This window comes from uncultured Campylobacter sp. (genome assembly GCF_938045465.1).
Lineage (GTDB): Bacteria > Campylobacterota > Campylobacteria > Campylobacterales > Campylobacteraceae > Campylobacter_B.
The window spans coordinates 1-40,617 of the sequence record NZ_CALIBF010000197.1 but is presented as its reverse complement, the minus strand read 5'-3'; the positions used below and the strand labels follow the sequence as shown (position 1 = coordinate 40,617).

General features: G+C 46.6%; 41 protein-coding genes, 1 tRNA gene and 1 pseudogene. 16 read left to right on the top strand and 27 right to left on the bottom strand.

Annotated elements, in window-relative coordinates; genetic code table 11:
• The first annotated feature begins 973 nt into the window (after window positions 1-973).
• From Q0413_RS09915 to Q0413_RS09885, 6 genes and pseudogenes are all read left to right on the top strand, one after another.
• Window positions 974-1,225, top strand: a complete 252-nt coding sequence (locus Q0413_RS09915; protein ID WP_297896317.1) for a hypothetical protein — start codon at window positions 974-976, stop codon at window positions 1,223-1,225.
• 198 nt (window positions 1,226-1,423) lie between these two features.
• Window positions 1,424-1,882, top strand: a complete 459-nt coding sequence (locus Q0413_RS09910) for a CidA/LrgA family protein (RefSeq protein WP_297961891.1) — start codon at window positions 1,424-1,426, stop codon at window positions 1,880-1,882.
• Window positions 1,879-2,571, top strand: a complete 693-nt coding sequence (locus tag Q0413_RS09905) for an LrgB family protein (protein WP_005873245.1) — start codon at window positions 1,879-1,881, stop codon at window positions 2,569-2,571. Before Q0413_RS09910 ends, Q0413_RS09905 begins: the two co-directional genes overlap by 4 nt.
• A gap of 9 nt (window positions 2,572-2,580) precedes the next feature.
• Window positions 2,581-3,147, top strand: coding sequence for an AAA family ATPase (locus Q0413_RS09900; protein ID WP_298989902.1), 567 nt, complete (start codon window positions 2,581-2,583; stop codon window positions 3,145-3,147).
• Between the two features lie 261 nt (window positions 3,148-3,408).
• A pseudogene (locus Q0413_RS09895) lies at window positions 3,409-4,800 on the top strand (cytochrome C).
• An 84-nt stretch (window positions 4,801-4,884) separates the two neighbouring features.
• Window positions 4,885-5,943 (top strand): hypothetical protein, encoded by a 1,059-nt coding sequence (locus Q0413_RS09885; RefSeq protein WP_298989894.1) that lies wholly within the window; start codon window positions 4,885-4,887, stop codon window positions 5,941-5,943.
• 667 nt (window positions 5,944-6,610) lie between these two features.
• Here the strand turns inward: Q0413_RS09885 and folP are convergent.
• From folP to Q0413_RS09860, 5 genes are read right to left on the bottom strand one after another with little or no spacing between them, the layout of a single operon-like run.
• Window positions 6,611-7,747: a dihydropteroate synthase gene (gene folP, locus Q0413_RS09880; RefSeq protein WP_298989891.1), complete on the bottom strand. Its 1,137-nt coding sequence runs from the start codon at window positions 7,745-7,747 to the stop codon at window positions 6,611-6,613.
• Window positions 7,744-8,364 (bottom strand): DNA polymerase III subunit delta', encoded by a 621-nt coding sequence (locus tag Q0413_RS09875; protein ID WP_298989886.1) that lies wholly within the window; start codon window positions 8,362-8,364, stop codon window positions 7,744-7,746. The genes folP and Q0413_RS09875 overlap by 4 nt, the downstream gene beginning before the upstream one ends.
• A complete protein-coding gene (locus tag Q0413_RS09870) occupies window positions 8,361-8,894 on the bottom strand; it encodes a HobA family DNA replication regulator (protein WP_005873254.1) in 534 nt (177 codons plus the stop codon). Before Q0413_RS09870 ends, Q0413_RS09875 begins: the two co-directional genes overlap by 4 nt.
• Window positions 8,894-10,099, bottom strand: coding sequence for an aspartate kinase (locus Q0413_RS09865; RefSeq protein ID WP_295151394.1), 1,206 nt, complete (start codon window positions 10,097-10,099; stop codon window positions 8,894-8,896). The genes Q0413_RS09870 and Q0413_RS09865 overlap by 1 nt, the downstream gene beginning before the upstream one ends.
• Window positions 10,099-10,569 carry an RNA pyrophosphohydrolase gene (locus Q0413_RS09860; RefSeq protein WP_005873256.1) on the bottom strand — a complete coding sequence of 157 codons (471 nt, stop codon included), beginning with the start codon at window positions 10,567-10,569 and terminating at the stop codon, window positions 10,099-10,101. The genes Q0413_RS09865 and Q0413_RS09860 overlap by 1 nt, the downstream gene beginning before the upstream one ends.
• 136 nt (window positions 10,570-10,705) lie before the next feature.
• On the opposite strand from Q0413_RS09860, the gene hemW reads away from it, so the two are divergent.
• Genes hemW through Q0413_RS09830 form a run of 6 tightly spaced genes read left to right on the top strand, consistent with a single transcriptional unit; the run spans window position 10,706 to window position 15,850 of the window.
• On the top strand, window positions 10,706-11,779 hold the full coding sequence (gene hemW, locus Q0413_RS09855; RefSeq protein ID WP_298989883.1) for a radical SAM family heme chaperone HemW: 1,074 nt from the start codon (window positions 10,706-10,708) through the stop codon (window positions 11,777-11,779).
• A gap of 57 nt (window positions 11,780-11,836) precedes the next feature.
• Window positions 11,837-12,532 carry a Sec-independent protein translocase protein TatB gene (gene tatB, locus Q0413_RS09850; RefSeq protein ID WP_298989880.1) on the top strand — a complete coding sequence of 232 codons (696 nt, stop codon included), beginning with the start codon at window positions 11,837-11,839 and terminating at the stop codon, window positions 12,530-12,532.
• Between the two features lie 15 nt (window positions 12,533-12,547).
• Window positions 12,548-13,303 carry a twin-arginine translocase subunit TatC gene (gene tatC, locus Q0413_RS09845; protein ID WP_298989877.1) on the top strand — a complete coding sequence of 252 codons (756 nt, stop codon included), beginning with the start codon at window positions 12,548-12,550 and terminating at the stop codon, window positions 13,301-13,303.
• A gap of 1 nt (window position 13,304) precedes the next feature.
• A complete protein-coding gene (gene queA, locus Q0413_RS09840; protein ID WP_298989873.1) occupies window positions 13,305-14,324 on the top strand; it encodes a tRNA preQ1(34) S-adenosylmethionine ribosyltransferase-isomerase QueA in 1,020 nt (339 codons plus the stop codon).
• Entirely contained in the window at window positions 14,321-15,358 is a 1,038-nt protein-coding gene (locus Q0413_RS09835; RefSeq protein WP_298989870.1) for a hypothetical protein, read from the top strand. Before queA ends, Q0413_RS09835 begins: the two co-directional genes overlap by 4 nt.
• Window positions 15,359-15,397: 39 nt before the next feature.
• Window positions 15,398-15,850 carry a hypothetical protein gene (locus Q0413_RS09830; RefSeq protein ID WP_298989868.1) on the top strand — a complete coding sequence of 151 codons (453 nt, stop codon included), beginning with the start codon at window positions 15,398-15,400 and terminating at the stop codon, window positions 15,848-15,850.
• Window positions 15,851-16,452: 602 nt separating this feature from the next.
• On the opposite strand, the gene Q0413_RS09825 is transcribed toward Q0413_RS09830, so the two are convergent.
• From Q0413_RS09825 to Q0413_RS09790, 8 genes are all read right to left on the bottom strand, one after another.
• Window positions 16,453-16,596, bottom strand: a complete 144-nt coding sequence (locus Q0413_RS09825; RefSeq protein WP_298989866.1) for a hypothetical protein — start codon at window positions 16,594-16,596, stop codon at window positions 16,453-16,455.
• Between the two features lie 401 nt (window positions 16,597-16,997).
• Window positions 16,998-17,294 (bottom strand): hypothetical protein, encoded by a 297-nt coding sequence (locus Q0413_RS09820; RefSeq protein WP_298989864.1) that lies wholly within the window; start codon window positions 17,292-17,294, stop codon window positions 16,998-17,000.
• Between the two features lie 126 nt (window positions 17,295-17,420).
• The gene (gene rpsR / locus Q0413_RS09815; RefSeq protein ID WP_291937950.1) at window positions 17,421-17,681 is read right to left on the bottom strand and encodes a 30S ribosomal protein S18; all 261 of its coding nucleotides are present in this window, start codon (window positions 17,679-17,681) and stop codon (window positions 17,421-17,423) included.
• Between the two features lie 13 nt (window positions 17,682-17,694).
• Window positions 17,695-18,288, bottom strand: a complete 594-nt coding sequence (locus Q0413_RS09810) for a single-stranded DNA-binding protein (protein ID WP_298705837.1) — start codon at window positions 18,286-18,288, stop codon at window positions 17,695-17,697.
• A gap of 10 nt (window positions 18,289-18,298) precedes the next feature.
• Window positions 18,299-18,712, bottom strand: coding sequence for a 30S ribosomal protein S6 (rpsF, locus tag Q0413_RS09805; protein ID WP_005873267.1), 414 nt, complete (start codon window positions 18,710-18,712; stop codon window positions 18,299-18,301).
• Between the two features lie 84 nt (window positions 18,713-18,796).
• Window positions 18,797-19,801: a DNA polymerase III subunit delta gene (locus tag Q0413_RS09800; protein ID WP_298989858.1), complete on the bottom strand. Its 1,005-nt coding sequence runs from the start codon at window positions 19,799-19,801 to the stop codon at window positions 18,797-18,799.
• Entirely contained in the window at window positions 19,801-21,723 is a 1,923-nt protein-coding gene (locus tag Q0413_RS09795; protein ID WP_298989855.1) for a ribonuclease R family protein, read from the bottom strand. The genes Q0413_RS09800 and Q0413_RS09795 overlap by 1 nt, the downstream gene beginning before the upstream one ends.
• On the bottom strand, window positions 21,720-22,997 hold the full coding sequence (locus Q0413_RS09790) for a hypothetical protein (RefSeq protein ID WP_298989853.1): 1,278 nt from the start codon (window positions 22,995-22,997) through the stop codon (window positions 21,720-21,722). The genes Q0413_RS09795 and Q0413_RS09790 overlap by 4 nt, the downstream gene beginning before the upstream one ends.
• A 466-nt stretch (window positions 22,998-23,463) precedes the next feature.
• Between Q0413_RS09790 and Q0413_RS09785 the strand changes: the two genes are divergently transcribed.
• The 4 genes from Q0413_RS09785 (at window position 23,464) to Q0413_RS09770 (ending at window position 26,441) form a co-directional block, all read left to right on the top strand.
• The gene (locus Q0413_RS09785; protein ID WP_298097752.1) at window positions 23,464-24,588 is read left to right on the top strand and encodes a hypothetical protein; all 1,125 of its coding nucleotides are present in this window, start codon (window positions 23,464-23,466) and stop codon (window positions 24,586-24,588) included.
• Between the two features lie 273 nt (window positions 24,589-24,861).
• Entirely contained in the window at window positions 24,862-25,401 is a 540-nt protein-coding gene (locus Q0413_RS09780; protein WP_298989849.1) for a hypothetical protein, read from the top strand.
• A 1-nt stretch (window position 25,402) separates the two neighbouring features.
• Window positions 25,403-26,068, top strand: coding sequence for a hypothetical protein (locus tag Q0413_RS09775; RefSeq protein WP_298989846.1), 666 nt, complete (start codon window positions 25,403-25,405; stop codon window positions 26,066-26,068).
• A gap of 85 nt (window positions 26,069-26,153) precedes the next feature.
• Complete coding sequence (locus Q0413_RS09770) at window positions 26,154-26,441, top strand: hypothetical protein (protein WP_298989844.1); 288 nt, start codon at window positions 26,154-26,156, stop codon at window positions 26,439-26,441.
• A 2-nt stretch (window positions 26,442-26,443) separates the two neighbouring features.
• Here the strand turns inward: Q0413_RS09770 and Q0413_RS09765 are convergent, their stop codons facing one another.
• The 14 genes from Q0413_RS09765 to Q0413_RS09700 form a co-directional block, all read right to left on the bottom strand.
• Entirely contained in the window at window positions 26,444-26,776 is a 333-nt protein-coding gene (locus Q0413_RS09765) for a hypothetical protein (RefSeq protein WP_298989842.1), read from the bottom strand.
• 908 nt (window positions 26,777-27,684) lie between these two features.
• Window positions 27,685-27,769 (bottom strand) — tRNA-Leu (locus tag Q0413_RS09760).
• 69 nt (window positions 27,770-27,838) lie between these two features.
• Complete coding sequence (gene atpE, locus Q0413_RS09755) at window positions 27,839-28,177, bottom strand: ATP synthase F0 subunit C (RefSeq protein ID WP_177386747.1); 339 nt, start codon at window positions 28,175-28,177, stop codon at window positions 27,839-27,841.
• 149 nt (window positions 28,178-28,326) lie between these two features.
• The gene (locus tag Q0413_RS09750; protein ID WP_298989840.1) at window positions 28,327-29,841 is read right to left on the bottom strand and encodes a 2-isopropylmalate synthase; all 1,515 of its coding nucleotides are present in this window, start codon (window positions 29,839-29,841) and stop codon (window positions 28,327-28,329) included.
• A gap of 86 nt (window positions 29,842-29,927) precedes the next feature.
• Window positions 29,928-30,677 (bottom strand): CDP-diacylglycerol--serine O-phosphatidyltransferase, encoded by a 750-nt coding sequence (pssA, locus tag Q0413_RS09745; RefSeq protein WP_298989835.1) that lies wholly within the window; start codon window positions 30,675-30,677, stop codon window positions 29,928-29,930.
• A 126-nt stretch (window positions 30,678-30,803) separates the two neighbouring features.
• Complete coding sequence (ftsH, locus tag Q0413_RS09740; RefSeq protein WP_298989833.1) at window positions 30,804-32,753, bottom strand: ATP-dependent zinc metalloprotease FtsH; 1,950 nt, start codon at window positions 32,751-32,753, stop codon at window positions 30,804-30,806.
• Entirely contained in the window at window positions 32,750-33,613 is an 864-nt protein-coding gene (locus tag Q0413_RS09735) for a 50S ribosomal protein L11 methyltransferase (protein ID WP_298989831.1), read from the bottom strand. Before Q0413_RS09735 ends, ftsH begins: the two co-directional genes overlap by 4 nt.
• A gap of 78 nt (window positions 33,614-33,691) precedes the next feature.
• Entirely contained in the window at window positions 33,692-34,399 is a 708-nt protein-coding gene (gene hisA, locus Q0413_RS09730; protein ID WP_298989829.1) for a 1-(5-phosphoribosyl)-5-[(5-phosphoribosylamino)methylideneamino]imidazole-4-carboxamide isomerase, read from the bottom strand.
• Window positions 34,399-35,124: an imidazole glycerol phosphate synthase subunit HisH gene (gene hisH / locus Q0413_RS09725; RefSeq protein WP_298989827.1), complete on the bottom strand. Its 726-nt coding sequence runs from the start codon at window positions 35,122-35,124 to the stop codon at window positions 34,399-34,401. Before hisH ends, hisA begins: the two co-directional genes overlap by 1 nt.
• Window positions 35,121-36,926 carry a nucleoside-diphosphate sugar epimerase/dehydratase gene (locus Q0413_RS09720; RefSeq protein WP_298989825.1) on the bottom strand — a complete coding sequence of 602 codons (1,806 nt, stop codon included), beginning with the start codon at window positions 36,924-36,926 and terminating at the stop codon, window positions 35,121-35,123. Before Q0413_RS09720 ends, hisH begins: the two co-directional genes overlap by 4 nt.
• Window positions 36,926-38,023 (bottom strand): UDP-N-acetylbacillosamine transaminase, encoded by a 1,098-nt coding sequence (pglE, locus tag Q0413_RS09715; RefSeq protein WP_298989823.1) that lies wholly within the window; start codon window positions 38,021-38,023, stop codon window positions 36,926-36,928. The genes Q0413_RS09720 and pglE overlap by 1 nt, the downstream gene beginning before the upstream one ends.
• Window positions 38,024-38,138: 115 nt before the next feature.
• The gene (gene pglD, locus Q0413_RS09710) at window positions 38,139-38,738 is read right to left on the bottom strand and encodes a UDP-N-acetylbacillosamine N-acetyltransferase (protein ID WP_298989821.1); all 600 of its coding nucleotides are present in this window, start codon (window positions 38,736-38,738) and stop codon (window positions 38,139-38,141) included.
• Entirely contained in the window at window positions 38,725-39,330 is a 606-nt protein-coding gene (pglC, locus tag Q0413_RS09705) for an undecaprenyl phosphate N,N'-diacetylbacillosamine 1-phosphate transferase (RefSeq protein WP_298989818.1), read from the bottom strand. Before pglC ends, pglD begins: the two co-directional genes overlap by 14 nt.
• Window positions 39,323-40,450 carry a glycosyltransferase family 4 protein gene (locus tag Q0413_RS09700; RefSeq protein ID WP_298989907.1) on the bottom strand — a complete coding sequence of 376 codons (1,128 nt, stop codon included), beginning with the start codon at window positions 40,448-40,450 and terminating at the stop codon, window positions 39,323-39,325. Before Q0413_RS09700 ends, pglC begins: the two co-directional genes overlap by 8 nt.
• Window positions 40,451-40,617 lie beyond the last annotated feature (167 nt).

Below are 40,617 nucleotides of genomic sequence, written 5' to 3'. Positions count from 1 at the left end.
GCAACGTACGCAGTGCACCAATCTCGCTAGCAATGAAATTATTTAACCTACATTGATGCACGACATAATGCACCGCAAAACTTCGCCTTTCGCATGAAATTTCAAATGCTCTGCTGCGCGGCTGATGGTCTAGATTTTTAAAGAGCGTACGGCGTGAAATTTAAAATCAACAACGGCGCAGTGCGATCTAAAACTCGCGGCAGTAATATAGCGCTGTATACGGCAGCGTAAAATTTACGACGCAGTGTGACGCGTAAAATTTTAATCTTGCGGCGATCAATCGGCGCAGGGCTAATACACGAAGTGCAATTAAAATTTTAAGGGCACACGACGATGCGTAGTCTTGCAAAATTCTTTCACGGCGCGCGCCGCGACAGCTCGTAAAATTTAATCCCGCGACGCGCAATTAATCGCGATGCTGTAAATTTAACTTGCGCCTGCATAAACTACGCATGCGGGCGTGAAATTTCACGGCGAGTGAGCGTATGAAATTTTAAATTTCATGGCAAGGCGCGCGAACGGCTCGACTTAAATCTCTCGGGTGATTTTTGCATGAAATTTAGCGAGTGAGATTTTAAGCGTGAGATTTCAAAAGGCCAAACTCGTACAAGTTTTACGCCAAATTTTTGCGTAAAGCTTTGCATAGAATTTAACGAAATTTTGTGTAATTTCTATATTGATTTTGCACTAAATTTAATGAAATTTCACATAAAATTTAATAAAATTACGCGGACTGAGCTCGGCGCGCGAAAGCCCGATCAGCCAAAACCTAGCGCACCAAAACTCGGACGCGATAAATTCATTAAAGCTTACGAGCAAGATTTAGCGTCATCGAAGCTCGAAGATAAGATTTATTGCTATTGAAGCTTGAGAAAAATTTGCCACCGCCGAAGCTCGCAGGCAAGTTTTACTGCCATGGTGCAAAATCCAGGCTTTGGTTTTAAACGCTGAAATAAAATTTAAAGGAGCGAAAATGCAAAGTTTCAAATGGCAAATTTCAAAGCGGCTCAAACAGGCGATGCGCGAGCGAGATATCGATAATCTCGCGCTCGTGCGCCGCACGGACGAGCTGTATTCGCGCTCGCACCCGGGCCATGACGAGGATATGCGCGCCGAAGTTTACACGGTCTTGGACGAATACGCGCCCAACGTCGATATTGAAATTTTTGATCTAGTCTGCAGGGTGCTCGGCGTCAAAATAGAGCTAGGCGAGACGCTTGATTAATAGTCATCGCCAGATTTTATCCGTGCCGCAAGGCTAAATTTAGCGCTATAATAAATCGCAAAATTCTACCTACAGCCTAGCTACAGAGCTTACTTAAGTAAATTTTGCCGCAAAATTTCGCCCAAACCTAGCAAGATTAATATCTATTTTAACTGCAAAGTGCTAAATTTAGCCCTAAATTTTAATCCGAGGTAAACTTTGAACTACTTAATCCAATTTAGTGTGATTTTAGGAATATCTTTTGTTGCGGAGATTTTGGCGGCGCTCGTGCCTGTGCCGATCCCCGCTAGCATCTACGGGCTAGTCATTATGCTTTTAGCCCTGATCTTCAAACTCATCAAAGTATCGCAGATCAGAGAAACCGTGTCGTTTTTTATGCAGATTATGCCGGTGATCTTCATCCCAGCGGGTGCTGCGATCATCATCGCAGGCGACGCGCTACGTCAGCATCTTTTCGCAATCATCGCGATTACGGCGGTCTCTACAGTAGTAGTCATCGGTGCAAGCGGCGCGGTAACGCAGATCTTTTATAAAATCGCCCTCGCCCGCGTTAAGCGCAGGCTTTACGCAGCCGCGCACGAACAAGACGGCGCGAATACAAAGGGCGTGGATGCGAAGCTGGAGCGCGAAATTTTATCCGGAGACGACAAAAAATGAGAGAAATTTTAATGAACTCCGCTTTTTTCGGCGTGTTTTTGTGCCTAGGTTCGTTTGAGCTGGGACTTTATCTAAAAAAGCGCTTTAAGCTAACTATTTTCAATCCGCTTCTAATCGGTATCGTGCTTACCGTCTGCGTGCTTTTACTCTTTAAAATTCCATACGAGAAATTTAACGCGAGCGCCTCGCACATTAGCTTTTTCTTAACGCCGATCACCGTCTGTCTAGCCGTGCCGCTATACGAGCAGCTGGCGCTTTTGCGAAGTAATTTTTTAGCTATTTTCGCAGGACTGATTTCGGGTATGATCGCAGGGCTAGGCAGCATCTATGCGATGTCGGTGATATTTGGGCTAAATCACACAATGTATGTCACGCTACTACCAAAATCCGTCACAGCGCCAATCGGTATGGGTATCAGCGAAAGCTTAGGCGGCATCGTGACACTAACGGTGGCCTGCATCATCGCTACGGGCATCATCGGTAGCGTATTTGGCGAAGCGCTACTTAAAATTTTTGGCATCAAAAAGGCGATGGCAAAAGGTATCGCCCTAGGCTGCGCGAGCCACGCGATGGGAACGGCACGCGCTCTTGAGATCGGTGACGTAGAGGGCGCGATGGCGTCTTTAGCAATGGCAGTTACGGGACTTCTTACCGTCATCGGTGCCGGTATATTTGCACATTTCATCTAAGGAGAAAATATGATAATCTCGATCGCTAGACAAACGGGCGCAGGCGGGCGCGAAACCGCGCGCAAACTAGCCGAGCGTTTAGGCTACACCTATCTAGCCAAGGCGGATCTGCTCCGCAAAGCAGACGAGCTTGGCTGCTTCGAGCAGATGTATGAGTTCTACAACGAAATGCCCGTAAATACGCTACTTCAGGCAATATCGCACAACGAGCTAGCCAATGAGCAAAAGCGCGATCGCATCGTAGCAATCTACGAAAAGATCGTCTCGGGCGGCAACGTTATAGTGCTTGGGCGCTGCGCGGGATTTTTCTTGCGCGGACATCCGGATCTGCTGACGGTATTTTTACGCGCGAGCGATGAGTTTAAGCTCGCTAGATTGGAAAAAGAGGGCCATACCGACGCGCGAGAGTATATGGAAAACAGCGACGCAGGCAGGATGAGCTTTCATCAATACTACACCAACCAAATCTGGGGCGCGTCCGCAAACTACAATATCTGCATCGACACGTCGTATTGCGGCATCGATAATGCGGTAAATATCATCGAGTATCTAGTCAAACATCACATTGAAAAGTGATTTGCGCCTAAGAGCATAAAAGTGGAATTTATCTTTTCGAAGATGAATTCCACTTGATCTCGCAAACCCGCCCTATTTCTATCGTAATTTAAAATTTACATCTCTTTCAGCTTGAATTCCATTTATAAATGACGCATTTAGCTGTATTATAAAGTCTCTCGTTCAATGCGACATTAAATTCTAAACCGCGCCTACTCACCGAAAATCAGCAAAATTTAGCTAAAATTTGACGAAATTTAAATCCAAATTTAAGGAGATAAGATGCAAAGCAAAGCCCATCTATGCCCAAAATGCGGCGAAAACACGATATATTTCGACGGCATTTGCCACTCGTGTCGCCAAAGGCAGAGGCGGGAGGAGATTTTAAACCTAAGCGCGGACGAAGTGGAGGCGATGATCCTAAAAATCGTAGACCGAATCGACGAGATCGAAAAATGGGATGAGATTTACAACGATTTTTGGGCGCTTTTTAGCCTGCGTGACATACACGATCCAAGGATCGCGCGAGCCGCTGCCGCGGCGGAGATTTACTGCCCGCCCGAACTCTACTTCGGCGCGCCGAAGGATGTGAGAGACGCGCTCGTCCGCAAGCTCGCCTCGCTACAAGACAACGCCAAAAACACTCTAAACGACCTACTGTGCGCGCTTGCGTGGCAGGGTGACGAGCAGACGACGCAGCTTTTTTACGAGCTGTATCAAAACCCGAAGCCGTGGCGCCAAAAGCTCTACGCAGGCACTGAAATTTACGCACAAATCGGCGGCTGGAGCTTTGATAAGAGGGGCGAGCACAAATCGCTCGTTTTTGATAAGTGCCTCGCGGTAGTGCGCGCGAGAGACGGCGCGGAGAAAAACGGCGGCTGCGCGAGCGGGCGCGGAGATGAAAGCGCGAGCGAAATTTTAAATTTCAAAGGCGGCGCGGGCGGCGCAAATTCCGAACAAAATGCGCAAAACGGCGCGGACGAAATTTCAAATTTGCACGCGAGCGCGCAGAGTGCTCGCACAGGCATGGACGAAGACGCGATCTTGCAGAACGAGCGCGTAAATTTCAAATCAGACGCGCAAAAAGACGCTGGCAGCGGTTTAAATTTAAGCGAAAATGCAAAAGCTGCTCGCGAAGGCGCAAACCAAAACGCGGATGAGCCCGTACGTATCGGCAGGCCTACAGGACAAAAGTGCGAGTTTTGCGGCTGTGAGATGCTCGATATGCTGCGTCTTAAGGCCGATGAGCCGCGGCTTGCGTTTCTGAATTTAAAGTACGACGCGATCTTTCGCTGCTGCCCGACCTGCGTCGGTTCAGTGAGATATTTTTGTAAACGCGGCGCGGACGGCGAGATGGAGCTAAGCTGCGAGGGCGAAGGGATGGAGAAGAGCTACTTTTCGCAGTAGGATCTTACGCGGCTGAGCGGTATGAAATTTAAGCTAGACGGCGAAGTATCGCCATTTTACGGCTGCTTTGACGAGCTTGACGTGACCGTGGGCGGCTATCCGCAGTGGGTGCAGGACGTCTCGTATCTGAGCTGCCCTAGCTGCGGCGGGACGATGAAGCATCTAGCGCAGATCCCATTCGGCGAGCTGGTACAGGGCGAGGGGGTCATATACGTGCAGATCTGTGAGAAATGCGAGGTTTTGGGCGGCTGCTTTCAGTGCACGTGAGGGCGGGGCTTTTAAAATTTGCGCCCCGAGCCCGCGCAAAAAATTAAGCTATAATTGCGTTTAAATTTAATTAAAGGAGAGATTATGGGGCTATTCGGTTTGGGCAAAAAAGTTGAAAAAGCGCAAATTCCAAGCACTTTTGCCGGCAGAGTGGATAAATTTTGGGCGGAATTTAGCGGCGTGATAGATGAGATCAAGGCCGATCTGGCGGCGGAAGAGTTTGAAAAGGCGATGCAAAAGACCGACGAGAAGCTTCGCATCTGCCTTGCCGAGCCCTATTTTATGACGGGGCTTGCGGGCGATAAGCTTGATCTAGTGCTAACTCCGGAGGGTATGAGGCACCGATTATTTTGGCTAAGCTTTATCAAAAACGCTATGCCTAAGCAGCTCGAGTCCAAGATGCGCTGCACGCTTGGAAAGCCGCGTGCGCCGCGAGGTATCGGCGGACTTGAGATGTACGATACGCGCGTAAGCGCCGAGGAGTCGATGATCTACGCGCAGTTTAACGAAAGCGACGTGGATATTAAAATTTACAACGAAAACCTAGCGGCTCTGCTCGCGCAGGATGAGGGCAAGGCTTATAACCTTAGCTTTATCCTACTTGACAATATGATCGGCGAAACGGCGATCATAAATACGCTAGGCGAGCTTGAGGTGCTGGCCGGGCCCGAGGAAAAAGGCGTACCGCTAAGTGAATTTGCCGATCTGATCGATGAGAAATTCGGCGAGCGAGCTTCGCGAGAGCCGCTAAAGAATTTTTTCAGCTACGAGATGCAGCCGCGCGGTAGCGAGGTGCGCGAGGACGTGGTCGTGGGTACAACCTGCCTGCGAAATCTCATAGGCGAGTACCTAGGCGGCAAGCGCGACATCTATAACGAAGCCTTTGAGCTCGGCATTAAATTTTGCTTTCTTAGCATCGATAACGGCGGCGACATGCAGGCGGGCTTTGATCTGCGAAACAAGATCGAGGACGAAGAGCTGGATAGCTGCGGCTCGTTTCTGGAGATAATCGGCGGTGCAACCGGGCAGAAGCGCGCATACATCGATCTCATCTGCTATGACGAGGAAAGGCTGAAAGAAAAAGTAAGTGAGCTTTGCAAAAAATATGGCGCAAATATCGAAATCCACGACTTTAAGCGGTAGTGGTCTCGGTTTTTACCGCTACCAAAATTTATTACTTAAACGGTAGCGGCTTCCGTTTTTGCGGCAGATAAATTTAAAATTTTGCGCCATCGCGGAAAATAAATTTTAAAATTCTACGTCGCCACGTAAAATAAATTTAAAATTTACCGCGCCGCACGCTTTTCGTTCGGTTTTGTCGTTCCGCTGGTACGCGCTAAATTTGATCAAATTGCAAGCTTGCGGTGCAAATTATAGTGGCGCGATTTAGGATTTTGTTTATGCACGTGATTCGCTTGCAATGTAGATCAGCGTGGGCGTTTTTTATAAAATATACACACCGCTTGCAAATTTCACGCGCTGTGCCTGTTCGCATACATAGGCTCGCTACGTAGAATTTTTATCGGCCACAATAATCCTCAGCACGAGATTTGTTAAGATTTAAGCACCAACGCATAATTTGATAAAATTTTAGAAGCGGACACGCAATAAATTCCAAGAAAAAAACCAAGCACGAAAGAATTCTAATGAAATTTTGCAAAATGCTCTTTGGTAGAATTTATAAAAATTATAAAGATTTGACTCGGACAAATTTTAAAATTCTATAAAAAGCGGGTTTTATAAAAATCTTGCCAAGCCATGAAATTTCAAGAAAATTCCACAGAATTCCGATAAGTTTTTTGAAATTTTACTATAGCAGAATCCGATCCATCGCGCGCATTAGATTTAGCATTTGAATGTGCTCGAAAACGTCGTGCGTGCGGATGATCGCGGCGCCGTTTAAAGCGGCGATTTGGTGCAGATACAGCGAGCCTGCGAGCCTATCCGCGACCGCAGAGGGGCTGTAAAAATCGATAACGCTCTTTCTGCTCGCGCCCACGAGCAGCGGGCAGCCGAAGTGCAAAAAATGCTGTAAATTTTTAATCAGCACCAAATTTTGCTCGGCGGTCTTGCCAAAGCCGATGCCCACGTCAAGGATGATCTTTTTAAGCCCCGCGCTTTGCAGCTGCTGCAAATTCTGCGCAAAAAACTCATCGATCTCGCCCATCAGATCGTCATATTTTGGCGCAAGCTGCATATTTTGCGGCTTTCCTTGCATGTGCATCAGCACGTAAGTAGCGTCGTAGCGAAGCGCAAGCGGTGCGAGAGCGAGGTTTGCGCTGATGTCGTTAATGATATTAAAGCCCCGATCTAGCGCAAATTCCAAACAATACTCATCGAAGCTATCGAGGCTAAATTTAGCCTTTTCGTGTAGACGCAGACGGTGAATTTCGCTCAGCACGTCCTTTATGCGCGCAAACTCCTCATCCCTGCCGCAGTACTGGCTGCCCGGGCGCGAGCTCACGCCGCCGATGTCGATGATAGCGGCGCCCTGCTCGATCATCTTTTCGATCTTATTGGTCGCCTCTTTTAGGTTTGCCGCGCGGCTTGCGGGGTTGAAGCTATCGGAGTTGATATTGACGACGCCCATTATTTCGCAGCTTTGCGGCTTAGCAAATTTCTCGTTTAGAAATTTCGCGAGCTCTTTTAGCCCAAAATCCTGCAGAGCTTCCTTTTGCGCCAAAGCCTCGATCTGGCGATCGTTCGCGATCAAAACCGCGTCCGTACCATCGCGCCCTAGGATCACTCCTTCGTTGCACGCAAGCTCGGCGCCGATACTAAGGGCATCCTGCTTTAAAATATTTGCCGCGGGCGCTCGCAAATTTTTTAGATAGAAAAAGTTTAGCCGCGATTTTTTCTGCATTATCGCCCGTCCCGCATTTCGCACGCCGATGCGCTCGCAAATCAGCGCGAAATCGGCCTCGTTTGAAATTTTATAAATTTTCATCTTTTCTCCTCGATCATCAACAGTAACGGAGTAAGCACGGCATGGGCTTTGGCGTTATGCTCGGCAAGATAACTCAAGTGGTCAATCCGCTGCAGCTCATCGCCGCTTAGCCTAACGCCCGCTTCGAAGCACTCTAGCGCGATCTCGCCGATGAGCGCTTTTAGCGCCGTTTTGTCCAGCTCGCCCTTGCGCTCCAGCGCGATCTGCGCGTCGATAAACTCCACCGCTTCCTTTAGGCTTAGCCTGGTTAAGTTTAGCCCGGTGCGGTATCTGGGCTTTCGCACGCAGAGGTTTTGTACGATCAGACGCGAGCGGATGGTGGGCAGCAGGGCGTTGATGAAAGGGGTGATCAGGAAAAACACCGTGTTTTTAGGCGGCTCCTCTAAAATTTTAAGCAGAGCGTTTTGCGCCTCCTCGCCGAATTTCGTAGCGGCGATGACGATGATCTTATCCTCGCGCTCGGCGACGTAGGCTTCGTCTATGATCTTTCGCGCCTCGTCGATCTTAAGTTCAGTGCTTTCGAAAAACCTTAAATTTTTGCGCGGAATTTCGGCTAAAATTTTATCTTTAAAGCCCTCATAATCGCTCGTTAAAACGATCTGATTTATGATTTTCAAAGCACCACTTCGTCAAAAAGCACGGCGTCGATGCTTTTGTCTAAAATTTTAAAAAGTTGGATCAGTTTGAGATCCAGGCTCGGATCGCTCTCGCTCATGTAGAAGCTGTTTTGCAGCCTCTCGTCGATGAGCCACAGATAGCTGTCCTCGTGGCTTTTGGCGATTTTGGCTAGAGGATGGTTGCCGTTGCCTATGTAAAAATATATAAAGCCGTTAGCAAACGCGAGGCTTAACATATCGTTTAGCAGCAGCGCGTCCTCCAGGCTATTTACTCCGCCGCGATAAAGCGAGCGCAGCGAAAAAAACGGCAGCAGCGGGCGAGAGTTGGTAGAGGAGTTGATCTTTTTGATGATGTATTCGCTAAACCAGCTTCGCTCATCGTCGCAGATGACGATGAAAGCAAAGCCGTCGTGGAGGAATTTCAGCTTTGAAGCCAAAAGCGGCGTCCAGTCCTCCTTGCGATCCTCAAGCCACTCAAGTCCGGGCTCGGAGCGCATCGCTGTGACGCTCCAAGTGTGCAGATCCTGCATTATTTATCCAAATCGTAGGCTTTATGCAGCGCGCGCACGGCGAGCTCGCCGTATTTGGCCTCTACGATCATCGAAATTTTAATCTCGCTCGTGGAGATCATCTGGATATTTATCCCTTCATCCGCAAGCGTCTTAAACGCCTTGCTGGCTATGCCGCTGTGGCTTTTCATACCAACGCCGACTAAAGAAACCTTTACGATATCGGCGTCCGATTCGATGATGGAATTCGGATTTGGATTTACCTCTTTCATTACCGCATAAGCAGTCTGCAGCTCGTTTTGCGGCACGGTAAAGCCCAAATTCGTCTCGCCGTTTCGGCCGATATTTTGCACGATCATATCGACGTTGATCTCCTTGCTCGCAAGCGCGGAGAAAATTTCAGCCGCGACGCCGGGGCGATCCTCTACGTTTCTAATCGTAATTCTTGCTTGATTTTTATCCAGTGCAATGCCGCTAATTACCGCATCTTCCATCTTTTCTTCTCCTGTTATGAGTGTTCCTTCGTGATCGTTAAAACTGCTTCGCGTCACCAAATTTACATTTAACTTCTTCGCAAGCTCGACGCTTCGGTTTTGCAAAACCTTCGCCCCCAAGCTCGCAAGCTCAAGCATCTCGTCGTAGCTGATGCGATCAAGTTTTTTAGCTTTGGGCTCAATGCGCGGATCGGTCGTATATACGCCGTCTACGTCGGTGTAAATTTCGCACAGATCGGCATTCAGCGCTCCTGCGACGGCGACTGCGCTAAGATCGCTTCCGCCCCGCCCGAGCGTAGTTACCTCGCCTGCGGTGCTGATGCCTTGGAAGCCCGCGACGACGACGATTTTGCCCTGTTTTAGCGCCTCTTGCATGCTTTTTGGATCGATCGAGACGATGCGAGCTTTGGTGTGAAAATTATCCGTCACGATGCCCGCACCACGCCCGCTAAATGCGATCGCAGCATAGCCCTTGGCATTTAGCGCGATAGCTAAAAGTGCGCTCGTGACGCGCTCGCCCGAGCTTAGTAGCACATCCATCTCTCTGCCTACGGGAGTTTTAGTAAAAAATTCCGCCTGCTCGATGAGCTGATTGGTAACGCCGCTCATCGCAGAGACGATTACCGCGACATCGTGTCCTTCGTTTTTAGTCTTTATCACGCGCTGCGCGACCGCCTCGATCCGCTCTAGCGTACCGACGCTCGTACCGCCGTATTTTTGAACGATCAGCATTAAATGTAACCCTCCTCCTTAAAATATTTTAAAACCGTCGCGTAAATCGGCTTTTTGAAGTGATTTACGTGCCTTAAAACCTCATTTGCGCCTACGAATTTAAATGCGTCGAACTCCGGAAGTTTAGTATTGATGTTTATATCGGCTAAGCTTCGCAATCGTACTAAAAAATACCTTTGAATTTGCCCGTCGTATGGGCGCATCTTTTGAGCTACCCCATCGGGAAAGTCGTAGCTAAGCCACTTCGGGCACTCAGCGATGATATCGACTTTGCTTGTTCCGATCTCCTCGCCTAGCTCTCTGCGGATCGCCATCTTAGGCGTCTCACCATCGTCGATACCGCCTTGAGGAAACTGCCAAGCGCCTTTGATGTCGCTTCGTTGCGCGATTAAAATTTCGCAATTAAACGGATACGAGGGCGAAAGTACGATTGCAGCGACATTCGGTCTGTAATTTTTCTCTTTTTCCATCTCGTTTTCTCACAAAAAATTTCTCAAAATTCTACCTAAAAATATTAAAATTTGCGTTAAGAGGCTTAAAATTTATATAAATTTTCAAATTAATTCGCTAAATTTTGCGACGTAAATTTAGCCCATAGGACCGCCCTTGCACATCTACATCCACGTGCCGTTTTGCACCTCAAAATGCCCGTATTGCGCCTTTGGCTCTTTTAGCGATAAGTTTAGCCTTGCAAAAAGCTACTTTCGCGCGCTAGAGCTTGAAGTGCGCGATTTTTTGGCGAAAAATCCGCATGCGCAAATTTCAACGCTTTTTATCGGCGGAGGCACGCCAAGTGCCGTGGATGCGGGGCTTTATGATGAAATTTTTGCGCTGCTTGCGCCGCATTTCGCCGCCGGAGCCGAAATCAGCTCGGAATCCAACCCGAACTCCGCCAGCCCCGCTTGGCTTAGGGCGATGCAGAGGCTCGGCGTAAATCGCATCAGCTTCGGCGCGCAGAGCTTCAACGACGCCAAGCTAAAATTCCTCGGTCGCGCGCACAGTGTGGCGCAGATTTTTCTCGCGGTGCAAAATGCCAAAGCGGCAGGCTTTGATAATATAAATTTGGATCTAATCTATGCAAGCAAATTTGACGATAAAAGGAATTTAAAATTTGAAATGGCCGAGCTTGCGCGCTGCGAAGTGCCGCATCTAAGCGCCTATGCGCTAAGCCTTGAGGAAAACACGCCCTTTTTTGGGCGCGAAAGCTTCAAAAGGGAAAGCGCGGCTCTAGCTAAATTTCTCTTTGCCCTTGCGGCGGATAGCGGCTTTAGTCAGTATGAAATTTCAAATTTTGCCGCGCGCGGACTGCGCTGTAAGCACAATCTGGCTTACTGGCGCGGCGAGGATTACGCGGGATTTGGAGCATTTGCGGTCGGAACTAGCGGGCAAGTACGCCTTAGCTCGCCTAAAAATTTGCGAGATTACATTGCAGATCCGCTGCAAAAACAGCGCGAAGTTCTAAGCGTTCAGGATAAAAAGCTCGAGCGCATATTTCTCGGGCTGCGCTGCGTTTTGGGTGTGGAAGCGCAAATTTTAGACGCCGCGGAGCTAAGCAACGCGCAGCTGCTCGTGCGCGAAAAAAAGCTGAAATTTGCCGAGGGCAAATTTTATAATCCCAACTTTTTGCTTGCCGACGAGATCGCGCTTTTTATCACGCAAAGTAGCCAAAGTGGGCGCTAAATTTAAGATTAATGAAATTTTAGTTACAATACGCCACTTTTTACGTTAGGAAATTTTATGTTTGGTATCAGTATGCCTGAAATTACGGTCATTTTAATCATCGCGATAATCGTGCTGGGGCCCGAAAAACTCCCGAAAGTGCTGGTCGAGCTCGCGAAATACTTCAAAGTCATCAAAAAAACCATCAACGACGCAAAATCGAGCTTCGATCAGGAGCTTCGCATCGCCGAGCTCAAAGAGGACGCCAAAAAATATAAAGAGAGCATCACGCAAGCAAGCGAGGGCGTGCGCAAAAAGCTCACGTTTGAGGAGCTCGACGAGATAAAAGGCGGCATAGACTCGGTCAAAGAGACGCTAAATGCGGGGCTAAAAAATATAGAAGGCTCCGTAAAAGATACGCTAAATTCCGCGGAAGTCTCGGCGCAAAAACAAAGCGAGACGGCAAATTTAAAAGCAAATTCGAGCGGCGAAAATTCCGCGCAAAGCTCCGCTGGCGCCGCAAACTCTATGCAAGGCTCCGCCGACAGCGCAATGAATTCCGGCGCTGAAAGTAAAAGCGCGAATTCTGGCGCTGTAAACAAAGGCGAAAATTCCATGCCGAGCATGGGCGGCAGTGCAGAAAATAGCGCGCAAAATACGAAAGCAAGCGGTGAAGCGAAAAACGGCGCACAAGATGCAAACGCAAATTTAAACGGCGATGCGCAAAATTCTACGCAAAATTCCGCGCAAAATAGCGATACGCAAAAATCATAATGAGAGAGAAATTTAATGTTTGAAGAGCTAAAACCCCATCTAGCCGAGCTTCGCAAGCGCCTGGTGATCTGCGTGCTGTCCGTCATCGTCCTTTTTATCGCGTGCTTCGGCTTTTGGGAAGATATTTTAGGCTTTATGACCCGCCCGCTAGTGCGCGTACTTCCCAAAGGCAGCGAGATCATCTTTACCCAGCTTGGCGAAACGTTTTTTACCGCGATGAAGGTATCGTTTTTCACCTCGCTGCTTCTAGCGATGCCGATAATTTTCTGGCAGGCGTGGCTTTTCATAGCGCCCGGGCTTTACGACAACGAGAAAAAATATGTCATCCCCTTCGTTAGTGGCGCGAGCATTATGTTCTTTTTAGGCGCGGCGTTTTGCTATTTTTTCGTAATCCCCGTCGCGTTTAATTTCTTGGTAAATTTTGGCGCCAAGCAATTTACTGCGATGCCTACAATCGGCGAATATGTAGGCTTTTTCGCTAAGCTCGTCGTCGCATTTGGCATCAGCTTCGAGCTTCCGGTGGTAACCTTTTTTCTCGCCAAGATCGGGCTTGTGACGAACAAAAGTCTGAGCGATTTTTTCCGCTACGCAATCGTCATTATTTTCATCTTTGCAGCGGTCATGACGCCGCCGGACGTGCTTAGTCAGTTTATGCTCGCAACTCCGCTAATTGCACTTTATCTGCTCTCAATCTTCATCGCCAAAATGATAAATCCGTATAAGCAGGAAGATGACGAAAGCGAAAATTCCACGGACGTAGCGCAGGCGTGAGATGGCGGATCTAAATTTAGTTGGCAGCTACGATTACGAGCTTCCTAGCGAGCTCATCGCAAGCGCGCCCGTGATGCCCAAACAAAGCGCGCGTCTTCTGATCTATGATCGCGCCAAAGAGCAGATCACGCACGCACGTTTCGGTGATCTGGCGGACGCCCTGCCGCCCTGCGATATTATTTTCAACGACACGCGGGTAATTAAGGCGCGCCTTTTCGGTCATAAAAACAGCGGCGGTAAAATCGAGCTTCTGCTAAACTCGCCGCTTGAGGGCGATAAATTTAGCGCCTATATTCGCGGCAGCGTCAGAGCGGGCAGCGAATTAAAATTTCAAAGTGGTCTTAACGCGCGCGTTTGCGAGCTGATGGAAGGTGGGCTTCGCATCGTTCAGTTTGAGCAGAGCGGCAAAGCTTTAAACACCCACGATGTTTTTGAAATTTGCGAACGTATCGGTCACGTGCCGCTGCCACCGTATATCAAGCGCGCCGATACGAAGGAGGATGCGAGCTGGTATCAAAGCATCTTCGCGCGCGAGCAAGGCGCCGTCGCCGCACCCACCGCGAGCCTTCATTTTAACGATGCGATGCTAAACGATCTGCGTAAAAACCACGAAATTCATTTTATCACGCTGCACGTGGGCGCGGGCACCTTCAAGCCCGTGGAAGTAGCGGATCTGCGCGATCACAAGATGCACGGCGAGCTCTACTCTATCCCCCCGCAGACCGCGCAAATTCTAAAAAGCGAGCGAAAAATTTTAGGCGTGGGTACGACCGTTACGCGAACGATCGAAAATTTTGCGCGCAACGGGCAAAATAGCGGAATCTGCGAGCTGTTTTTGCACCCGGGCAACCCACCGATAAGACAGAATTTTTTGCTTACAAATTTTCACCTACCCAAATCCACGCTGATAATGCTCGTAGCGAGCTTCATCGGCCTTGAGCGCACGCTTGAGCTCTACCGCATCGCAGTGGAGCAAAGATACCGCTTCTACTCCTACGGCGACGGGATGCTACTGCTATGAAGGTCGTGATTTTAGGCGCGCTGGCGCTGCTGGCAGCGATCGCGTGGCTCACGGCGAAAAAGCTCTTTTCTAAAAAGCCTGCCGCAAACGGTAAAATTTTCTCCGCCGCACCCAAAGCCAAAAAAAATAGCCCCGTCGTACCTAGACGCGAGGATGTCGCACAGATCGATATTTTAAAAATTTTAAAATTTCAAAGCGAAATTTTATTTGAGGAGTGCACGAAATACGACAGCACGCTCTATCTTAGCTTCCCACCGCAGCTGCCGCGTATCTACGGCGACGAGGTGCTAAATCTCACTAGCGCGGTCTTTGATGCGTGCGAGTTTTTCCTACAAAATATTGCTGAACCAATCCGCGTAAGCGTGGAATTTAGTAGCAAGGAACTTAGAGCGAATATGAGCTCTATCAAGCTCGACGTGCGAGTAGGTATCGATCGCGAGCTAAAGGATCCGCGTACCTATGCGCTTAAAAGTGCACTAGAAAGCGCTGCTAGCACGGATGATGAGTATCTTACTTCGGCGCAGACCCATTTGCGTGCACTCGGTTCGCATCCGAGTATTGGAGCCGACGGGCGCGGAACCTTTATCAAAATGAATGCCGTGCTTAGCTGCTTCGCGCAGCAGAGCTTTGGCACAAAAAAATACGACTACAACGTCATCATCACGCATAAAAACCGCGCGATCTTTGAGGAGCTGCGAGATTTTTTGAGCGGGCTTGGTTGCGACGTGATGCCAAACTCCAACTGGGAGAGCGCAAAGAGGCACCTAAACGACTTCATCTACGTAGCCGACGTCGTCATCCTTGACGCCGAGATCCTGCGCGCCAATATAAGCGAAATAAACTACCTCAACGCGCTAGAAAAAGACGGGGTATTTTTCATATTTTTACTTAAAAACAAACACTCACTCAAGGTGTTAGAGGGGCTAAATTTTAAATTTTTCAAGCTCGAGATGCCATATTTCTACGACGAATTTTACGCCACGCTTGATCTCATCGAAAAGATCAAAAACGATGAGAATTTCTTGGGGCTGTAGCGAACAGGCAGCGATAAATTTAAAACCTAAGAGATTGAAGTGCTATATTTTGACTTAGATTGGATCAAGGGCAATATAAAAGATAGCGAATATGCCTTAAGGCAGCGGCGGTACGAGGCGTATTTAGCAGGGCTGCATAAAAATATGCATACGCTAGAAAGAATTTTTGCGGGCATAAACTTCAACGATGCGCTATTGCTACCCAAAAAGCAAATTAATGAAAAGTTGCATTTGAAATTTTACATCGGAGATTTGCAAAATGGATATTATGAACTAAAATGCGTTATGAGCTCAGATCAAAGATGCGGCGCGGCGCCCGGCGAAATAATAACGAGCGAGATATTTTACGAAAATGGCAATTACCGCTTCTCTTTCATTCTCGCTTGCTTGAAGGAATACGCCGTTAATTTCTCCAGTATAGATAGCCTTAAATTTAACGCGATTTCGCAAAGAAAATATAGCCGCGAGTTTAAGAAATTGAAACTTTCATAGTAAATCCAAACCTCGGTTTTTACGTATAGAATTTCATCCACTAAAGATTGCCGCCTCAGTATTTATCTCATTTACAATCCAAAATTTAAAACGCTAGCGAGCTAGGTTTTAAGAGGTATGGATTTTGATTTAGGCGCGAGCTTTTTGACAAACGATGCGAGCTTCGGAGGTATAAGAATTTTAGTTTTTCGTAACTTAAAATGTGTCGCGTACTTCAGGTCAAAGCGTAGCGATGTGAGATAAAATTTTGCTCGCTCGAGTGCTGAGGCATTATGCTTTTAGAAAAGGCACAAAGTAACGTAAATTTCGCTGTGTCTTGTAGCTGAAATCCATTAAATTTAAGCCAGAATCATTCGGCGACAGTGTCATTCGCCAAACCCTCTAAGGCAAAATCTCTAAATTTAAGTTCTGGACGTCATATGCAAGCAGATTTCCTTCTACCCTTAAAGCATTCAAATCATATTAAAATTTGAGCTTCCAAACGAACCTAAAGAAATTTTGACAATCACTACGTTGCATTTAAAAGCGCGCTAGATAAGAGATATAAAAAAACTAGCAAATTTTAAAATTTAGCCAGACGAACTTTGTTCGCGATTTAAATTTTATCTTTCGCTCTCTTTTTTAGCCTTGACCGCCTCATAAAGCTCATCGATCGAAGTCGCGGACGAGCCCGAATATTTCTGTGACGCTTGCATAGTTTTTTTGCCCCACTTACCGTCGATTGCCACGCCGTAGCCACCGAACATCAGACTGCGTTTGATATAATAGACTTTATCTTGCTACGTCATACTTTGTTGCTTCTGCACTTCGCGCTCAGCATCTTTTGCCTGCTCACTTTCATATACGGAAGCACCCGCTAAATACCCTAGAACTAAACCTCCCAAAATTGGTACGACAGACGCAATAAATCTATTATTTACGCTAGAAGTCAAGCCTTCTAAAAATGCCTTTGCAATGCAAAACACTATAAAGCCCGGAATAAAAACGATAACCGCGGCTGCAAGCCCATCAAAAACGCCACTATCAGCAAGAAAACCTAGAGAAAATTCATAATCTATCTTTTAAAATTTAAGTAGCGTAATGCTCCCAAATTTAAATTTAATCAGAGAATTACAAAAATTTATCCGTCAGCGAACCGCAATATAGACTAATTAACGTGCTTCATGATCCTATGAAATTGCGGACTATGATCTCGCGCCATAAAAATAGACCCAATGATACCTAACACGCCGATACTCAAGACGATATAAAATAGAGTACCGCTATCCTTGGTAAAAGCCCCTCCAAAGAACAGCCAAAGTATAGAAATAATAAGCGTCTTTAACCAGGGCCTGCTATAAGATATCTCCGCCTGGCACCCACCGCATACGATTGCTCCGTATTTGATGTCGTCTTTGCCACAAAATGGGCACATTAAATGATCCGGATGTTCATTCTCTGCCATAATTTCTCCTTTGAAAAAATATAGGTGGAATTATATATATATATATATATATATAAGAGCGGGCTTAAATTTTAAAATTTAGAGTTTAAAATAGGGGGAATTTTAGCGGCTCTACACCGCTAAAATTTAAAGATTTTCGAATGGGTTTGTGACTACGTCTTTGCGATCGACGATGTAAGGTATAAGGGCTGCTTGGCGCGCGCGCTTGATAGCCTTTTCTACCATCTCTTGGTATTTTTTGCTGGTGCCGGTTAAGCGGCGCGGCATAATCTTAAAGCGCTCGCTTAGGCAGTGCTTTAGCAGCGCCGTGTCCTTATAATCGATAAATTCGATCTTTGCCTCCGTAAATTTGCAATACTTTCTAGTATATTTTCTCTTATCTGCCATGATTTTTCCTTAATTAAAATGGGATCGTGTCGTTGCCGTCATCGTATTTATCGGCATCGACGTCGACTTCCGGAATCGTGCTTTCGTAACTCTGCTCTTTTTGTTTAGGCGCATTGTAATCGTTTTTTGCGCCTCTAGAATTTGAGTTTTGTCTGTTAGCATAGCTATTTCCGCCGCCGTAATTACTGTAGCTAGAATTTCCTCCGCCGTAGCCGCCGGAGCTTCCGCCATAATTGCCGCCCTCGTAATTGCCGCCTTGATTATAGCCGCCGCTTCCACCTTGATTGCTTCCTAGCATCTCCATCGTATCTACGCTAATGGAGTGCTTGCTTCGGTTCTGTCCGTTTTGATCCTGCCACTGATCTAGCTTTAAGCGGCCTTCGATCAAAATTTTACTGCCTTTTCGCAAGTATTGGTTTGCGATCTCGGCCGTACGACCGAAAAAATCTATGTCTATAAAGCACGTTTCTTCGCGTTTCTCGCCGTTTGAGCTATTATATCTGCGTGTGACGGCGATGCCGGTTTTGCCTACGGCGGTGCCCGTTTGCAGATATCTAAGCTCGATATCTCGGGTCAAATTACCTACCAAAACTACTTTATTAAACATATTTTATCCTTTATTCGCCCTCTTTGGCTGCTTCTTCAGGCTCTTTTGGCTCTACCGGCGCTTTTGGCTCGCGCTCTTTTTTCGCAGGGCTTAGTTTGATACCTTTGCTTAGCTTGTCCCAAGCGGAAATTTCGCGCTTAGTCTCATATTTGACGGTCAAAAATCTAATGATATCTTCGGTGATGCGCAGATTTCTAACAAGTTCGGAGATCAAGCTCGGCTCGGCCTTAAAATAGATTACGAAATAAACTCCGCGCTCATATTTGTCGATCTTATAGGCTAGCTTTCTAGCGCCCATTTCGATCACGGAAGCGATCTCTCCGCCGTTTTTGGTTATGATTTCTTTGACGAAATCGACTTTTGTTTTAACTTCATCGTCGGTAAGCGTGGGCTTAACGATGAATAAAACCTCGTAGTTTCTCATAAATTCTCCTTATGGATTTTAGCTCGCAAACAGCGTCTACGGGCAAGGATTTTGCAAAAAATGCGAGGGGATAATACTAAAATTTCACTTAATATTTGCTTTTTGTCCGAGCGAACTTAGCAGCATGCGCTGTAGCTTTAAAAACGACGCGAGCAAAAGCTCGTCCTTCGCCGCATTCTTTTCGCTTTTGAGTTCAAATTCCAAATCGTTTAAGTGAGCGAAAATTTTATAAAACGTCCGCGTAGAAAAGCTGGTGGCGTAGCGCTGCATCTGTGCGGCCACGGAAGGGGGCGGCTGGTAGCCTAAAACCGCCTTAAAATCAAATCTGCCGTTTATTTTCACGTAAGCATGCAGGCGAAAAATTCTATAAATCAAGCGGTAGAAATAATTTATCAGCTCCATCTCGTTGTATCCGCCACCCAGAGCCATTTTGTAAAAATCTACGCGAAAATCGCAAAGGCTGAAAATTTTATCAAAAAGCTCGTCGTAGCTCACCTCGCTAAGACCATAAACCATCAAATTTACGTTTTGCAGGCTAAGCTCGAGCCCCAGACTTGCAAATTTTTCTATCTCGCTCGCGCTTAGGCTCAGGCTTTCGTTGTGGATGGCGTAGATCCTGCTAAGCGCGGCGGTGTTTGCAAAAAGCCCGCACATCTCGCATTTTTGCGCAAGCAGCGCTATGGCTTCGTTTACGCCCGAGGGTTTGAAAAACCTCACTTCGTTTCGTTCAAATTCCTTGATAAAATCCGCGCTCACCGAAATTTCGCTATCGTTTAGCTCGTAGATTAGATGGTTGTTCGCGTCCGCCTTGCACAGCGCGATGAGCCTTCGCAGCTCATCTTTTTTGATGAGCGAGGCGGTTTTGATATGAAGCGTGTTGCTACCGCCGAAAAGCGAGGGCTCTAAAAAGCTTCGCGCCTGCTCAAAATCATACTCCAAAAAATACAAACTCAAAAAATTTTCCGCGGCGTAAATTTGCTTCAATCGCTGCGCGTAAAGCTCGTTTGAAAAATCGTCTCCGCCGCGCAAAAGCACGAAATTAGGCACCCTTCCGCTTGCGATAAGCCCGTCAAATTCTTTTCTATACATCAGATCTTCTTTACCACCCTGCCTAAAATCACTCCGCTAGCGATGTTTGCGTCCGTAAGCTCGACTAGTACGGGCGTTAAAATGTCGCCGGCGAAATTTGAAACTAAAATTTTAGCCCCCTTTAGCTTGTCATCTAGCTTTGCGGTGACGGAATTTCCGTTTTCGTCGATGTAGCAGCGAAATTTTTTGCCCAAATTCTCCGCGGCCCAGCGCGCAAATTTACGATCCATAAAATCAAACGCAACCTTGTCCGCCTCGCGTTCAAGCTCGTTTAGCCGCGCGCACGTCGCATCGATGTTTAAAAGCAGGTAATTATAAAATTTCTCATCCCCCCTCATCTGCGCCTTTAGCAAGCGGTGCAAAATGAGATCGGAATAGCGCCTAATCGGGCTTGTAAAGTGCGTGTAGTTATCAAATCCGAGCCCGAAATGCCCGCGCGATTCGGATGCGTACTCGGCGCGCTTTTGAGCCTTGATGATGAGCTTATCGACCTCCTCGCGGATCCCCATGGCATCGGCTTGCGCTTGGATTTCGCCGATCATTTTGGCAAGGTTGCTCTGATACGGCGCGTCGATGCCGAACAGCGCCAGATCGTCAAGCAGCGCGTAAATTTTTTTAAGCTCCGCCGAGCCGTGATTTCTAAAAACGCCCCGTTCGATGCGCGCCGCAGCGGCTTTGTTGGCTAGCAGCATACAATCCTCGATGAGTTTGTGCGACGGAGTGTCGGTCTCAAAGCGAGTGGAGCTTATTAGGCCGCGCTCATCAAGCGTGATGCGAAGCTCCTTGGTGCGGAAATCAAATCCGCGCTTCAGCCTCGCGCGGCGCAGTCGCTCGCAAATTTCATTAAGCGGCAAGAGCCAGCTTAAAATTTCAGGCTCGCACGCTTTGCGGGTGCGTAAAATTTCATCGACCTCGTCGTAATTGTAGCGGCGTTTTGATCTTATAATCGCTTCGAAAAGCTCCTGCTTTTGCGGGTTTAAATTTTCATCCAAAGAGATTTTAAAAACAAAGGCCAGCCTCGGCAGATCAGGCATCAGCGAGCAGATGTTTTCGCTAAGCTCGCGCGGTAGCATCGGTACGGATCTGTGCGGGAAGTAGATCGAAAAGCCGCGAAATTTCGCCTCCTTATCGATCGGCGAGTATTCGCTTACATATTCGCTCACGTCGGCGATCGCGACGTAAAGCGTGCGCTCTTTTACGTCAAAATAGATCGCGTCGTCGAAGTCCTTGGCGTCGACGGGATCGATGGTGCAAAATGCAAGATGCTGCAAATCCACGCGCTGCGGATACAGCGCCTCGTCCACTTCGCTGCCGAAGCTCGCGGCTTGCTGCTTGCACGCTTCGTTAAATTCGTCGTTTTTATCGTAGATCGCTAAAGAAATTTTCTCATCGACGAAGGGATCGGCTAAGTTTCCGATCACCTCGGTAATCTCGTTCGTTAGATTATCGATCTTTAAAAGGGTGTTTGCGGGCAGCTGCTTTAGCGATTTTTGCGTGGCTTTGAGCGGATTTGCGAGGCCGGTTTTGACGTTTACGCCCAAAATTTCGCGCCCGAAGCTTTTGGTATAAACTACGCTAGTTAAAAACGCGGGCTTGACGCACATCAGCACCTTTGCGTGCAGACGGGACTTTCTTGAGCTTAAAATTTTTGCTAGGATCAGATCGCCCAGATGCACGCCGCTTAGATATCTGTTTTCGATGATGAGATCTGCCTTGAAGCGATCATCGAAGCTTTGCAGATAGCCCGTGCCGTCGCGCGCGATGTCGAGCCTGCCGAAAACATAGCCGTCGTTTAGATAGAGCTTGCCCTTGTGCGCGCTGATGGCGCCGATATTTAGGAGGTTACGCACGAGCTCCTTTTGCTCGCCGCTAAGATCCTTTTCAAATACGCCCGAGTTAAAGGCGCGCAGGAGCTCTTTCATATCGAAATTTCGCCTTTAGCCTCTAAAAACGCCTCCTGCTCGAAGCCGAACTCGACTAGTAAATTTAAAGCGTTGTCGATACTAAGCTCGTCGAAGTGGTGGTAGATATTGACCGCGGTTTTGGCGATCTTTAGCATCGCGTAGCGGGATTTATTCTCAAAAGGCGCGTCGTCGGGGGCGTTTGAATACAGCGCGTCCTGCGCGATCTGCTCTAGCCCGAAATGCGCAAATAGCGCGTGCGAAACGCTCTCGCGGTTCGTGCCGCAAAATTTCATCTCCACGTCGGTAAAATCCTGCGGAAGGATCGAGCCTTTGATGGCGTGGTAAAATTCCTCCGCCTTGCCCGCCGCGCACACCTGCTCGTCGATAAAAACCCGCCCGAACTCCACTAAAATCACGCTTGAGAGGATACTTTGCTCAATCTGCGGGTAGGATTTGATCCACGAAAACATAAGCAGATTTCGCAGCAGCGAGACCTGCGTGAGCTTTTCGCGGTCGATGCGATACGCCTGCAGGCTCGGCTTTAGCATCGCGTCAAATACGGCGAATAGAAAAAACGCCCGCATCTGCTCGCGCCCGTAAAGCTCAAACGCTCGCTGCAAATTTCCAAACGCTCGCTGTAAATTTAGCGTTTTTAGTGCCGCGGCATCCTGCTCCTGTTTCTGCTCCCGATCTTGCTCCTGCGCCCTCTCCCATTTTTGCTCCTGTTTTTGCTTCTGCGCTTGCCCCTGCTCCTGCGCTCGTTCTTGCTGTTGCGTTTGTGCGGCTTGCGTAGAGATGCTCGAACCTAGCGCGCAATCGGCTTTCGCAGCGGCGTGCTGATTTTGCCGCTGCGTATCGCTCGCGGCCTGCGAGGGGTTAAATTTAAAATTCTCGTCGCTGCAGTTCGCGCCGTTTGCGTCATTTGAGTGATTAAATTTAAGACTATCGCCCCGCCCTACTAAATCTGCGCCCTTTTGCTCGCTCGAGGTGCACTCGTTTTGCCGCCACTCGTCTGCGGCGTCTTGCAAGCCGTGCTCTATGGACTTTGCGCCTTGTAGATCGCGCCGCTCATCCGCGGCATCGAAATTTTGCCTCGCGAGCCCTTCGGCGCTAAATTTAGACAAACCGCAAAAGGCTAAATCTAAAATTTTATCCGCAAGGGGGGCATTTTTTGAAATTTGCAAAGCAAGCCCGACGTCCGAAACGTCCGCGCCAAACGATGCTAAAATTTTTAAAATTTCATCGCTAAAGCCCGCAAGAGCGCCTATTTTTTGGGTTATAAATTTATTCATTTTAAAAAGCCGTTCAATATAAATTTCGCACAATCATATCAAATTTTAACTCAAATTGCAAAGCAAAACGCCGCCGTTACGCCTAAATTTCGCTCCGCCTCGCGGGCTTTTAAAGCGCTCTTTTTGCTCCCGAAAATCGCGGATCAAACCGCCCGTTTGTCGCGGCGATAAAAACAAAATTTCAAACGCCATTTTATAAAATCTTAATTCCCTTTCGTATAGAATGCATCGAAATTCCGTTTATAAAGAGCTTGATTAAAACAGAAGTTTGAAGAGCCGAAAAGACTTAAAAACCGAAAATAATTTTAAGATGCTCAAGCTAGTTTTTAAAATTTCACATAAATTCAAGCAGATGAATTTATATGAAATTTAATGACGAGCTAAGATATAGAGCAATAAAATATTGCTACTAAAAAAGCTCTTTGAGCTCTACAAATTTGCATATGTATTTTTATAAGGGTTAGATATGCGCAGTATAGTATTTCTTTTCATAATACCCGCTTTTTTTACCATAAGCTTTTTTGTCGCCTTAATCGCCCCTAAAGGCAAACGCAAACGTTTTTGGCTTTTTGTTTGGTTTGTCGTATTTTTCGGTGACGGATTTATAGTTTCTGCCATATTTCACTGCTACGGATATCTATACGGCAAAATAAACGTCTATGAAAAGCCCGCTATCAGAGCATATTATGCCGGAGAAAAGAAATTTGATCTAGGATTTCCCAAAGCAAATCAATTCTCATCGCAAGATTATACTAAAGACATTGCTTTTACGATGTTGATAAATGGCGATTTGGACTATATAGATTATAGAGTTCAAGCGAAAGATAGTGCCAATAATGGTAAATTTTTTAGAATGTACGTAGATAACAATACTTCAAATAAATGCTTTATGTCGATAGATGAAGAACTAAAGGACTACTTATCCGATAAAAAAATACCCTACTCTGAATTTAAACAACTTTACGACGAGTACCACTCAAAACCTGGCGAGTATAAAGAGATATATTATGATGCTTGGTTTGATAACGAAGAGAGAAAAAAGAGTTACCCGCAGCAACAAAGAATAGTAGTGGACAAAATAATAAAAATAGTGCAAGAACGATATAGAAGCCCAAACCCTATTAATATGAACGGCAAGGTATTTACATGGGACGACTATCAAATAAAGCGGGTTATAGATAGGCTACAAGACGTAGATAAAAAAATGGAATACTACAAGCAAATTTATAAAGACAAATGCATAGCGCGCAAAGAAATCTCCAAAGATGAGATAGCGCCTACCGAGCTTATAGTGGAAGATCCATATCATCTCCTAGAACCAAAGCCTAATATAAAAACTATATTCGATAATATGCTGGGCATGGGATTTAACTACGGTGGAATCATAAAAGATATAAATACGGGCAAGATACTAGCCGACAATATATACATCTATGAGTCTTATCACACTTGGATATTGCAAGCTCTAGTGAGTGCTTTGGGTCCGCAATCTGGCGGTGAGTTTTGGATGTGTAACAAAAATGAAACTAATTCAATAGAAAAGTGTAATCAAAAGATGATAGAGGAATTCTTCAGAAAGGATAGAAAATGAGAAAGTTTGAGGCGCTAAAAACATATGCAGAGCTAGCTTGGGCGGGGTATAGGGGATTGAACAATTAACAAGCTGTGGTAAACTGCCATGGATTTTGGATTTAACCGAGGGCAATTCAGATCAAACAGATCCAAATATCAAATTTGCAAATTTAAATTTACTAATTGTGTGAATTTGTAAAGTAAGTTTAAATTTGTAAATTCATAAAATTCAGTATCAAACGATACTGACCGAGATTGAATTTGCTAGGAAATTTTATAAAAAGGATAAAATTTGGAAAAACTAAAAGAAAATTCGGAAAATAATCAAAATTTAGATAAAAATACGAATTTGGAAAATCAAAACGAACCAAAACTACTTTATAGACTTGATAAAAGAAATCCGTTTTATATGGTTTTTGATTTAATTGTTTATTTGTTGATAGCTTGGATACCGATAATATTTGCTATACCAAATTTTGTTTTTGATATTGGCATATTTAGTCTGATTTTAAATACGTTTTGTGCCTATATTTCGTTTATAGTTTTACAAATTTTATATTCGATAATCTTTTTTGATTATTTTGAAATTTATGAAGATAAAATGGTTTATAAGGATATTTTTGGTTTTAAAATTATATTACATGCGAAACAAATTGATAGATTTTTTTCGTATAGATATTGTGGAGTTACAGAATTAATGGCCATTTTTAGAAAAAGAAGATTTAAAATTTTCCCAACAATATTAATTCTTAGTTTAACTTCTGAACAAGAAAACGAAATAAGAAAAAACTTAGCATATTTAAATATAAAAGATTTTAATAAAAAGGATTAAAATGAGAGATTATGATAAAGCTCCACTCATCATTAAAAATAACTTTATAATGATAATGTATGGTTTTACATTTTTGCTTGTATGTAACACTATAATGATTTATATTGTATTTTTTACTGGTGTTGTCGATTGGAATAGTGGCGAGTTTTTTGAAATTTTAAAAAATGAAATGAGAAATCCAAGATTTAGCTCTGTGGTTGTAGCATTTCCAATAGTCAATATTTGGGCTTTTATTGATTTTATTAGAAAATTTAGAAAACCCGAAAAAGTATATTTATATAATGATAAAGTTTATTGGGATAAACGAGATACAACAGTAGAAAAACAAAATATTGTTTGGGTTAAAAAAAGTATTTATCCTATGATTGGTAAGATACCAGATAACTCGGTTCAAAAAATTTTTGCACCATTTGGTTTTGTTATTGCGGGATTTTTTTTGATTTTATCAAATTTACTTGCTTGTTTAGCAAAATTAGTTGCTTTATTAATTAACAAAGATTATAAATTTATACTATTTTGCACCTTAGTTTTTTATGACAATCAAAAAAATGCCGTAAATGTCTATTTAATGACAAAGCAAGATTATGAACAAGTAAATGAGTATTTATTGCAAAATTTTAATTTACAAATCGAAAATTTAGATAAAAACTACAAATTCTATAAATAGGAGAAAAAATCATGCCAGAAGATAACAATACTTCTAAACTTCTAACAATTCAAGTCAAGGCGTTGCTTGGTATATCAAGCCCACTTTGGATACAATCGATTTCTTGAAAGGAATTCCTGTAAATGTTTTAGCTGACCCTGATAATGTCAAGGTTTTTGATAACTATGTAAAAATCAAATCAGGTGGGCTAAATATGGTTATTCCTATCGTTGATGCGGCTGGTGGGAAAAAAGAGTGGGACGAAGCTACCGCAAGGGGAGCCGGTGATGTAGTACAAGACCTTGCGGTTGGTTCTGCAACAACTGTTTTATATGTTTGGGTTTTTTTGATTCAAATCCTGTCAGCTGAAGTGCAGTGGCTGTTGGCGCTATAGCATTAGGTATTACTTGGGCTAAGAGCCTTAACAAGCGTCGCCTCACTCAAAACGTTTCCTTCCGTATTCGCAAAAAATAAAGAAGGCTTTGTTTTTATGCTCTCTAGCCACTTACCTACCTCCTTTAGAATACCTAAATATTCGTCGCCGTTACTTTTTACCTTGTTTTCATTCTCTAAAAAGAGCAAATAATATTCTCCATCATCGTCTACTTTCAGATGCTCGTGGGTTAAATTTCTTACGTTTGAGCTTCTTAGCCCCGTAAGCAGTCCAAAGATCAAAGCGTTCTTAACGCCGATTTGATGAGGATAGTTCATGATAAATTTAATCAACAATCTCAAATCCGCATTCGCGGAAATATATGAATAGCCTCCAGATTTAGGTATCTTATATAGGTTTTTTAATTGCGTATCGCAAAATAAAAGATTATCGCTTATACCTCTATCTCGCGCGAACCTGAATAAAGAACGGATAATAAAAACAGATCTTTTAAAAGTGCAAATTTCCATTCTTGTAAATAGGGTCTAATATCTGCATTATCTCTTTTTTAGTAATCTTTCCGATATCCTTATCGCTAATGCACTTTAGCCTCGATTGAAATCTAAATCGTAATTTCCTTAACGTCTTCTCGGCAAAAGCGTTATATTCGCAGTAAATTTTAAAAACACTCGCTAGCGTATTCTTTGGAGCCGCCACACCATTGGTATGGCTATTTGATATTAATTTCTTTAACAATATTCTAGCCCCTTCGAATGTTATTTCGTCGGCATTACCTAAAACCTTGATTAACTTGCCACCTTGCGTATAGTGATAGTGCCTGTGTGTTTTAACCGTTCGTCTCTGGCCTGTGAGCTATAAAATTGAACAGCTATAAAATCATCTAAAACTTCGACCATAGTGCGCTTATATTGCGGCAAAATAAAATTCCTGACTACTTATTAGGGTCTGATTTAAAAATTGGATTATCCTTAATTTTGGTAAAAACTTCCGTCATCTTTCTTCCTTTATATAGTAATTTTAGGCAGATTATAGAATTTCCTCAAAGGATTAACAAGGCAGGAGCGCAGAAAAAGCTACTATATAATTTTTTAATATATAGTAGTTTTTCTTAAAATATATGTATCAATCGGTAGTTTTAAGTATTAAGAATTTTTTAAGAGCAATTTTAAAATTCCCAAAAATAGGGCTTAAAAAATTATCTAAAAATTCAAAAAGACTAAAAAATAGGAGAAAATTTAATAGATGGTGCGACCGACGAGATTTGAACTCGTACACCTTGCGGCACTACCCCCTCAAGATAGCGTGTCTACCAATTCCACCACGGTCGCATAAATTTTAAAGCTTAATCTCAAGCCTTGAATTATATAAGTTTAAAGCCCGATTTCTCGGGCTTAGTATTAATTTGCAGCAGCCTTTAAACCCGCTGTCAAAAAAGGATTTACGAAAAGCAAGATAAATGAAATAACTAATGCATAGATAACCTGCGCTTCGATCATCGCTAGCGAAATATACATCGTATTCGATAGCTTGCTAGCTACGCTTGGGTTTCTAGCGATACCGTTAAGCGTCGCGCTAGCGGCATTTCCCATACCTAACGCGCCACCCAAAGCGGCTAGACCTAAAACGACTGCAACGGTAATTGCAGAAAAAGAAACGATCTGAGTGTAAGCACTTAGCTGCTCGCTAGCGAAAGCCGCGCCGCAAAGCGCAAATAACAATACAAGAACTTTTTTCATAAAAGTCTCCATAAATAAATTTTAAAACGAGTTTCGGCTCAATACCCCCTACTCCAACGTTTTAAGTGTGAAATATTATTAAAATTTTGCTTTTGATTTGTTTAATCTGGCGGAATTTGCGTTAAATTTAACAAATCCCGCCAAGCAATCTAACGCTTAGCGTCCAGATACGTATTTAGCGCCGCAACGTAGGCCTTTGCAGACGCCAGCATCGTATCTACGTCAAGCCCTCTACCGATAATGGCGCCCTCGCCCGCAAATTCCACCTTGACGGTTACTTTCGCCAGCGCGTCTTTGCCCTGCGAGACTGCTTTTACTTGATACTCCTTCAGGCTACCGCTGATGCCGCTAATGCGGTCTATCGCCTTAAATATCGCATCCACGCCGCCGTTTCCAAGCGCGCTGTCGCTTAAAATTTCATCCTTATACCTTAGCGTAAGCGCAGTGCTAGCGTGTCCTTTGTTGCAGCTATTGGAGCTTAAAACCAGCACTTCGTAGGTCTTCTCGGCCCCCACGAACTCGTCGTTTACGAGCTCTCTAATATCCTCGTCGAAAACGTCCTTTTTGCTATCGGCGAGCGCTTTAAATTTATTAAACGCAATCTCAATCTGCTCGTTACTAAGCTCATAGCCCAAAGATACCAGTTTATCCTTAAAGGCGTGGCGGCCGCTGTGTTTGCCCAACACGAGCGAGTTTTTATCAAGCCCGATATCCTCGGCGTGCATGATCTCGTAAGTTTCTTTGTGTTTTAACACGCCGTCTTGGTGGATACCGCTTTCATGCGCGAAGGCGTTTTTGCCCACGATCGCTTTATTAGGCTGCGGCTCGATGCCGGTGATGCTCGCGACTAGGCGGCTGGATGGATAAATTTCTTTCAAATTTATATCGGTATAAAGCGGCGCAAATTTATCCCTGCGCGTCTTGATCGCCATTACGATCTCCTCTAGCGCCGCGTTGCCCGCGCGCTCGCCGATACCGTTTATCGTACACTCGACCTGTCTGGCTCCTGCCAAGATAGCGGCTAAGGAATTTACGGTAGCCATTCCCAAGTCGTTGTGATTGTGCACCGAAACTACGGCGCGCCCGTCGATAAGCTTAACGATCTCGCCTATGCGCGCAGTGATCTCATCCGGATAGAGATAGCCCACCGTATCGGGGATATTTATGGTGGAGGCTCCTGCGTTTATCGCGGCGTCGCAGATCTCTTTTAAAAAACCCATATCGCTTCTGCACGCATCCTCGCAGCTAAACTCCACGTCATCGCATAGGCTTTTGGCGTATTGCACAGACTCTACGGCGCGCTTTATGACCTCTTGCGGCTGCATTTTAAGTTTAAATTCCATATGGATGGGGCTTGTGGCGATGAAGGTGTGGATGCGCCCGAGCTTTGCGCCCTTTATCGCTTCGCCCGCAGCCTTGATATCTTTTTCTAAAGCACGCGCAAGAGAGCATACGCGAGCCTTGCTAACGGCACCCGCGATCTTTTCTATCGCGTCAAAGTCCCCCGGGCTCGCCGCTGCAAAACCCGCCTCGATAACATCTACGCCCAGCTTTTCAAGCTGCAACGCAAGATGGATCTTCTCATCCGTATTCATCGACGCTCCGGGGCTTTGCTCGCCGTCACGAAGCGTCGTATCGAAGATTATGATTTTATTTTTGTCCATTACAAATCCTTTCAAATCGTTAAAATTTGGCGAAATTATAGCCGCGCAAGCTTAAAAACAATCGCGGCGATAAAACATATCTGAGATTATTTCGCCATTTCCTCGGGTTTGTCTTTTTTATGAAATTTAGCCGCGCTTAAATTTAAAGCTCCGCGAACTAAACCGTAAACTATATAAACCAAAGTGAGCACCGCCGGGAATTCCAGCCTGAAAAGATATAAAAGCGAGAAAAACACGACGATTAGAAGCACTAAAATTTTAATCGCATTGGGACGTTTTAGGCTGATCTTTTTAAAGCTTGGAAAGCGGATGTTGCTGACCATTAAAAACGATAGCACCGCCATTGCGATGATCAAAAATACGCCAAACCCTTTGGAGAGCTCATATTTTAGATAAATTCCGATCCAAAACGCCATCGTAATCGCTGCCGTTGGTATCGGTAGCCCGATAAAAACGCTAGGCTCGTAGGTTCCCGTAGTGACGTTGAATCGTGCCAGCCTGATCGCGCCGAAAACCACGTAAAGCGCAGCTACGAGCGAGCCGACCTTGCCGTAATCGTGCCCAACCGCGCAGTAAAACAGTAGCGCCGGCGCAACGCCGAAAGCCACTATATCCGCAAGGCTGTCGAATTCCACGCCGAATTTCGACGTCGCATGAGTTAGCCTCGCCACGCGGCCGTCGAGCCCGTCGCAGATCAAGGATAAAATGATATAAAAGATCGCGGCGCTGAAATTGCCTTTGATCGTAGAAATTATGCTGATGACCGCTAAAAATGCACTTGCCGCCGTGAAAAAATTCGGCAATATGTAGATTAATTTTCCCTTTTCCTCTTCCATCTCTTACTCTTTAAATTTTATTTTCGCACCGCTTTTCGTTCGGTGCCGCGGATCGCGCATAAAGCATTTTAGCGCGACCTTCTTAAAATTTAGCGCTAAGTTCCTACTCTGCGCGAGGCTTTAAATTTAAGCCTCGCTCTTTGCGCTTTCGATATCGTCGTTAGCGCCTAAATTTCGCACCAGACGGGTAGGCATACCGTTATCTTTTTCAAATTTAGAGATGATCTCCACGATCTGCTCGCCAGAGACCGTCTCCTTCTCATACAGCGCCTTTACCATCTCCTCGATCGCCGGAGCATAGGTCCTTAGCGTCTCTTTTACCGCCGCATAGCGCTCATCCAGCGTCTTGCGGACATATTCGTCGATCTTAACTGCTGTTACCTCGCTGTAATCCTTGATGCTTTGTCCGCCGTTTAGGAAGGAATACTGCTGCTTTTCTAGCACCGCAAGCCCGAGCGCATCGGTCATTCCGACCTGAGTAGCCATAAATTTAAGCATATCAGTAGCGCGCTGCAAATCGTTGCCCGCTCCGTCGGTAATCTCGCCCAAAAACACATCTTCCGCTGCGCGCCCCGCCAAAAACGTATCAATCTCGGCAAAAATTTCATGGCGCTGATGCAGATATCTATTTTCAAACGGAGAATTTAGCGTATATCCCGCAGCACTCAGTCCGCGCGGCACGATAGTTACTTTAGATACCGGCATCGCGCCTTTGGTAAGCTCGGCGATGAGCGCATGGCCGCTTTCGTGGTAGGCGACGATTCGCTTTTCGATCGGGCTTACGCGGCGCGATTTTTTAGCCAGTCCGATACCGACGCGTTCGATCGCTTCAAGTAGGTCTTTTTGCTCGACCTCCGCCTTTGCCTCGCGACCCGCTAAAAGCGCGGCTTCGTTGATGATGTTTGCAAGATCCGCTCCCGCAAAGCCTACGGTAAGTCGCGCGATCTCTTCGATATCGATATCACGAGCAAATTTAACGTCGCGCATATGCACCTTCAAAATCGCCATTCTGCCGTCAAAATCGGGTCTATCGACCAAAACCTGTCTATCGAATCTGCCCGGACGCAGAAGCGCCGCATCCAGCGTCTCCGGGCGGTTGGTAGCCGCAAGGACGATTACCGGGCTTGATTCAGAGCCAAAGCCGTCCATCTCGGCAAGCAGCTGATTTAACGTCTGCTCGCGCTCGTCGTTACCGCCGCCGATACCGCCTGCGGTTCTACTTTTGCCGATCGCGTCGATCTCGTCGATGAAAACGATCGCCGGAGCCTGCTTTTTAGCGTTATCAAATAGATCGCGCACCCTGCTAGCGCCCACGCCTACGAACATCTCGATGAAGCTGGAGCCCGATACCGAAAAAAACGGCACGTCGGCTTCGCCCGCGACCGCTTTGGCTAGCAGCGTCTTGCCCGTGCCTGGAGGTCCAACCAAAAGCACGCCCTTTGGAATTTTAGCTCCGAGGCTGATATATCGCTCGGGGTTTTTTAAGAAATCTACGATCTCCTTAACCTCCTCTTTTGCCTCTTCGACGCCCGCTACATCGCTAAATTTAACCTTCGGCTTTTCGGCGCTTACCAGGTTTTTGGAGCTTCCGATGCCGAGCATGCCGCCGCCCATATTGCGCTGCATGCGGTTGGCTAAAAACATCCAAATTCCAAAGAAAATTACAAGCGGCAAGACCCAGCTAAAGAGCAGATCGGTCAAAAAGTTGCTCTCATTATACGCGCCGTATGGAATTTTGCGCGATTCTAAAATTTGAACTAGCTCGGGATCATCCACGCGCTTGGCGGTGTAGATTACGTTGCCGACTTGAGCTTTAATCGTGGAGCTTCCGATGGAAACCATGCTTACTTGAGAGTTTTTGATTTGCGATTTTAGCTCGGAGTAAGTTACGTTTCTACTCTCGCCCGAAACGGAGCCCAGCACTCCGCCACTATCAAATCCGCCGCTTGGCGATATCGCTTTAAAGACGACTATCAAAATAAGCGCGAAAATAATAAAAACGCCGATCGGATTTTTATTGAAAAAATTGTTTCCGCCGCCGTTTTGAGGGGGTTGATTATTTGGGTTGTTATTCATATTTTCCTTTCATAAACGAAGCTAAGCCATTCGTTTTGCTTTTTCATCTGCACGAAATTTAAATCCGAAAAAGCTTGCTCTATCCTATCTTTATATTTTTCTAAAATTCCCGACAGCACGAGCTTGCCGCCAGGTTTTAGCGCTTTTTTCAGATCCGCGCTTAGGATCAAAATCACGTCGGCGATTATATTTGCGACGATTAGATCAAACTGCGGCTGCGCGCTTTTGCTTGAACTTTGCTCGCTCAAATTTGAAACGCTGCCGAGCCAAATTTTATCGATCTGCACGCCGTTTTTCTCGGCGTTTTGCTGCGTAGCCGCCACCGCCTGCTCATCGGTATCGCAAGCGCTTACTTTTGCACCCAGTTTTTTCATCGCGATACTTAAAATTCCGCTGCCGCAGCCCACGTCAAGCGCGCTCATGCCCGCGCGAGCAAGCTCGCTAAGCAGCGCCAGGCACATATTGGTGCTTTCGTGATGACCTGAACCGAACGCCAACGCAGGATCGATCAGCAGATCGATTAGCGCGGGATCTTGCGATCTTTCGCACCAGCTCGGACGGACGTAAAATTTACCGACCGCCACAGGCGCGACCCCTTTTTTGTATTCGTCTAGCCAATCTTTGTTTTGCTTTTTTGAAATTTCGATCTGCAGATCGGCGTCTAAATTGAGAGATCGCGCGAGCCCCTTTTTAAACTCTTCAAACGCAAATTTTAAATTTTGCAGATCCTCTTCATCGCGGATTATGAAACGCTCGCCGCGTTCTTCGACGCAGGCAACGCCGAGCTCAAACGCAAAGCTCTTGAAAAGCTCGTTTGCATTCGCGCTTTTTACGATCATCTCATAAAAAAAATCTTTCATAGCCTCACATCGCCTTTAAATTTTAAAATTTGCATATTACTAAAATTTAGTTCAAACTTTGCTTACGCTCGGGCGTTTTTATAGAGCCTCAAACGCCTTTTTAAGATCGAGCGTGCCCTCGTAATACGCCTTGCCGACGATAACGCCTGCGATGAGCTCTGCGTTTTTAAGTGCGATTATGTCGTTTATATCTTTAACGCCGCCGCTTGCGATAGTGTCGATACCACTAGCTTTCGCGATAGAGCGGCTAAATTCTACATTTACGCCGCTTAGCATACCGTCGTGCGATATGTCGGTGCAGATGATCGCGCAAACGCCCGCGTCCGCGTAGTCTTGCGCCAGATCGGTCGCTTTTACGCGGCTTAGCTCCACCCAGCCCTCGGTTGCTACGAGCCCCTCTTTTGCGTCTATGCCCACGACGATGCGGTAAAGCTTCGCCATCCCCCTTACGAAATCCGGGTTTTTAAGCGCCGCCGAGCCCAGGATAAATCTATCTACGCCCAAGCTCAAATACTCCTTTATGCGCGCTTCGTCGCGGATGCCGCCGCCCACTTCTACGCGCAGGCGCGTGCTTTTTACGATCCGCTCGATCGCTTTGAAATTTACCGCCTCGCCCGCAAACGCGCCGTCCAGATCAACCAGATGCAGCCACTTAGCGCCGAGATCTTCAAATTTTTTGGCTAGCTCACAGGGGTCTTTGGAATAAATTTTTGCGCTTTGCATCTCACCCTTGCTAAGGCGTACGGCGCATCCTTGTTTCAGATCAATCGCAGGGAAAATTTCCATCACAGCTCCGTAAAATTTTTAATGATTTTTATGCCCGCATCGTGGCTTTTTTCGGGATGCGGCTGAAAGGCAAATACGTTTTCGCGCCAGATCGCGCTTGTAAACTCATAGCCGTAAAACGTGGTCGCAAGCGTGATCTCGCGCGCGCAAAGGACGTGGTAGGAGTGCACGAAATACAGATACTCAAACTCGCTTAGGCCCCCGTTTATCGGCGAGCGCTTGATAAAATGCGCGCTGTTCCAGCCGACATGCGGGATCTTTAGGCTTTCGGCGCGGGCAAAATTTTGTCCGCAGCGCTCGCTAGGCTCTGCCCTGTCTGGATTAAATTCCGTCCCGCCCGGTCTAAATTTCATATCCTCGGACCCAGATTCCGCCCCCCGAATATTAAATTTCGTTTTGTCAAATTTCACGACGCGACCGGGTAGAATTCCAAGCCCGCTACGCGCGCCGAATTCTTCGCTTTGTTCAAACAGAAGCTGCATCCCTAGGCAGATGCCTAAAAAATATCTGCCGCTTGCGACGAACTCTTTAATCGCTTCGTCCATACCGCTTGCGCAAAGCCTATCCATCGCCTCGCCGAATGCGCCAACGCCCGGAAGCAGAGCTTTATCGCAGCTCAAAAGCTCCTCAGGGCTGCGCGCGAGAGTAAATTTAGCGCCGCAAAAACTAAGCGCGTTCATCACGCTTCGGATATTGCCCGCGCCGTAATCCACGATACCGATCAAGCCGTGCCCTTCATATCGTTTAATCGGTGCGAAAACTCGGGCACGATGCGCTTTAGCTTATCCGCAACCTGCGCGTCCTCACACTCCGAAAGCTCCTCGATCTGCGAGCTTAGCTCTTTCAGGTCGTATTTTGCGGAGTGGGTTACGAAGATTGATTGATACTTCGTGCTCTTGTCATTTTCGTCGATCAAAAGCTCCTCATAAAGCTTCTCGCCTGGGCGCAGACCGACAAATTTAATGCCAAGCTCCTCCTTGCCCGCAAGCTGCAGCATTCGCTTGGCAAGATCGGCGATCCTTACGGGCTCGCCCATATCCAGCACGAAAAGCTCGCCGCCCTGCGCGATAGAGGCGGCTTGAAGCACGAGCTGGCACGCCTCGCTAACGAGCATAAAATATCTCGTAATCTCGGGGTGCGTAACGGTAAGCGGCTCGTTCGCTTCGATCTGGCGTTTAAATTTAGGGATGACGCTGCCGCTTGAGCCGAGCACGTTTCCGAAGCGCACCGCGACGATCTGCGTGTCGCTTGCCGCGTCGTTGGAATTTAGCGCGTAAAGCTCGCAGATACGCTTCGTCGTGCCCATAATGTTCGTCGGTCGCACCGCCTTATCGGTCGAGATCAAAACGACCTTTTTCGCGCCGTATTTTTTGGACAGATCGATTACGTTTTTTGTGCCGATGACATTATTTTTGACCGCTAGATGCGGGTTAAACTCGCATAGCGGCACGTGCTTATACGCCGCTGCGTGCACGACTACTTCGGGATGAAATTCTGCAAAAACCTCCTCCAGCTCATGGCGATAAACGACGTTTATCATCTTTAACTCGTTGCGCGCATCCGCGCCGGTGGCTTCGTTAATCGAGTAGAGGTTAAACTCGCTGTGTTCGACCATGATAAGACGCTTTGCGCCAAATTTCAAGCATTGCTTACAAATTTCGCTTCCTATCGTGCCGCCCGCGCCCGTTACCAGCACGATCTTGTCTTTGATAAAATTTTCAATCGCCTTGGTGTCGAGGTCTTTGGGCTTGCGCGCGAGCAGATCCTCGATCGATACATCGCGGATCTTTTTGCTCTCATCCTCCAAAAGCGAAAAGAGCTTGATATCCTTTAGCCCGTACGCAAAAAGCTCGTCGTAGAGCTCCTTTAACTCGTCCGGATACAGCGCCAGCGCGATGATTGCGGTTTTGGCGCCGCTATCTTTGATCATCTGCGGAATTTCGCTCTTAGCCCTGACGACGTAGTTTTCGCAATACGTTCCCACAAGCTCTGCCCGTCCGTCCACGACACCCACGGGATAGTAGTTGATATATTTTTGCCGCATACCTTTTAGGACATGAAAGGTCTTGCTCGTAGCGCCCACGACGATGCAGGGCTCGTTATTCGTGATATTTTTCTTCTCGCTTAGAAACATCCGCTTTGAAATTCTAATCCCACCGATTAAAATAAACGAGATCGCTGCATCGATGATGATGACCGAGCGCGGGAAGGGGTTAAAAATTTTACTCGCTAGAAAGAATAGGATTAAAAAGGTAAGCGCCGCCATAACGTGCGCATAAAATAGCTTTCTCGCTTCATATAGGCCGAAAAATCTCCACGGAACTAAATAGATCCGCAAAAACCAAAAATAGAAAATTTTAATCGCAGTAAGGCTCGAGGCGCTAAGCAGCGCGCCTTTATAGAATTCGTTCGGTATATCTCCGCTAAATCGCAGCAAAAACGCAATGTAAACGGAGAGGATCGAGATAAAAATATCTCCTAGCAAAAAAAACGCGAAGCGGCTAAATTTAGTGGGTTTTAACAGCATCAGATGTTTTCTTTTACGATTTTTACGACGCGCTCGATCGTCTCGTCGCTCATATCGGTGCCGCTAGGCAGGCAAATTCCGCGCTCAAACATATCCTCGCTCGTGCCGTCAACTACGCTAAGCGCGCCTGCGAAGATGCTTTGCAAATGCATCGGCTTCCAAAGCGGACGAGATTCGATGTCGGCTTTGTTTAGAGCGTCGATAACCTTTAGATGAGCGCCCTTTTGCTTAAATAGTAGCGTGCTAAGCCATCTATTACCCTCGCCGCCTTCAACTTCGGGCATAAGCTCCACGTCGGCGCCTCTAAACAGATCCTTGTAAATTTTAAAAATTTCGCGCTTTCTCTTTACGCGCTGCGGCAAGACCTCCATCTGACCTACGCCGATAGCGCCTAAGACGTTGCTTAAGCGGTAGTTGTAGCCGTAGTCCTTGTGCTCGTAGTGAAGCAGCGGCTCGCGCGCCTGGGTGCTTAAAAATCTAGCCTTAGCCACTAGCCCCTCATCGTTTGAGATCAGCATTCCGCCGCCTGAGGTAGTGATGATTTTATTGCCGTTGAAACTTAGCGCGCCGCATTTTCCGATGCCGCCTAATGCCCTGCCTTTATAAAATCCGCCCAGCGCCTCTGCGGCATCCTCGATAACATCAATGCCTTCGTTCGCGCAAATTTCGCATATCTCATCCATCTTCGCAGCCTGTCCGTAAAGATGCGTGATTATGATCGCCTTTGGCTTTTTCGGCGATTTTTTGATCGCTTCTTTAAGCAGCTTCGGGCTTAAATTCCAACTCTCGTCGCTGTCTATCAGTACCGGCACGCAGCGCTCGTAAAATATCGGATTTAGCGACGCCATGAAGGTAAACGTGGAGCCAAGTACCACGTCACCGTCCTTTACGCCGCTGCAGCGAAGCGCTAGATGAAGCGCCGCCGTGCCTGCGTTTAGCGCCAGCGCGCCGCGCGTGCCAGTATAGGACTTCACTGCGTCTTCAAAGCGATTGACATATTCGCCCAAAGGCGCGATATAGTTGCTCTCAAATACCTTTTTTATATACTCAAGCTCATCGCCGCCCATATTCGGCGGGCTTAAAAATACTCTTGCCATCTCTATCCTTCCTTGATTTAAAATTTAACCTCGCGCATCGCAAGGCTAAATTTAGCTTTCGGCATTAAATTTAAATGCTCGGATTTTATCACTTTTAATGCTATAAATTTTAAATTCAGCCATTTTTTTTAATCACGCGAGCGGGCACGCCTACGGCTACGCTGTCGCTAGCTATGTCACGCACGACCGCAGCGCCCGCGCCGATGATGCAGCGCTGCCCGATACTTAGCCTCTGAATGACGCTAGCGCCGATGCCAATGTGCGAAAACGCCCCCACCTTCACGCCGCCCGCAAGCGCCGCGTTTGGGCTAATGTGCGCAAACTCGCCGATCTCGCACTCATGCTCGATCACGACGCCTGAATTGATTATCGCGCCGCGACCAATTTTAGCTCGCGCATTTATCACGGCGCCGGGCATTACGACCGCGCCCTCGCCGATAGCAGCGCTTGGGCTAACGATGGCGCTTTGATGAATTAGCGTCGCTATCTCAAAACCCGCGCGCGCTACCTTCTCTTGTATCTTTGCGCGGGTTTTATTATCGCCGATTGCGATTATTACGGGGTGTTTCGGCAGATCCTCGCTAAATTTAAGCCCCGCCGCGTCGTCTAAAAAAACGACCTCGCTAAATTTAGCCCCGCGCGCAGCTAGCGCGATGTCGGCAACCACTAGCCCGTGTCCGCTCGCGCCGTAAACGTAAATTTTAGTTGTGTCCATTAAATTTCTCCGTCGTCGCCATGCCCTCTTTATTCACGCCCTCTTTCGCAAGCACCTTTTTAATCGTCAAAAGCGCGATCTTAAGATCGAGCGCGAAGCTTAAATTTTGCGCGTAATACGTGTCGAACTCAAATTTTTTCTCCCAGCTGATCGCGTTGCGACCGTTTACCTGCGCAAGCCCCGTGATGCCCGGGCGCACGCTGTGCCTAAGGCGCTGCTGCGGCGAATAAAGCGGCAAGTATTCGATCAGTAAAGGGCGCGGTCCGATGAAGCTCATATCGCCCTTTAGCACGTTGAAAAGCTGCGGCAGCTCATCCAGGCTTAGCGCGCGGATCTTTTTGCCGTAATCGTTCAGCCGCGCTTCGTCGGGCAGAAGCTCGCCGTCAGCGCCGCGCTCGTCGCTCATCGTTTTAAATTTGTAAATTTTAAAAATTTGCTCATCAAACCCTGGGCGAGATTGCGTAAAAATCGTACTTTTGCTAATATGCTTGCGGATCAAAAACCACGTAAGCGCCATCACGGGCGAAACCAAAATAATCAAAATCAAAGCCGCCGTAAAATCGAGCGCGCGTTTTAAAAAGCCCCTATACATCGATGAATTTCCTATAAACCTCTAAATATTTTTCCGTGACGATCTTTTCGTCGTAATTTGCAAGCACCATCTCGCGTCCGTTTTGCCCGAGCCTCTCGCAAAGCGCAGCATCGTCCAATAAAATTTCGATCTTTCGCGCAAGATCACCCGCGTCGCGAGTGCGGCAAATTAAGCCGTTGATGCCATCTTGTACCGCCTCTACGCAGCCGCTACAGTCGCTTACCACGCAGGCTCGCGCCATGCTCATCGCCTCTAAAACCGTGCGCGGAAAGCCCTCCTTGTAGCTAGGAAGTGCCAGTAGGTAACTAGCCTTCAAAAGCTCTGGCACGTCGTTTCTGGCGCCTAGATAATGCACCGCACCGCTTTGCAAAAACGCAGGATCAGCGGTGCTTTTATTGCCCGCAAAACCCTCGCCCACAAAGACAAATTTTGCATCCGATCGATCTTTTAAAATTTCTGCTGCTTCGTAGAATTCTCTCACGCCCTTATGCCACATCGCGCGAGCTATCATCAGCACGATCTTTTTGCCGTGCAAATCCTCGCCCAGATCCGCTGCACTAACGATTTTGGGGTTGAACCTTTCAGCATCTACGCCTACACTTTTAATCCTTATGACCTTTTGCTTCGCAATAAGCCCGCGAGATAGCATATAATCGGGATCGGCATCGTTTACAAATACGCAAGCATCCGCCTGCGAAAATGAAAATTTATAAAGCTTCTCCAAAACCGCTCGCACGAACCTTGTTTTAATATCATCGTCGATATAAAAGCTGCCCAGCCCCTCGACTAAGTTTATTACATATTTTATACCCGCCTCTCGAGCCGCCAGTGTACCAAACACGTTTGATTTGTGCGCAGCTGTTTGCAGCAGGTCCAAATTTAGCCTCTTTAGCTCGCGCGCAAGGGCTTTGGTGTTGCTAAATACGGTAAACGGATTTAAGCTCGCTCGATCAAGATCGTAGGTTACGGCATTAAAATCGCGCGCTAAATCCTGCGTATAAGCGCCACGAGGGGCAATTGCAAAAACCTCGTGCCCGCGCTCTTTTAAAGCCTGCATTATCGGGCGGCGAAAGAAATGTAAGCTCATATCGGCATGGCTTAAAAACCCTATGCGAGCCATATGCTGCATTCCTTGCTTGGCGTTGCGAGATTAAATTTCATAAATTTCTCCTTAGATTGCGGCAAAATTTTATCTAGTGCTTTAATTTATAAACTTTCACAGCAGGGCTTAAGATCACAGGCTCAAATAGCTCGGGCCTATATCTTTCAAATACAAAAAGCTGAATG

Excerpts from the sequence above, each read along its gene's own strand:
- Q0413_RS09795 (WP_298989855.1), bottom strand. The coding sequence starts at position 21,723 with ATGAAAGAGCTCCTGCGCGCCTTTAACTCGGGCGTATTTGAAAAGGAT.
- tatC (WP_298989877.1), top strand. The coding sequence starts at position 12,548 with ATGTTTGAAGAGCTAAAACCCCATCTAGCCGAGCTTCGCAAGCGCCTG.
- Q0413_RS09720 (WP_298989825.1), bottom strand. The coding sequence starts at position 36,926 with ATGCTGTTAAAACCCACTAAATTTAGCCGCTTCGCGTTTTTTTTGCTA.
- Q0413_RS09865 (WP_295151394.1), bottom strand. The coding sequence starts at position 10,099 with ATGCTGATCGTTCAAAAATACGGCGGTACGAGCGTCGGTACGCTAGAG.
- Q0413_RS09700 (WP_298989907.1), bottom strand. The coding sequence starts at position 40,450 with ATGGCTCGCATAGGGTTTTTAAGCCATGCCGATATGAGCTTACATTTC.
- ftsH (WP_298989833.1), bottom strand. The coding sequence starts at position 32,753 with ATGAATAACAACCCAAATAATCAACCCCCTCAAAACGGCGGCGGAAAC.
- pglC (WP_298989818.1), bottom strand. The coding sequence starts at position 39,330 with ATGTATAGGGGCTTTTTAAAACGCGCGCTCGATTTTACGGCGGCTTTG.
- Q0413_RS09775 (WP_298989846.1), top strand. The coding sequence starts at position 25,403 with ATGAGAGATTATGATAAAGCTCCACTCATCATTAAAAATAACTTTATA.
- Q0413_RS09750 (WP_298989840.1), bottom strand. The coding sequence starts at position 29,841 with ATGGACAAAAATAAAATCATAATCTTCGATACGACGCTTCGTGACGGC.
- folP (WP_298989891.1), bottom strand. The coding sequence starts at position 7,747 with ATGAAAATTTATAAAATTTCAAACGAGGCCGATTTCGCGCTGATTTGC.
- hisA (WP_298989829.1), bottom strand. The coding sequence starts at position 34,399 with ATGGAAATTTTCCCTGCGATTGATCTGAAACAAGGATGCGCCGTACGC.
- Q0413_RS09905 (WP_005873245.1), top strand. The coding sequence starts at position 1,879 with ATGAGAGAAATTTTAATGAACTCCGCTTTTTTCGGCGTGTTTTTGTGC.
- Q0413_RS09800 (WP_298989858.1), bottom strand. The coding sequence starts at position 19,801 with ATGTATAGAAAAGAATTTGACGGGCTTATCGCAAGCGGAAGGGTGCCT.
- tatB (WP_298989880.1), top strand. The coding sequence starts at position 11,837 with ATGTTTGGTATCAGTATGCCTGAAATTACGGTCATTTTAATCATCGCG.
- Q0413_RS09870 (WP_005873254.1), bottom strand. The coding sequence starts at position 8,894 with ATGCAGGATCTGCACACTTGGAGCGTCACAGCGATGCGCTCCGAGCCC.
- pglE (WP_298989823.1), bottom strand. The coding sequence starts at position 38,023 with ATGGCAAGAGTATTTTTAAGCCCGCCGAATATGGGCGGCGATGAGCTT.
- pglD (WP_298989821.1), bottom strand. The coding sequence starts at position 38,738 with ATGGACACAACTAAAATTTACGTTTACGGCGCGAGCGGACACGGGCTA.
- Q0413_RS09860 (WP_005873256.1), bottom strand. The coding sequence starts at position 10,569 with ATGGAAAAAGAGAAAAATTACAGACCGAATGTCGCTGCAATCGTACTT.
- rpsR (WP_291937950.1), bottom strand. The coding sequence starts at position 17,681 with ATGGCAGATAAGAGAAAATATACTAGAAAGTATTGCAAATTTACGGAG.
- Q0413_RS09735 (WP_298989831.1), bottom strand. The coding sequence starts at position 33,613 with ATGAAAGATTTTTTTTATGAGATGATCGTAAAAAGCGCGAATGCAAAC.
- Q0413_RS09820 (WP_298989864.1), bottom strand. The coding sequence starts at position 17,294 with ATGGCAGAGAATGAACATCCGGATCATTTAATGTGCCCATTTTGTGGC.
- queA (WP_298989873.1), top strand. The coding sequence starts at position 13,305 with ATGGCGGATCTAAATTTAGTTGGCAGCTACGATTACGAGCTTCCTAGC.
- Q0413_RS09885 (WP_298989894.1), top strand. The coding sequence starts at position 4,885 with ATGGGGCTATTCGGTTTGGGCAAAAAAGTTGAAAAAGCGCAAATTCCA.
- Q0413_RS09785 (WP_298097752.1), top strand. The coding sequence starts at position 23,464 with ATGCGCAGTATAGTATTTCTTTTCATAATACCCGCTTTTTTTACCATA.
- atpE (WP_177386747.1), bottom strand. The coding sequence starts at position 28,177 with ATGAAAAAAGTTCTTGTATTGTTATTTGCGCTTTGCGGCGCGGCTTTC.
- Q0413_RS09900 (WP_298989902.1), top strand. The coding sequence starts at position 2,581 with ATGATAATCTCGATCGCTAGACAAACGGGCGCAGGCGGGCGCGAAACC.
- Q0413_RS09810 (WP_298705837.1), bottom strand. The coding sequence starts at position 18,288 with ATGTTTAATAAAGTAGTTTTGGTAGGTAATTTGACCCGAGATATCGAG.
- Q0413_RS09790 (WP_298989853.1), bottom strand. The coding sequence starts at position 22,997 with ATGAATAAATTTATAACCCAAAAAATAGGCGCTCTTGCGGGCTTTAGC.
- Q0413_RS09825 (WP_298989866.1), bottom strand. The coding sequence starts at position 16,596 with ATGTTCGGTGGCTACGGCGTGGCAATCGACGGTAAGTGGGGCAAAAAA.
- Q0413_RS09915 (WP_297896317.1), top strand. The coding sequence starts at position 974 with ATGCAAAGTTTCAAATGGCAAATTTCAAAGCGGCTCAAACAGGCGATG.
- rpsF (WP_005873267.1), bottom strand. The coding sequence starts at position 18,712 with ATGAGAAACTACGAGGTTTTATTCATCGTTAAGCCCACGCTTACCGAC.
- pssA (WP_298989835.1), bottom strand. The coding sequence starts at position 30,677 with ATGGAAGAGGAAAAGGGAAAATTAATCTACATATTGCCGAATTTTTTC.
- Q0413_RS09835 (WP_298989870.1), top strand. The coding sequence starts at position 14,321 with ATGAAGGTCGTGATTTTAGGCGCGCTGGCGCTGCTGGCAGCGATCGCG.